A 56,191-nucleotide genomic window follows, 5' to 3' on the forward strand; every position below is an offset into this window, starting at 1 on the left:
CCGCGGGCGGCGCCGCCCGCTCACCCCTCGAACTTGTAGCCCAGGCCCCGCACCGTCACGAGGTGCTGGGGCGCGGACGGGTCGGGCTCGATCTTGGCGCGCAGCCGCTTGACGTGGACGTCGAGGGTCTTGGTGTCCCCCACGTAGTCGGAGCCCCAGACCCGGTCGATGAGCTGCCCGCGGGTCAGCACGCGCCCGGAGTTGCGCAGCAGCATCTCCAGCAGCTCGAACTCCTTGAGCGGCATCGCCACCCGCTCGCCGTGCACGCTGACCACGTGGCGCTCGATGTCCATCCGCACGGGTCCCGCCTGCACGGTCGCCGAGACGAGCTCCTCGGGCTCCCCCTGCCGGCGCAGCACCGCGCGGATCCGCGCCACGAGCTCCCGGGACGAGTACGGCTTGGTGACGTAGTCGTCGGCGCCCAGCTCGAGCCCCACGACCTTGTCGATCTCGGCGTCCTTGGCGGTGAGCATGATGATCGGAACGGACGAGCGCTGCCGCACCTGCCGGCACACCTCGGTGCCGGACAGTCCGGGGAGCATGAGGTCCAGCAGCATCAGGTCGGCGCCGGAGCGGTCGAACTCCGCCACGGCGTCGACGCCGTTGTCGACGACCTCGACCTCGAACCCCTCCTTGCCGAGCAGGTAGGAGAGCGGGTCGCTGAGGGACTCCTCGTCCTCGACGATCAGGATGCGGGTCACTGTCGGTCCTCCGTGCTCCCGGCACGCGCCGCGGGGGCGACGGGCCGTGGGGTCGATGTCTCAGGGGTGGGGTGCGCCCGGTCCGGCGCCGGTCGGGCGGACGCACCGGGAGCCGTCTGCGCGGCCTCCCCGGGGTCGTCGGCGCCCTCGATCTGGGGGATGGTCAGGGTGAACGTGGACCCGCGGCCCGGCTGCGACCACACCGTGGCCTCGCCGCCGTGCTGGGACATGACGTGCTTGACGATGCTCAGGCCCAGTCCGGTCCCGCCCGTCCTGCGGGAGCGGGCCACGTCCACCCGGTAGAACCGCTCGAAGATCCGGTCCTGCTCGTCCTCGGGGATGCCCGGGCCCTGGTCGGTCACCGAGATCTGGGCCATCCCGTTCCGCTCCCGGACGCCGATGCCCACGCGGGTGCCCTCCGGGGAGTAGTGCACGGCGTTGTCGATGAGGTTGCGCACCGCCGTGACGAGCAGGTCGGGGTCGCCGAAGACGGGGCGGGTGACGCGCCCGCCCACCGCGAGCTCGATGCCCTTGGTCTCGGCCGGGAACCGGTTGCGGTCCACGGCGTCGGCGATCACCCGGCCGAGGTCCACGGGCCGGCCCTCGGTGACCACGTCCGCGCCCTGGAGCCGGGAGAGCTCGATGATGTCCTGGACGAGCGCGGTCAGCCGGGCGGACTCCTTGTGCAGGCGCTGGGCGAAGCGGCGCACGGCCTCCTCGTCCTCGGCGGCGTCCTCGATCGCCTCGGCCAGCAGCCCGATCGCCCCCACGGGGGTCTTCAGCTCGTGCGAGACGTTGGCGACGAAGTCGTTGCGGATCGACTGCGCCCGGACGATCTCCGTCTGGTCGTCCGCGAGCAGCAGGATGTACTCCCCCGCGATGGGCGCCACCCGGACGTCGAGCACCACCGCCCCCGTCTGGAACGGGCCGCGGGACAGCTCGACCCGCTGCTCCTCGATCACGCCGCTGCGCCGGGCCCGGCGGATCATCTCCAGCATCTGGTCGTGCACCACGGTGTGCCCGCGGACCAGGCCGAAGGCGTAGGCGGCCGGGGAGGCGCGCACGACCCCGTCGACCCCGTCCACCACCACGTAGGCGCGGCCGATCACCGCGAGCACGTCCGCGGTGCCCTCGGGCAGCGTGGGCTCCTGGACGTCGGCACGGGCCCGGCGCCCGCGTCCGCTCACCCGGAGGGCGATCAGACCGCTCACCCCGAGGGCGAAGCCGAGCAGACCCGCGACGACGGCGATGGCAGTTGGACTCACGGATCCAGCTTAGGCACTCGGTGGCGCGGGGGGCCCGCACCGGACGTCACGGGCTACGGGTTCAACGAACGTTCATCCTAAGATGAGCGGAAGTTCACCCCTGACTGTGACCGTGGCGGCAGGTGTGCTCGCACCCGGCCCCCTCGTCATCCGTCCCGCGCCGCGCCGCACGCCGGCCGCGGGCCCGGCGGACGTCGCCGCATCTCGAAAGGACGCATCCGTGCGCAAGGTTTTCCAGGCAGAACTCCACCAGGTCGGAGAGGAGCTCATCCAGATCGCCACCCTCGTGCGAGAGGCCCTCGCCCGCGCCAAGGACGCCCTCCTCGACGCGGACATCCAGCTCGCCGAGGAGGTCATCTCCAACGACGCCCGGATCGACTTCCTGCAGAACGACCTCGACGAGCGCTCGATCGACATCCTCGCGCTGCAGAGCCCCGTGGCCTCGGACCTGCGCATGATCGTGGGCGCCCTGCGGATGAGCGCGTCCCTGGAGCGCGCGGGCGACCTCGCCCGCCACCTGGCCCAGGCCGTGCGCCTGCGCTACCCGGAGCCCGTCATCCCCGAGCCCCTCGTGGACACGTTCACGCGGATGTTCGACCTCGACCTGCAGATCGTGGACCGCGTCATCCAGGTGCTCCAGACCCGGGACCTCTCCCTCGCCGACGACATCTACTCGCTCAAGGGCGAGGTCAACAAGCTGCACCAGTCCGTCTTCGACGCGCTCGCCGCGCCGTCGTGGGACTGCCCGGTGCCCACCGCCGTGGACATCACGCTCTGCTCCCGCTACCTCGAGCGCATCGGGGACCACGGCGTCTCGGTGACCCGCAAGGTCTCCTACCTGGTGACCGGCGACTGGGTCCCCGCGAGCTCGGACCGCCCGACCGGCCACGGGCACGTGGGCCGCGACGGGGGCGAGTGAGCCCGAGTCCGGGCGCAGGCCGAGCCCCGTCCGGGCACGGGAAGGGGCCGGGTCCACCGCTGCGGTGGACCCGGCCCCTGCTCGTTCTGCCCCGTTCCGAGGTGGTCTGCCGGGTCTACTTCTTGCCCTGGTTCGCGACCGCCTGGATCGAGCTCGCGGCGGCCTCGGGGTCGAGGTACTCGCCGCCGGCCACGACCGGGCGGAGGTCCTCGTCCAGCTCGTAGTAGAGCGGGATGCCCGTGGGGATGTTCAGGGCCGAGATGTCGTCGTCGGAGATGCCGTCGAGGTGCTTCACGAGCGCCCGCAGGGAGTTGCCGTGCGCGGCCACGATGACCGTCCGCCCGGCCTGCAGATCGGGGACGATCTCCTGCTCCCAGTAGGGCAGGAAGCGGTCGAGGACGTCCTTGAGGCACTCCGTGCGGGGAGGGTTCTCGACGTCGTCGTACCGGGGGTCGCCGGCCTGGGAGTACTGGTCGGAGTCGTCGAGCTCGGGCGGCGGGACGTCGTAGGAGCGGCGCCACGTCATGAACTGCTCGTCGCCGTACTCCTCGCGGACCTGGGTCTTGTCCTTGCCCTGCAGGTCACCGTAGTGGCGCTCGTTGAGCCGCCACGACCGCTTCACGGGGATCCAGTGCCGGTCCGCCCGGTCCAGCGCGAGGTGGGCGGTGGTGATCGCCCGGCGCAGCAGGGACGTGTGCAGGACGTCCGGGGCGATCCCCTTCTCGACGAGCAGCTCACCGCCGCGGACGGCTTCCTCGCGCCCCTTCTCGGTCAGGTCCACGTCCACCCACCCGGTGAACAGGTTCTTCTCGTTCCAGTCGGACTGTCCGTGCCGGAGCAGGACGAGCTTGTACGGTGCTGATTCGGTAGCCATGGCCCCATTCTTCCACCCGGGCGGGAGCGCGGGACAAGCGCGGGTCGCGGTCGGGTCCGTGTCGCCCGCTCAGCGACGGGGCCGCCGGCCGGGCCGGGCGCCGGTCACCAGTTGTTGGGGCCCTTGGACTCCAGGCCCACCGCCGGGCGGACGTCGGCGAGGTAGACGCCCACGGCCGTGCCCGCGATGAGCAGGATGAACAGGCTCGGCCGCAGCAGCAGCAGGGTGAGGATCGTGAACGCGAGGGAGCCCCCCGTGAGCGCCAGCCAGAAGCCCTTGGTGCGCTTGAAGGCGCGCTGGAACTGCACCGGCGCCTTGGTCAGGCAGTCCACGAAGGCCCACACGGCCAGGCCGGCGACGACCAGCGCGAGCGCGATGTCGATGAAACGCACGATATAGAAGACCCAGGGAATGTCCACGGGGCCCAGCCTACCGGTCGATCCCGGACAGGACGCGATCGAGGTCCTCCCAGAGGTCCTCGACGTTCTCGATGCCCACCGACAGGCGCAGCAGGGTCTCCGGGACGCTGCGCGGTTCCTCGTGGTGCCGGCGCCGCCGCTCGATCAGCGACTCCACCCCGCCGAGCGAGGTCGCGGGGGTCCACACCCGCACGCCGTCCACGGCGGCCTCGACGGCGGCGACGTCCCCCGCGGGGACGATCGCCACGACGGAGCCGAAGCCGTCCATCTGCGCCGCGGCGCGCTCGTGCCCGGGATCCCCGGGCAGGCCCGGGTAGCGGACCTCGAGCACGGCCGGGTGCTGACGGAGCCGGCGGGCGAGCTCCCCGGCGGTGGCCGCGGAGCGCTCGACCCGCAGCGCGAGGGTGCGCATCCCCCGCAGCGCGAGCCAGGCCTCGAACGGCCCCGGGATCGCGCCGTGCAGGGTGCGGTGCCCCTTCAGCCGGTCCCGCAGGGCGGGGTCGGAGGTGACGGCCGCCCCCAGGACGACGTCGGAGTGCCCCGCCAGGTACTTGGTCACGGAGTGCACCACGACGTCGGCGCCGTGCTCGAGCGGACGCTGCAGCAGCGGGGTGGCGAACGTGTTGTCCACGCACGTGAGCACGCCGCGCGCGCGGGCCGCGGCGAGCAGCGCCGGGAGGTCGGCGACCTCGAGCATGGGGTTGGTGGGGCTCTCGAGCCAGAGCATGTCGGCGGAGTCGAGGGCGGCCACGACCTCCTCGGTGTCCGCGACGTCCACGGTGCCGACCGTGAGCATTCCGCGCGACTCGAGGTCGGCGACCAGGGCCAGGGAGCCCTGGTAGCTGTGCCGGGGCATGACCAGGCGCCCGCCCACCGGGACGAGCGCGAGCACCGACGCGATCGCGGCCAGGCCCGACGCGTAGGCCAGCGCGGGCAGCTGCGCCTGCTCGAGCCGGGCCAGCACGTCCTCGAGGTCCTCCCACGTGGGATTGCTGTAGCGCCCGTAGGCCCGGTCCGCGGGGACGGACCCGCCGGAGCCGCGGTAGGTCGAGGTCAGGACGATGGACGGGCCGACCGGCGCGTCGTGCTCCGGCGCGGGCCGCCCGCCGGAGACCACCACCGTGTCCGGGCGGAGGGTGGCGGAGCCGTGGGCGGACGGGATCTCGGGGCGCGCAGTCATGGGCCCAGGGTAGCGGCCCGCGCCCTCCCCCTCCGCGCGGGGCCGGGGCACGCCGTCCGCGGGGGTGGCTAGGCTGGTGCCGTGACCTCCCGACCGGACCCCGCTCCGCCGACCGCCTCCGCCGCGGACACCTCCCCCGCGCCGTCCGGGCGCGGGTTCTTCGTCGTGTTCGAGGGCGGCGACGGCGCCGGGAAGTCCACCCAGGTCGGCCGCCTCGTGGACGCCCTGCGCGCCGAGGGGCACGACGCCCTGCGCACGCGGGAGCCCGGGGGGACCCCGCTGGGCGAGAAGGTGCGGGACCTCGTGCTGGACCCGGCGCACGGCCCGGTCGACCCCCGCACCGAGGCCCTGCTGTTCGCCGCGGCCCGCGCCGCCCACGTGGCCCAGCTCATCCGCCCCGCGCTGGCCGCCGGGCGGACCGTGGTCTGCGACCGGTTCGCCGACTCGTCCGCCGCCTACCAGGGCGCCGGGCGCGGCCTCGGGCTCGACCGCGTCGCGGAGCTCAACGCGTGGGCCACGGCCGGGCTCGTCCCCGACCTGACCGTCCTGCTGGACGTGCCGTCCGGAACGGGACGTGCGCGCCGGGAGGCCCGCGACGGCACCTCGGGCGACCGCCTGGAGACCGAGCCCGACGCGTTCCACGACGCGAACCGGAGGGCGTTCCTCGAGCTCGCGCACCGGGATCCGGGGCGCTACCTGGTGCTCGACGCCACCCGGCCGGCCGGCGAGATCGCCGCCGCCGTGCGCGCCCGCCTCACCGGGCTCCCCCGGTTCCCCGCCGCCGTGGAGGCCGGCGCGTGAGCGTGTGGGACCAGCTGCTGGGGCAGGACGCCGTGGTGGCCCAGCTGCGGCGCGCCGCCCAGGAGGAGCGGCCCACCCACGCGTGGCTGTTCACCGGTCCGCCCGGATCCGGGCGCTCCAACGCGGCGCTCGCGTTCGCCGCGGCCCTGCTGTGCGAGCAGGAGGACCCGGCCGACCGCGGGTGCGGGCAGTGCCACGCGTGCCGCACCGTGCTGGCCAGCTCGCACGCGGACCTCACCCACTTCGTCACGGAGAACCCGCAGATCACCATCGAGGAGGCCCGCGAGCTCGTCGTCCGCGCCCAGGACCGCCCGTCGGTGGGCCGCTGGCGCGTCATGGTGGTCGAGGACGCGGACCGCATGGTGGAGCGCACCTCGAACGTCATGCTCAAGGCGGTCGAGGAGCCCCCGCCCAACACGATCTGGCTGCTGTGCGCCCCGAGCCCCATGGACGTGCTCGTGACCATCCGCTCGCGCTGCCGTCCGGCCACCCTGAAGGTCCCCGCCGTGGCGGACGTGGCCGAGCTGCTGATCCGCCGCCACGGGGTGCCCCGCCGGCGCGCGGAGGAGAGCGCCCGGCTGGCGCAGTCGCACGTGGGGATCGCCAAGCGGCTCGCCCTCTACGACGACGCCCGGACCCGGCGGCAGGAGGTCGTCTCCATGCCCCTGAAGCTCTCCGGGGTCCCTGACGCCGTCCGTGCCGCGGACCGGCTGCACAAGATCGCCGTGGAGGAGTCCCAGGCGGACGCCGAGTCCCGCAACGAGTCGGAGCGGAAGCAGCTGCTCGTGGCCCTGGGCGCACCGGACTCCGGCCGCGTGCCACCGGCCATCCGCGGCGCCCTCAACCGGCTCGAGGCGGACCAGAAGCGCAGGTCCCGGCGGATCCAGACGGACACCCTCGACCGCTTCCTCATCGACCTCACCACGTTCTACCGCGACGTCCTGACCCTCCAGCTGCGCACGGGCTCCGCCCTGGTCAACGAGCACCTGGCCGAGCAGCTGCGGGACCACGCGTCCAACTCCACCCCCGAGCGCACCCTGCACCGTATCGACGTGATCAGCCGCACCCGGGACCGGATCCGCACCAACGTCAGCGCGCAGCTGGCGTTCGAGGCCATGGCCGTGTCCCTGCTCTGACCCCGCCCGAACTCCCACCCCCAAGGAGCCCCATGATCCGCCGCGCCGACCCCCCACGCCGCGCCTTCCTGCCCGCCACCGCCGCCCTGACCGCCGCCGGCCTGCTCCTGGGCGGCTGCTCCGCCCCCGGCGCGGGCGCCACGGGGGAACCGACCTCGGGGGGCGCGAGCGGCGCCGTCGTCGCGGGCAGTCCCGAGGAGCTGCAGCGCTTCTACACGCAGACCGTGACCTGGGGGGACTGCGAGTTCGAGGTGGAGACGGGAGGCGCGGAGGACGACCTCCAGTGCGCCGGCGTCGAGGTGCCCCTGGACTACGACGACCCGGCCGGCGGGTCGACCACCGTGGTGATGTCACGCCTGCCCGCCCGCGGGGACGCCCGCGGCAGCCTGCTCCTGAACCCCGGCGGCCCCGGGGCCTCCGGGGTGGACGCGATGCTCTACGCGCCGTACACGGTCACCCGTGACGTGCGCGAGGCCTACGACGTCGTGGGCTTCGATCCGCGGGGCGTGAGCCGCTCCGCGGGCATCGAGTGCCTCGACGACGCGGAGCTGGACGCCTGGCGCGCCGAGCCGATGGTCGACCCGCAGGAGCGGCCGGCCGAGCGGATCCGGGAGGAGTACGCACGGCTCGGCGCCGCGTGCGTGGAGGACGCCGGCGAGCTCGTGGCCGAGATGGACACCGCGAGCGCCGCCCGGGACATGGACGTGCTGCGGGCCGTCCTCGGCGACGAGCGGACGACCTACCTGGGCTTCTCCTACGGCACCCACCTGGGGGCGGTCTACGCCGATCTGTTCCCCGGGCGGGTCGGCCGGTTCGTGCTCGACGGCGGTGTGGACCCCACCCTGAGCGACATGGAGGCCACCGCCGACCAGGCCGAGGGCTTCGAGGACAACCTGCGGCACTGGGTGCGGCAGTGCCAGTCCGAGTTCCGGGACTGCGTGGTGGCCGGTCTCTCCGTGGACGAGGCGACGGCCCGGATCCAGGAGCTGATCGCCTCGGTCGAGGAGGAGCCCGTGACCGCCGCCGACGGCCGGCGGGTCACCGCCACCAACGTGGTCGAGGGCATCCTGGGGCCGCTCTACGCGACGACCACCTACGAGACGCTCAACGAGGCCCTGGGCGAGGCCTTCGACGGCGACTTCTCCCGCCTGCTCGCGCAGTCCGACGCCACCCACGGGCGCGATGCCGAGGGCCGGTACACGAACAACACCACCATGGCGTTCACCGCGGTCAACTGCCTCGACCGGCCCGACGGGACGGTCACGGCCGAGCAGATGGCACAGCACCAGGAGCGGCTCGAGCAGGTCTCGCCGACCTTCGGCCCGTACCTGGGCTACGGGGACGCCGCGTGCCAGGGATGGCCGGCGGCGCCGGCGGGCGACCTGGCGCCGCTCGACGCCGCGGGGGCCGACCCGGTCCTGGTCGTGGGCACGACCCACGACCCCGCGACCCCCTACCGCTGGTCCGAGGCGCTCGTGGCACAGCTCGACGACGCCCGGCTGCTGACCTACGACAGCTACGGCCACACCGCCTACACGGCGGGCAACAGCTGCGTGCAGGATGCCGTGGACGCGTACCTGCTCGAGGGCGAGCTCCCCGCGGAGGGCACGACCTGCTCCTGAACCGCGCGGGCCGGCCCCGCCCGCCGGCCGGCCCCGCACGGTCCCGGGGCGGGGCGGGTCACTGCGGGTCCAGCCCCTCCCGCTGGATCCAGCCGCCCGCGCGGAAGGCCAGCGCCAGCAGGCCGAGGAACACCCCCGCGACGAGCACGATCCCGTCGGTCTCACCGAAGGAGTAGTCGTTGACGAAGGGGGCCCGTCCGAGCTCGACGCCGAGGTCGGCGAGGATCCGCTCCTGGGCCGCGGCGAACAGGAGCGGCCCCAGCAGGGACAGTCCCACGAGGGCGGCCGAGCAGGCCGTCAGGCCCACGGTCAGGATCCGCCCGAACGGTCTGCGGATGTAGATGCGGTAGCACACGTACGCGAGGAACCCGCAGATGCCGGCCGCCACCGTGGAGCCGAGCGCGAGCGTCAGCGCGTAGAGGACCATGCTCGACGGGTGCGCTCCCGCCACGCCCAGGTGCACGTGGTCGTACCCCTGCGACGAGAGCCCCGGGCCCAGGTCCAGCACGTCGGGCGCGGTCACCGCCGCGGCCTCCAGCCACAGGTCGGCGGTCCCCTGGCGGGCCCGCACCACGGACTCGACCCCGGCCAGCAGGCAGACGAGCCCCAGGAGCCCGAAGGCGGTCATCGTGCCCAGCACGACCACCCGCTGGGAGGTCCGCCACGGCCGGGGCCGGACGCGGTGGGGAGACGGGGGCGCGCTGTCCATGGTGTCCTCCGCGGTGTGCTGGGGGCCGACGACGACGGCCGGGCATTCGCCGGCCGTCCTCCAGCATGCCAACAACCGGGGCCGCCGTCGTCCCGGCTGCCGGCACGGGTCACCGGCACGTGTTGCCGGCACGCGGTCCACCGGCGCCGGAGCGGGCCTCAGCCCCACCTCGGCACGGGCGCCCGGACGAGGCCGGGGAGGTCACGGACCGAGTCGACCACCACGTGGGCCCCGGCCGCACGCAGGGACGCGGCGTCGTGCGCGCCCGTGCGGACGCCGACCACGGCGGCGGACCCGGCGCGGAGCCCGGCCTGCACGTCCGCGGCGGTGTCCCCCACCACCATGACCCGGCGGACGTCGCCCAGGTCCAGGGCCAGCACGGCGGTGAGCACCATGTCCGGCCAGGGTCGTCCGCGCCCCGCGTCCGAGGGACACAGGCTGAGGTCGGCGAGACCCGTCCAGCCGAGCCGCTCGAGGAGCGTGTTGAGGCTGTGCCGGTCGTAGCCGGTGGCCAGGCAGACCCGCAGGCCGGCCTCGCGCAGCTCCGTGACCGCCTGCTCCGCGCCCTCCACCGGGTGGACGCCCTCGGTGGCCAGCAGCTCGTCGAGGTGCCGCCCGAAGTCCCGCACGGCCTGCCGCGCCCGCACGGGCTCCGTGGCGAACAGCTGCTCGAGCACCTCGGACCTCGACCGGCCCAGGGTGCCCCGGAGGTGGTGGAGCATCCGCCCGTACCGCTCCGACCCGGGGTCGACGCCGAGCCCGGTCACGGTGCGCTCGAAGGCCCGCTCCATGATCCCGTCGTCGTGGAACACGGTCCCGGACATGTCCAGGAAGGCCAGCTCGAGGTCCGGCGCGAGGCCGCCGTCGGGTGGTCGCACTGGGCCGCTCCTGTTCCGGGCGGGCCGCAGCGGACCGCCCCGTCGTCGTTGCGTCCAGGCTGCGCCCCCGGCGCCCGTGCCGGTAAGGCACCGCGGCCGACGATCCGGTGAACACGCGGGGGCGGCCGTGCCGCGCCCGGCCGCCCCCGATTGGGGGCGCCGTGGCGCTCTCTGCTACAGTTTCACCTGCACTGAGCCCGTCCCGGACGGTGACGTGCACGCCTCCTTAGCTCAGTCGGTAGAGCGTTTCACTCGTAATGAAAAGGTCGTCGGTTCGATTCCGACAGGAGGCTCCGGCAGCTCGGAGGCCCCGGACCCGCCAGGGTCCGGGGCCTCCGACGTCGCCGGCCCGGGAGCCTCAGCCGGAGCGGCGGACGCCCCCCTGCGCGGCCACCGCGACGGGCCTGTCCTGGCGGACCGGGAGGTCGAGGGTGAAGACGGTCCCCTCCCCCGGCGCGGTGTCGCAGCGGATGGTGCCGCCGTGGCGCTCGACGATCTCGCGCACCACCGCGAGGCCGAGGCCCAGCCCCGGGATCGCGCTCATCCGGGCGTTGCGGCTGCGGAAGAACCGGTCGAAGACGTCCGTGGCGTCCTCCGGGTGCATCCCCATGCCGCGGTCGGCCACCTGCACCTGCACGGTGGTCCCGGCCGGGGCCAGCCGGACCGTGACCGGTCCGCCGTCCGGGGAGTACTTGATGGCGTTCGAGAGCAGGTTGTCGAACACCTGGCCGAGACGCACCGGGTCGCAGTCCAGGACCAGGCGGGACGGGGCGTCGACCCGCAGGTCGACCCCGGCCTCCGCGGCGCGCAGCCCGGCCGCCGAGACGGACTGCTGCACCACCTGCACGAGGTCGGTCTCCACGGACTGCAGCTCCAGCACGGAGCCGGCGGTGCGGAGCAGGTCCTCCACCAGGACCAGCAGCTGGTCGGCGTTGCGCTCGATGACCTCGAGCCCGGAGCGGACGTGCCCCGGGAGCCGCTCGTCCATGGCCAGCAGCTCGGTGTAGCCGCGGATGGACGTCAGCGGCGTGCGCAGCTCGTGGGAGACACCGGCGAGGAAGTCGTCCTTGGCCTGCAGCGCGGTCACGAGCTCGGTCACGTCGTGGAACGACAGGACCGACCCCTCGGGGTGCCCGCGCTCGTCGCGGAGCACGCGGGCGGACACGGAGAGCACCCGCTGGGCGGGAGGATCCCCCGCCCAGATCAGGGTGTCGGAGAAGGACTCGCCGCGGATGGCACGGAGGGCGGGCCGCCGGTCCGGCGGCAGCGGCGTCCCGTCCGCGTCCGCGTAGACGCGCAGGTCCGCCTCGGCGCCGTCCCGCATCCCCTCCGGCAGCGACAGCTCGTGGATCCGGTGCTGGCGCCGGTTCATGAGGACGTCGTGACCGTGCTCGTCGATCGCGAGCACGCCCACGTCCACGGTGTCGAGCACGGTGTCCAGGAGCCGCTCCCGCCGGGCGGTCACGGCCAGCAGCCGGCGCAGCTCGGCGTCCTTGGCCGCCAGCTCGGCGTTCTGGCGCTCCATGCTGGTCGAGAGCACCTGGACGGTGAGCCCGATGCCCAGCAACATGAACGGGATCAGCAGGGGGGCCGCGAACAGCCCTGCGCTCAGCGGCCGGGGCGGGACGAGGAGCGGGACCCACACCATGGCGAGGGTCAGGGCGAACCCCAGTGGTGCGGACGCCCGGGGCAGCCGCCCGGAGCCGGTGAGCCAGACGACGGGGAAGGCCGCCATGATGCCCACCCCCGTCACGGTGCTCAGCGTGCCCTCCCGGAGCAGGGTGATGGGGACGAAGTCCAGGACCGGGATCACGAGCCACGCGCCGTAGGGCAGCCGGTCCCACGGCACCAGCACGCACAGGACCGTCAGCGCCACCGTGAGCGCCAGGCCCAACTGCACGCGCAGGTCGTCGCGCAGCGGCTCGTGCACGAACCAGATCCCGGCGACGAGGACGACGGTCGTCACGAAGAACGGCAGCTGGCTGAGGAGCACGCGCACGCGCATCGACAGCTCGTGGAAGCTGATCCGGTCGAGGGAGAGGACGGTGAGCAATCGGTCCACGGGAGATCTCTTCCGACAAGGTGCGCCATCCCCGGGGGGTCGGGATGACAATTGCAAAGAATAGCGGCTTAATGGGTCCATGACCCCTCCCCCCCAGGGTCGCCGTGCCATCGTGATCGAAGACCACGACGACATCCGCAACCTCCTCGCCCAGACCATCGGCATGCGCGGTTTCGCCGTGACGACCGCCGCGACCGGTCTCGAGGGCATCGAGGCCGTGCGCCGCGACGGTGCCGACCTCATCACCCTGGACCTCAACCTCCCGGACCTGGACGGCCTGGAGGTCTGCCGGCGGGTGCGCGAGTTCTCCGACGCCTACCTGCTCATGGTCACGGCCCGTCCGGGCGAGATCGACCGGCTGGAGGGCCTCGAGCTCGGGGCGGACGACTACATCAGCAAGCCGTTCAGCCCCCGCGAGCTGCAGGCCCGGATCGAGGCGATGTTCCGCCGGCCGCGCGCCCGGGCCGAGCAGGCCGACGCCGAGGAGCTGCGCCGCGCGGCCGAGGTCCAGCGCAGCCTGCTGCCCGCGGCCGCCCCCTTCGTGCCCGGCTACGACGTGGCCGGTGCGTGCCGGCCCTCGCGCAGCGTGGGCGGGGACTTCTTCGACTGGTACGCGGCCGGGGACGAGCTCCAGGTCTCCCTGGCGGACGCCATGGGCAAGGGCATGGGCGCCGCACTCATCGCCGCCACCGTCCGCGCGGTGCTGCGCTCGGCGGCCGGGGAGCCGGACATGGCGCGGGCCTTCCGCACCACCTGCCGGCACCTCGAGCACGACCTCGCCCACTCCGACTCCTTCGTCACGCTCTTCCACGCCCGCCTGGACACGGCCCGGGCGGTCGTGGACTACGTCGACGCGGGTCACGGACTCGGCCTGCACGTGCGTGCGGACGGGGTCGACCGGCTGCGGACGGGAGGTCCCCCAGTGGGAGCGGTGCCCGGGACCGAGTGGGAGCCCGGCCGGATCGCCCTCGCGCCCGGCGAGGCGCTCGTCGTCGTCAGCGACGGCCTCCTCGACGCGTACGAGGACGTCGAGGAGGCCGTGCGGGCCGTCGCGGACGTGGTCTCCCGGCACGAGGACGCCGAGAGCGCCTGCACCGCGGTCCTCGACCTGGCCAGCGGGCAGGCGCTGTCCGACGACGTCACCGCCGTGGTCGTCCGGCGCCGGCCCGAGCCGCGGGCCGCCCCGTGAACCGCTCCCTCGTCCGGCTGCTCGTCCTCCTGACGGTCCTGCTGGGCGTCAACTACCTCGCCTGGCGCTGGCTCGAGTCGCTGAACTGGTCCGCGTGGTGGATCGCCGTGCCCCTCGTGCTGGCCGAGACCTACAGCCTGGTCCACGTCGCCCTCTTCGGGCTCACCGTGTGGCGGCCGAGGCTCCGGGGCGAGGCCGGCGACCCGCCCGCCGGCGCCACGGTGGACGTCCTCGTCTCCACCTCCGACGAACCCCTCGACCAGGTGCTGCGCACGGCACTGGCGGCGCAGGCGATCCGGTACCCGCACCGCACCTGGATCCTCGACGACGGGGCCCGCCCCGAGCTGGGGGCGCTCGCCGCCGGGCACGGGCTGGGCTACCTGGCCCGCGGCGAGGACCGGACCGGCCGGCCGCAGCCCGCCGGAGCACGCGGCCTCGACCACGCCCTGACGGCGACCGAGGGCGAGTTCCTCCTGCTCCTCGACGCGGACCAGGTGCCCGACCCGGAGATCCTGGACCGCACCCTGGGCTGGTTCGGCGACCGCGAGGTGGCGCTCGTCCAGACGCCGCTGTGGTTCGCCGGCGTGCCCGACCACGACCCGCTCGGCAGCCAGGACCCCCTGTTCCACGGCCCGGTCCAGCAGGGCAAGGACGGCTGGGACGCCGCCCTCTTCTGCGGCACGAACGCGATCCTGCGCCGCGAGGCGCTCCTGCAGCTCGGGCGCTCCGGCCACCTCGAGGAGACCGAGCGCGACGTCAAGGCGTCCCTGGCCCGCACGCGGGCCGCCCTGCGGAGGGCACGCCGGTCCCCGGAGGCCGCGAACCCCGTCGTCTCGGGCATGCTCGACGACGTCGAGGCCGCCACCGAGCGGGCCCGCACCGAGCTGAGAGCCGGCGCCCCCCTCGCGGAGCTGACCCACCGGCTGCAGCGGGAGGTGGACGCGGCGGCGCGGCGGACCGTGACCCGGGACTTCTCGCAGATCGAGGCGGACCTCGCCTCGATCGCGGCCCTGGAGCTGCCCCCGGAGGACGGCATGGTGTGGCCGGACGAGCTCGCGGCCGCCGTGGACCGGATGTCCCGCCGCGACCTCTCCCCGCTGGCCGCCGTGGAGCCGGTCCGCCGGGTCCTCGAGGCCGTCTCCGCGGATCGGCCCGGGGAGGCCCGGCCGGTGGTGCCGCTCGCCACGATCCCGGTCGCCGAGGACATGGCCCTGACCACGCGCCTCCACGGCCTGGGCCGGCGCAGCGTCTACCACCACGAGATCCTGGTCCGCGGCGTGGCCCCCGAGGACCTCGGGACCGTGCTCGCCCGGCGCCGGCACCGGGCCCGGGCCACGGTGCAGGTCCTGCTCCGGGAGAACCCGCTGCTGCAGCGCCGGCTCGGGTGGGGTCAGCGGCTCATGCACTTCGCCACGATGTGGAGCTGTCTCGGCGGCTTCGCGGCCGTCGTCTACTTCGCCGCCCCGATCGTCTACCTGGTGCTCGGCGTCCTGCCGGTCACCAGCCTCGACGGCGACTTCTTCGCCCGGTTCGTCCCCTTCGTGGTGGTGCACCAGCTGCTGGTCCTCGTGGTGGCACGGGGCATCCCCACCTGGCGGACCCGGCAGTACCGCCTGGCCCTGTTCCCCGTCTGGATCGGGGCGTGCACCACGGCCGCGCGCACCGTCTGGTCCGGCCGGCCCCCCGGCCTCGCGGTCGAGCCCGGGGTGCGGCAGGACGCCGGCCCCGCCTGGCACCTCGTCCGCCCGCAGCTGGTGGTGATGGGCATGCTGGCCGCGGCCCTCGTGGTCGGGGCCCTCCGGCTGGCCGTGGGGCTCAACGAGCCGGTGGGGACCCTCGTCAACGTGGCCTGGGCCGCCTTCGACCTGGTGGTGCTGAGCGTGCTCGTCACCGCCGCAAGATACCCGGGTCCCGACCCGGAGAAGAGGAGTGCCGATGCAGTTCACGGTTGAGCAGAAGCCGAGGTTCGCCCACATCACGGGCACCGGACGGCTCAACATGGTGGGAGCGCCCGGCCTGCGGGAGATCGTGGCGAAGGTCGTGGAGGAGGGCAGCAGCCACGTGGTGGTCGACCTCGGCGGCACCGAGTTCATGGACTCCTCCGGCCTGGGGGCCCTCATCGGGTGCCTCAAACTGGCCCGTCAGGCCGGCGGCGACCTGCGCATCGCGAACGTCCGCCCCCAGGTGCGGATGGTCCTCGAGCTGACCAGCATGCACCGCGTCCTGACCCCGTACGACACCGCCGACGCGGCCTTCGCCGATGAGTGAGCCGATGAGTGAGCCGACGTCCCGCCGGTCCCGCCGCGGCCCGGCCACGGCCCGGACCGTGGACGCCCTGCACGAGGACCTGGACGCCCTGTGGGACGAGGCCGCGTTCGTGCCCGAGACGGACCGGATGGCCTTCACCCTCGCGGTCGTGGAGGCGGCCGGAAACGTGGTGGTGCACGCGGTCCCGGCGGCGGAGGAACCCATCGAGCTCGCGGTGGACCTGGCCGCGGGCGCGCACCGGCTGGAGGCGAGGATCTACGAGATCGGCGCCGCACCGGCCCAGGTGGACCTCGCCGGCTCCATGGCGCCGGAGCACCTCGAGTCCGGGCGCGGGCTCGCCCTGATCCAGGCCCTGGTGAGCCGGGTGGTGTTCGAGCGCCACGGCGACACGAACGTCTGGAAGCTCCGCCGGGAGTACGGGAGGACCGAGGAGCAGCGCCCTCCGCAGGACGTCGAGGAGCCCCGCGACCCCCCGGCCACCGGGGCGGACGTCCCCTGATTTGCGGATGTAAACTGTCGGTCGGGGTGCCTAGACTTCTGTCCAGGACAACACGTCAGGGGGCTCCCGTTGTCACCACTTGCGTCCCGTCGGGGACCGCTCCGGAGCCCCGCCGCCGGGGGAGAACGGCGGCGGGGCACAGGCGGAGCACACCGAGAGAAGTCGTCATGATCGCCGCGATCATTCCCGCGCACGACGAGGCCGGCCGGGTCGAGCACGCGGTCGCCTCCCTCCACCGCCAGACCCGCCCGCCGGAGCGCATCCTCGTGATGTCGGACGGGTCCACCGACGCCACCGTGGAGGTGGCCCTGGATGCCGGCGCCGAGGTCCTGCTGACCGTCGACAACCGGCACCACAAGGCCGGGGCGCTGAACCAGGCCCTGGGCACCGTCCGGATGGCGCCCGAGGACCTGGTCCTGGTCCTCGACCCGGACGTCCAGCTGCCCCCGGGCTTCCTGGCCCGCGCCCTGTCGGCGCTGCAGGACCGCAACGTGGGAGCCGTCTCCGCCCGGCCCACCGCCGTGGGCGGGGTCGCGGCCCTGGTCCGCTGGCAGGCGCTCGAGGACGTGCACCGCTCGTTCGGCCGCTACTGCGACGAAGGACCGGTGACCGGCCAGGTGCGCCTCGCCCTCGACCTCGAGGCCGTCGGCTGGCGCCTCAGCCCGCCGCTGGAGGCCGAGGAGGACGGGCCCGCCGCGGTCGACGCCGTCCGCCCGGAGCCGGCGGCCGTGTGATCCGCCGGCCGGGTCTCAGGAGCGGGCGGCGCGGCCCACGACCACGGCGGCCGCTCCGGCCAGGACCGTGGTGGTGAGGCACCCGATCGGGATGGGCAGGCAGCACCCGCCCACCGAGACGTTCGTGCCCCGGCGGGTCCGGGTCGAGTAGCCGGGAATGGGGAGCATCCGGAATCCCGAGCGCCGTCCTGCCCGGCCACCGCGGCGGCCGGACAGGTCGTAGCCGGGACCGAAGCGACCGGGCCCCCCGCGGCCGGGGCGTCCGAGGGGCGAGCGGGCCCAGGGGCCGTCGAACTGGTCGTCGGCCGCGCGGTAGTCGTATCCGGAAGCGTTCATGCCGCCCATCAAACCATCAGCAGGCTGTCGGGTCCACCCCCGTCCACGCTCAACCGCGCCGCAGCAGCTCCTCCGCACGCTCCACGTGCTCCCGCACCGCCTCGGCTCGGCGGACGACGGCGTCCAGGCGGTGGGCCGCGGTCTCGTCGTCGGCGCGCATGAACCGGGCCATGGTCAGGGCCTCCGCGGCCTGGGCCATCGCGTTGCCGGCCCGGGAGAGCTCGCGGTGGACGTCGTTGAGGTAGCCGCCCGCCGAGGCCGGGATGTCGTGGCTGCTGCTCGGTGCGGTGCGCTGCGCCGCGGTGCACACGGCCCGCACCTCCGGCAGCAGGTCGGCGAGCGCGTTGGCGGTGGGCACCACGGACTGCGCGAGCGCCTTGTCCGGCAGGCTCTCGAGGATCTGGTGGAAGCGGTCCAGACCCCGGCGGAACCGGTCGTGGGCACGGCGCCAGACGCCCTGCCCGAGCTCGGCCTCGTCACGGCGAGCGGCGCGGTAGTCGCGCAGGAATGCCACGGGCGGTCCTTTCGAGAGGAGACGCTCCATCCTACGGCGAGCGGCCCGGCCCCCCGTGCGCAGGGGCACCGGGCGCACCCGGCACGGCGCGGCCCCGGAGCACCCGCTCCGGGGCCCTGCCGTGCCGGTGCGCTCACGGGACGAGCAGGACCTTGCCGATGTGCGAGCCGGAGTCGAAGTACTCGTGGGCCTGCGCGACCTCCTCGAGGGGGAAGGTGCGGTCGACGATCGATCGGACGGCCCCGGACTCGACGTGCGGCCACACGTGCTCCTGCACGGCCTGCATGATGCGGGTCTTCTCCGCGACGGGACGCGGTCGCAGCGTGGTGCCGATCACGGCGGCCCGCTTGGCCATGAGCCTGCCGAGGTCCAGCTCCCCCGTCCGCCCGCCCTGGGTGGCGATGACCGCGATGCGCCCGCTCGTGGCCAGCGCGTCCAGGTTGCGGCCGAGGTAGGGCCCGCCCACGACGTCGAGGACGATGTCGGCGCCGCGCCCGTCCGTGAGCTCCCGCACGCGCTGGACGAAGTCCTCCTGCCGGTAGTCGACGGTCTCCGCGCCGAGCTCCCGCGCGGCGGCGGCCTTCGCCGGGCTGCCGACGGTGGTGAGCACCCGCAGGCCGAGCGCCCGGCACATCTGGATGGCGTTGCTGCCGATCCCGCCCGTGCCGCCGTGCACCAGGACGGTCTCGCCCTCGCGGGCGGCGGCGGCCATGAAGACGTTGGAGAACACCGTGGCGCACACCTCCGGCAGCCCCGCGGCGGCCACGAGGTCCACGCCGGCGGGGGCGGGCAGGACCTGGCCGGCCGGCACCACGACCTCCTCGGCGTAGCCGCCGGAGTCCAGGAGGGCGACGACGTCGTCCCCGACCGTGAGCCCGGAGTCCGCGGGCACCGCGGCGCCGAGCTCCAGCACCGTGCCCGAGACCTCGAGGCCGAAGATCGTGGACGCCCCCGGAGGGACCGGGTACCTGCCCTCGCGCTGCATGACGTCGGCCCGGTTGACGCCCGCGGCACGGACCCGGATCCGCACGCCCTCGGGCGTGAGCCCGGGAGCGGGCACGTCGACGACGGCGAGCACCTCGGGTCCGCCGGGGGTGGTCTCGGGCACTGCGCGCATGGTGGGGCCTTCCGATCGGGGACGATGTGCGCTCCCATTGTGTCGCGGGGCGCGGACCGGGTCACCCGGCGTCGGCCCGCGGCGGACCGCCGGGCGCCGCGCCCTGCTCAGCGGATCGAGGCGTAGGCGTCCAGGGCCCGCCCGCGGCTCGTCGGCAGGTCCACGACCGGCTCGGGGTAGCCCACCGACGGGCCGAGCAGGCCGGGTTCGTGCGGGTCCACCCCGTCGTCGCCGGCCAGCTCCGGGATCCAGCGCCGGATGTAGCGGGCGTCGGGGTCGAACTTCCGCCCCTGGGTCAGCGGGTTGAAGATCCGGAAGAACGGGCTCGCGTCCGCGCCGGAGCCGGCCACCCACTGCCAGTTCCCCGCGCCGCACGCCGGGTCGGCGTCCACGAGCACGTCCCAGAACCACTGCTCCCCGGCCCGCCAGTCGACCAGGAGGTTCTTGGTCAGCAGGGAGCCGGCGACCATCCGGACCCGGTTGTGCATCCACCCCGTGGCCCGCAGCTGTCGCATGCCGGCGTCCACGAGCGGGAAGCCGGTGCGGCCCTCCTGCCAGGCCAGGAGGTCACCGGCGGCCTCGTCCGGGCCCCGCCACGGGAACGCGTCGAAGGCGGGGCGGACGTGGCGAAGGTGCAGGTCCGGCAGCTGGTGGAGCAGGTGCCAGTTGAACTCCCGCCACCCCAGCTCGGCCAGGAACTTCTCCAGCCCCGGGCTGCTCCCCTGCTCGGACCGGTGCCGGACGGCCGCGTCCCACACCGCGAACGGGCTGATCTCGCCCCACCGCAGGTGCGGGGAGAGCCGGCTCGTGCTGTCCCGGTCGGGCCGGTCGTGGCCCTCGTCGTAGTCCTCGACGCGGTCGAGGAAGTCGTCGAGCCGCTCCCACGCGGCCGCCTCCCCGGGGGTCCACGTCGCATCCAGACCGGCGGCGGTCCCCGCCGGCGGCAACAGGGTCCAGTCGTCCTCGTCCTCGGTGCCGGCGGCCGCCGCGACCTCTGCTGCCGCCCCCCGGCCGGTGTCCGGGACGGGCAGCGGCTGGCGGATCTCCAGTGCCCGGAGCGCCTTCCAGAACGGGGTGAACACCTTGTACGGGCCGCCCGCCCCCGTGCGCAGGGCCCACGGCTCGTGCAGCAGGGCGGCCTGGAACGAGTGCGCCTCCACCCCGTGCTCGGCGCACCACTGCTTCACCCCGGCGTCCACGGCGAGCTCGGGCCCGCCGTAGCGGCGGTTCCACGTGATCCCGCCCGCGCCCGTGCGCCCGAGGACCTCGGGCAGCACGTCCTCCGCGGCGCCGCGGCGCAGCACGAGGGGGATCCCCAGCTCGCCGAGCGTGTCCCGCAGGGACCGCAGCGACCCGTGCAGCCACCACTTCGTGGCCGTCCCGAGGGGCCGGACCCCCTCGGACTCCTGGTCCAGGACGTAGAGGGCCAGCACCGCACCCCGCCGGCACGCGGCCTCGAGGGCGGGGTGGTCCGTGACGCGCAGGTCGTCGCGGAACCACACGATCGTCGTCGTCCCGCGGGCGGGATCCTCCGGTGCGCTCACGACCCCACCCTAGCCGGGGCTTTGGCGGGGCTCCCGGCGCCGTGGAAGAATGGACGCGCGCTCGTCCGGCCGTGCCGCGGTCCGGGACGAGCACCGGGAAGGTTGTCCGAGCGGCCGAAGGAGCCGGTCTTGAAAACCGGTGTGCGGTGACCCCGTGCCAAGGGTTCGAATCCCTTACCTTCCGCGCTCACGAGGCCCCCGCCGGTCCGCCCGGCGGGGGCCTGCCCGTGTCCCCGGTGCGGACGCCGGGACGGCTGGGCGGGCCGGAGGACGCCGGGCCGGGGCTCAGGAGGCGGCGGGGCGGGGACGCGGTTCCAGCACCGCCTCGGCGATCCGGTCCGCGTCCGCCAGGGTCCGGGCGCCCAGCTCCGCGGAGGAGCCCGCCTCCGCGGCGATCGCCACGCCCCACTGGACGGCCGAGAGCTGCAGGCCCAGCACGTGCACGCCGGGCTCCACGCCGCCGTCGACGCGCACGGCCCGGTACGGTGGCCGGCTCACGTCGAGGCCGCCGCCGGGCACGGTCGCCACACCGTCACGGGTCTGCATCGCCCGGACCCGCACGAGGCCCTCCCGGTGCATCGCGGACAGGAGCGGGGAGATGTTGCGCCGGACGTCGTTGGGCGGGGACATGGCCTCCACGAGGTGCTCGGCGCGGAAGGGCTCGTCCTTGACCCAGGGGGAGCTCGCCACGAACCGGCCCTCCTCCTCGTCCACGAGGAACTGCGGGTCCGGGCCCAGGAAGCGCACGACGCCCGCGCGCGCCAGGGCCGCGAGCTGCTGGTTCCGCAGCACGGGCGGGCCCGAGGCGAGCCCCTCCACGAAGGGCTCGAACGTGCGCCGCAGCTCGTCGGTCCAGGAGGCGTCGCTGATCCCGACGTCCACGAGCACGGCCTTGAGTACGGTGCGTGCGGCGTTGAGCGAGGCGATCGCCATCTGCAGCGGGTCGCCCTCGCCGGCCAGCGCGCCGTGCACGTCCCGGTCCAGGTGGTGCACCACCGCCGCCGCGTACTCGTCGTGCGAGGCGAAGCTGAGCCCCTCGAACGGTCGGGCGAGCCGGATGGAGTTGAGCTGCCGGCCCGGGACCACCGCGGACGCGATGAGGCGTTCGGCCCGGGAGGTCCACGGCCCCTCGGGGTGGTCGTCCCCGGAGCTCAGCACGGCGTCGAAGCGGTCCAGGAACTCCCGGGGGTCGGTCTCGAAGGCGTCCGGGGCGGTCCGGGCCAGGACGGTGTAGTAGTTCCACTGGGCGTCCTTGCGGATCAGCGGATAGAGGTCCGTCCCGAAGGACAGCGGCCCCTCCGACCTCGCCGCGAGCGCGCGCACGGCGTCGAGCGTGAAAAAGCGGGTGACGAGGGAGGACGCGTAGTAGCCCTCGAGCACCGCCTTGGAGCGGTACGGGGCGCCGCGGCGGGAGCCCGCGACGATGACGGGCTCCCGCCCGGAGGGGTGGTAGACGAAGCGCTCCCCCTCCTGCGTGTAGATCCCGCCGCGGCCCTCGGTGACCTGGGCGAGGACGTCGCAGAAGTTCAGGCCCATGCCGCGCACCAGCACGGTGCGCCCGGCGGGCAGGTCCTCCCAGCGGACGTCGGCGGGCACGGCGGGCGGCCAGTAGGTCAGCCCGAACTCGGCGGCGCCGTCCACGAGCTCCCGCTGGTCGGGGCGCAGGTCGGCGTCGAGGTGGCCGAGGGCGAGCACCACGGCGTCGGCGGGAAGGTTCTGCCCGCCGCTGATCTCCACGTCGTAGCGGTGCCGGGCGTGCTCGCGCACGTGCACGCCCACGGCCTCGGCCCGGTGCACGGCCAGCTGCACGGAGTCCGGGAGGGCGTCCCGCAGCGTGCGGAAGACCCAGTCGAGGTAGACGCCGTACATCCGCCGGGAGGGATAGGACGCGGGGGTCATCCGGGTCAGGTGGGCGGCGTCGTCGGGATCCAGGGCGATCGACCCCGCCACGGCGGCGAGCCGCCAGTGCTCGAAGCTCATGTTCCGCAGCGGCCCGAGGGGGTCCACGGGCAGCACGCCGTCGTCGGCGACCACCGTGGGGAACAGCGAGGGCGTGTTCATGAGGTACAGCGGGGACTGGTTCGTCCGCCACACGTGCCCGGGCCCGGGCGGAAAGGGGTCGACGACGTCGATGCGCACCCGGGTGCCCGAGACCGCCGCGCGGGCCGCGAGCCGCTCCAGCACCGACAGCCCGCGCGGACCCGCCCCGACCACCACGACCCGCCGTTCGGTTCCTGTCCTGCCCGCTGCGCTCATGCCCAACAGGGTATCGACCCGTGCGCCGGGGCACGGGGCTGCGCCTACGATGGCGGTCATGACCGAGACCACGCAGACCTCCGCCGGACCGACCGCCGAGGAGCCGCACGACGAGCACCTGTGGCTCGAGGAGATCACGGGCGCCGCCCCGCTGGAGTGGGTGGCCCGGCAGAACGCTCGCACCCTGGGGGAGCTCGAGAGCCCCCGGCTGCGCCGGCTCGAGGCCGACGTGCTCGCGGTGCTGGACTCGACGGACCGGATCCCCATGGTCTCCAAGCACGGGCCGCACTACTACAACTTCTGGCGCGACGCCGCGCACCCGCGCGGCGTCTTCCGCCGCACCACGTGGGAGTCCTGGCTGAGCGACGACCCGCAGTGGGAGGTCCTGCTCGACGTCGACGCGCTGGCCGCCGAGGAGGGCGTGGAGTGGGTCTGGGGCGGCGCCCGGCTGCTGCGCCCGCAGTACAGCGGCGGGCGGCACCGACGGGCGCTGTTCAGCCTCTCCCCCGACGGCGGCGACGCGAAGCGGGTGCGCGAGTTCGACCTCGACGAGCGGCGGTTCGTGCCCGGCGGCTTCGACCTCCCCACGGCCAAGTCGACCGTGACGTGGCTGGACGCCGACACCCTGCACGTGGGCACCGACTTCGGCCCCGGCACGATGACCACCTCGTCCTATCCCCGCACGGTCCGCGTCCTGCGCCGCGGGCAGGAGCTCTCCGGGGCCCGGCAGGTCTTCGAGGTGGACGAGGACCACGTGCAGGCCGTGCTCGTGCGCGACCACACGCCGGGGTTCGTCCGCGACGTCGCCGTGGACGTGGTGGACTTCTTCGCCTCCCGCACCTACCTGGTGCGGGAGGACGGGCTCGTGCACGTCGACGTCCCGGACTCGGTGACGGTCGACCTGCACCGGCAGTGGCTGCTGCTGCGCCCGCAGGAGGAGCTGGAGCTGGACGGGACCGTCCACCCCGCGGGCTCCCTGCTGGCCGCGGAGCTCGAGGCGTTCCTGGCCGGGGACCGGTCCGTGGCCGCGGTGTTCGTCCCGGACGCGCACACCTCCCTGCAGTCCTGGTCCTGGACGGCCGACCGGCTGATCCTCAACCTGCTGCGGGACGTCTCCTCGCTCGTGCGGGTGGCGGAGCCGGGCCCGTGGACCTCGTCCGCGCTCCCCGGCGCGCCGGCGCTGCACAGCGTGGACGCCTACGCCGTCGACGACGAGGACCCGGAGGCGGGCAACGACTACTGGCTCGTGGCCACCGGCTTCCTCACCCCCACCACCGTGTCCCGCGGCACCGTCCCGGTCGACGGCGGGACGGCGGCCCCGCCGTCCGTGGCACGGACGGCGCCGGCGTTCTTCGACGCCGCGGGAATCACCGTCGAGCAGCACTTCGCGGTCTCGGCGGACGGCACCCGGGTCCCCTACTTCCAGGTGGGCCCGGCAGACCTCGTGGCGGACGGCGAGAACCCGACCCTGCTCTCCGGCTACGGGGGCTTCGAGGTCTCCCGGACCCCCGCCTACTCCGGTGCCCTCGGCCGGTCCTGGCTGACCCGCACCGACAACGCCGGGCGGTCCGGGGTCTACGTCCTGGCCAACATCCGCGGCGGCGGGGAGTACGGTCCGGCGTGGCACCGAGCGGCGCTGCAGGGGAACCGGCACCGGGCGTACGAGGACTTCGCGGCCGTCGCCGCGGACCTGCAGGCCCGCGGGGTGTGCTCCCGGGGAACGCTCGCGTGCTCGGGCGGCTCCAACGGCGGGCTGCTCGTGGGCAACATGCTCACCCGGTACCCGGAGCTGTTCGGCGCCGTCTCGTGCGGTGTGCCGCTGCTGGACATGCGCCGGTACACGAAGCTGTCCGCCGGCTCCTCCTGGATCGCGGAGTACGGAGACCCGGACGACCCCGAGCAGTGGGAGTCCGTGCGCACGTTCTCGCCGTACCACCTGCTGCGCGAGGGGCAGGACTACCCTCCGGTCCTGTTCTGGACCGCCACGAGCGACGACCGCGTGGGTCCCGTCCAGGCGCGCAAGGCGGCGGCGCGGATGCTGGGCATGGGCTACGAGGACGTGTGGTTCTACGAGGCGACCGAGGGCGGGCACGCCGGCGCGGGCGACAACAAGCAGGCGGCGCGGCTGCACGCGCTCTCCCACGAGTTCCTCTGGAGGGCGCTGCACCGGGGCTGAGCCCCGGCGCGGTTCAGCGCTTCTCGCGCTCGGGCACGACCCAGCCCATCACGAGGGAGACCACCCCGATGATCAGGGTGGCGAGCACCGCCGTCCAGAGGAACGAGTCGATCTCGAGCCGCAGGGGCGTGAAGGAGCTCAGCCACGAGGTCAGCCACAGCATCGCCGCGTTGACGACGATCGCGAACAGCCCGAGGGTCAGGCAGGTGATCGGCAGGGACAGGAGCGACAGGACGGGCCGCACGACCGCGTTCACCACGCCGAAGACCAGGCCGACGAACAGGTACGCGAGGACCGCCGCCGCGGTCGGGCCCCCCACGGCGGAGACGACGGACGCGTCCGCCGCGATGCCCATCCCGGGCAGGATCCAGGCGGCCACCCAGATGGCGAGCGCGTTGACGAGGACACGGAGCAGGAACGACATGCTCCCATCCTGTCAGGCTCGGCGGGTCCCGGTCAGGAGCGCCGGCGGCGGGTGCCGGGCCGCGCGGCCACGGACCGGTACAGCCGGTCGAGGTCCGCCGCGACCCGCTCGGCCCCGTACGTGCACCGGACCTCCCGCGCCATCTCCTGCGGCGTCAGCAGGCCGTGCCCGCGCGCGACGTCGAGCACGGCGCGGCCGAAGGCCTCCGGGGTGCGCTCGGCCACGAGCCGGCCGTTGCCCGGGTGGACGAAGTCCCGCTGCCCGCCCACGGCACCCATGACCACGGGCCGGCCCGCGGCGAGCGCCTCGGCGGCGGCCACGCAGAACGTCTCCGAGCGGCTCGGGAGCAGGAACGCGTCGGCGGCGGCCAGCCGCCGCCGGACCTCCTCGGCGCACACGCTCCCCAGAAGGTCCACCCGGTCCGTCAGGCCCAGCTCGCGCACCCGGGCCCGGACCTCCCCCTCGAGCTCACCGGCACCGCACCAGGTGAGCCGGACGTCGTGCCCGGCCGCGCACAGCCAGGCCACCGTGTCGACCGCCAGGAGGGGGTCCTTGAGCTCGCGCAGCGCGCCGACGGAGACGAGCTCGAGGGTCCGCCCGCGCGGAGGCTCCGTGACCCGCTCGGCGTGCTCGACCACGTTGCCGATCCGCTCCACCCGGGAGGCCGGGGCGAACCGCCGCAGCACCTCGCACATGACGGAGCTGACGCCGGTGGTCCGGTCGGGCAGGCGCAGGATCCGGCGGCTCCAGGCCAGGCGCCGCCACACCGGCCCGTTCTGCTCGGGGGTGAGCACCCCGTTCCAGTGCTCCGTGTGCACCCAGGGGCGCCGGAGCCCGAAGGGGATGCCGGCCAGGGCGGCGGAGAAGGCCATGGTGTGCACCACGTCGGCGCCGGGCAGGAACCGGCCGATCCGGCGGTGGGCCCGCAGCACCGTCGCCGGGCGCAGGGGGTGCAGCGGGAGGCGGACCACGGGGACCCCCTCCCAGGACTCCTGGACGCAGGGCCCGGTGCGCAGCAGCCGCAGGTGCAGCACACGGACGTCGTGGTGGCGGGCGATCGCCCGCACGTGCCGGGCGACGAACGGCGTCTCCCCGGGCCGCTCCGCGGACGGGTACCACGTGGTGAGGACGAGTACGCGCACGCCGATCAGCCCCGTCCCCGGCGCCCGAGCGCGGGGAGCTCCCACTGCCGCCCCAGCTCGAGGTCGAACTCCGGGGGGTCGAACGGCGGCAGCCCGCCTCCGGGGGTGGGGGTCAGCTCGCCGAACCAGACGGTCCCGTCGGCGTCGTAGAGGTCCACCCGGATGAAGTCGTAGGCCGCTCCGATCCGCTCGGCGAGTTCCACCATCCGCCCCAGCGTGGGCGGCGGCGGGACCGCGGCCGCCAGGTCCATGCCCGTGAGCCGGACGTCGAGCGGCGCCCAGTCCCGGGTGTAGAAGCGTCGCTGCACCTTCGCGACGCGCGGGGTGTCGACCTGCACCACGTGCACCCGGCCGCCGAAGACGAAGAAGCGGTAGTCGTCCGGTGAGGCGCCGTCCCGGGTCGGGATGCGCTGCTCGAGGAGGAAGCCCGGCCGGGATCGGCTGTAGTGCCACTCCCCGTAGATCCTGTGGGCGTCGTCGGCCCGCCAGCGCCCCACCTCGTCCAGGTCGGTCCCGCTGCCGCGCAGGCTCCCGGACCCGAAGAGCGCGTACCCGGAACCGGTCACGGGCTTGAGCACCCACTCGCACCCCCAGTCGTGGTCCTGGACGGCGCGCAGGTCCTCCCCGTGCCACAGCGTGCGGGGGATCCCGAGGTCGAGTCCCAGCCCGGCCACGTACTCCTTCATGGCGATCTTGTCCCCGCCCACCGCGATGATGTCCCGCCGGTCGTGCAGGATCCGCCACTGGACCTTCTCCGAGAACGTCCGCGGCCGCCGGGGGAAGAAGCGGTGGTGGCGGTAGAGGAAGAACGCCTGCCGGCGCACCGGCAGCGGGATCAGGCTGACGGCGTTCCGGGCCAGCCCGGGCAGCGGCCCGTCCCGGACGATCCACGGGTTCCTGGTGAAATCCGGCACTTTCTTCGCAGCCACGGGGACGGTCTCTGCTTCCTGGCGGGGGGACGGTCCGGTCCAGGCTACCCGCATCCGGCGGCCGGCGGGCCGGTGGCGACGCCGGATCCCCTCCTGCGGCAGGTTCCGCGGATCCGGCGGGGGCTCCTGCGGGTCCGGCGGGACCGGGGGCGCGAACGACGATGCGGGACCCCGGCGCACCGGGGTCCCGCATCCTGAGGAACGCGGAGACGGGGGGATTTGAACCCCCGGTCGGGTTTAACCCCGACCCTTCATTAGCAGTGAAGTCCATTCGGCCGCTCTGGCACGTCTCCTCGGCCGCCCGGCACCGTTCCCGGTTCCGGACAACACAGGCCAGCTTAACGGCAGGACGCGCGGCGGGTCAAAGCCGACGGCGGCGCGGGGCCACTCCCCCGGCGGATCCTGCACCCCCGCCGCGGGCGCCACCCGTTTGGGCCAGGCTCCGGCACCGGCAATAATGGGCGAGGCCCCGCCCCGGAACTCCAGAATCGAGCACCCATGCCATCCGCCCCGCGCATCGTGGCCGTCGTGCCGTGCCACAACGAGGAGGCGGCGATCGCCAAGGTGGTCACCGACCTGCGCACCACCGTGCCGGGCATCGAGGTGTTCGTCTACGACAACTGCTCGACCGACGACACCGCCGGGGTCGCCGCCCGCGCCGGGGCCCACGTGCGGCGCGAGGAGGAGAAGGGCAAGGGCAACGTGGTGCGGCGGGCCTTCGCGGACCTGGATGCCGACGTCTACCTCCTCATCGACGGCGACGACACCTACGACGTCGCCGACGCCCCCGCCATGATCGAGACCCTGCTGTCCGGGCCCTACGACCACGTGCTGGGCGTCCGCCGGCAGGCCTCCGACACCGCGTACCGCTCCGGCCACGAGTCCGGCAACAGGTTCTTCAACTCCCTGGTCAGCTTCGCCTTCCGCCGCCAGGTCAACGACATGCTCAGCGGCTACCGGGTCTTCTCCCGCCGCTTCGTCAAGTCCTTCCCGGCGCTCTCCCGCGAGTTCGAGATCGAGACGGAGCTGACCGTCCACGCCGTCAACGCCCGTGTGCCGCAGACCGAGCTGGAGGTCGGGTTCCGCGACCGTGCGGCGGGCACCGAGAGCAAGCTGCGGACCTACCACGACGGCTTCCGGATCCTCGGCATCTTCGGTCAGCTGCTCTTCCACGAGCGCCCCTTCCTGGTCACGGGACTGCTCTCCGGGCTGTTCTTCCTGCTGGGCCTGGGCTTCGGCCTGCCCGTGGTCGTCGAGTTCGCGGGCACCGGGCTCGTCCCCCGCTTCCCGACCGCGTTCCTCGCCGCGGCCCTCGTGCTGCTCGCGGGCGTGTTCCTGCTGATGGGTGTCCTGCTGCAGGGACAGGCGAAGATCCGCCGTGAGGCCGCCCGGCTGTTCTACCTCCAGTTCCCCGCGCCGGCGGCCGGGAGCACCGGCTCCGCCCCGCGCCACGACAGTCCCCGCACGGGAGCCCTGTGATGACGGGCTCGACCGCGCCGGCGCGCCGCCGTCCCTCGTGGCGTCCGTGGGCCGCCGGGCTCGGGCTGCTGCTGGGGCTGCAGTTCGTGTTCTTCGGCCTGCTCGTCGCCGCCCAGGCGGTGCCCGACCGGCCGATCGTGCAGAACCTCCTGTCCTCCGTCGAGGCCGGGACCTACGGGCCGAACTCGGTGCCCGACCGGATGGGCGGGGTCGCGGACACCTTCACCGAGTGCGTGCTGGTCGGGACCGGCCTCGGCGCCGCCCCCGACGAGTCCGCCTTCAGCCGCGCCGTGCGCATGCCCCGGATCGCCAGCTGCGCGGGCGGCGAGGCCGACCTGCGGGCCCTGGCGGGCGACAGCGCCGTCGCCGCGGAGGAGCTCCCGATCGACGGCAACTACTTCCGGTACTGGGCCGGCTACACGCTCCTGACCCGACCGGTGCTGGCGCTCTTCGGGCTGGAGGGCCTGCGCATCGTCTCCGGCACGCTGATGGTGGCGTCCCTCGCCGGAGCCTTCCTGGCCGTCCGGGCCCGCACGTCGGTCCCCGTGGCCCTGGCCCTCACGCTGCCGTTCCTCGTCGGCACCAACATGCTCTCGACGCCCTCGACGTCGTTCAGCCACTCCCTGTCCATCGCGGCCGCCTTCCTGTCGGTGCTCCTCACGGCGGCCGGTGCCGGGCGCTCCACGCGGATGGGGCTGTTCGGGGCGGCGCTCGGCGCCGCGGTCTTCTGCTACGTCGACCTGCTCACCACACCGGCGGTGCCCTGGATCATGTCCGCCTTCGTGCTGGGCGCCGCCGTCTGGTGCCGCACCCGCCGCACGGTGCAGGCCCTCGGGGCGACGGTCACCGCCGGCGTGGTCTGGGTGGCGGCCTTCGCGGTCACGTGGGTCTCACGATGGGTGTTCGCCGTCGTGTTCCTGGGCCTGGACGAGACCCTGTCGGTGGTCCGGGGGAAGGTCGCGGAACGGACGGGCGGCGAGTGGGACGGGGTGTCGGACGTCTTCGGCGCCGGGGTGCGCAGCAACGTCGAGTACTGGTGGAACACCGTCCCGACGTCCTCTCTGGTCCTCCTGGGCTGCACGGTGGCCGCCCTGGTGGGCCTGGGCCTCGCCGTGGCCCGGGGCGGTCCCGGACGGCTGGTCGTCGCAGCGGTGCTCGGCGCCCCCGCACTGGTGGTGCCCGTCTGGTACATCGTCCTGAGCAACCACTCCCAGATCCACGAGTTCTTCGTCAACCGCAACGTCCCGGCGGCACTCGCCGTGGCCACAGCGGCGGCCCTGGTCGCCGCCGCCCGGCCGCGCACGGCGGACGCGTCCCCGGAGGCTCGCTCGGGTCCGGCCTCCGGCACGGCCGCGCGGAGCGCGGCCGTCGAAGACAGCTCCCCGGCCGGCTGATGTCCCGGCTGCGCGCCGTCCTGTTCCCCCCGCCCAACCACGGGAGCACGGACCACTCCCTGGGCTCCTCGTTCGGGCTCACCGTGGTCGCGGTCTTCGTCCAGGGGCTCTCGCGCTTCGGCTACAGCATCCTCGTGGGACGGCTCCTGGGCAAGGAGGCCCTCGGCGAGGTCAACCTGGTGATCTCCCTGGCCGTGTTCCTCGTCCTGCTCTGGCCCCAGGCCTCGGGCACCGCGGCGGCCAAGTTCGTCGCCATGGCCCGCGGGCGGCAGGACCGGGAGGGGCAGCTGGCGGCCGCCTCGTTCACCGCCCTGAGCGCCGCGGTCGGCGCGGCGGTCCTGGGCGCCTCCGGCGCCGCCTTCACCGCCTTCGTCCTGGACCTGTCCTGGGGCTACGCCGTCTCGGCCGGCCTGCTGGTCCTGTCCCTGTCGGCGTACAACTACACGCGGGGCCTGCGCGCGGGCAACAACCACTTCGTGACGACGGCCGCGTGGGACTGCATCAGCTCGTTCGTCACCCTGTCGCTCCTGCTGCTCGTCCTGCTGGCGGGCTGGCACTGGGTCCTGCTCCTGCCGCTGATCACCGGCTACGCCGTCTTCGCCCTGCCCGCCTGGCGGCGCCGGTCCGGCACCCGCCTCGACCCGGGAGTGCGCCGGGAGATCCTGGTGTTCACCGTCTGGGGATCGGCGCACCTGCTGGCGGCCAGCGGACTGCTCCACCTGTCGGTGGTCATCGGGCGGACCTACGACTCCGAGGAGGCCCTCGGGCTGTACGCCGCGGCCGTGTCCCTGGCCACCCCCGCCAGCATGCTCTCCGGCGCGATGATGACGGCCCTGTCCCCCAGCGTGGCCCGGATGTTCGCCGCCGGGCACACCCGCGAGCTGTCCCGCCAGGTGGACACCATCCTGCGCACCATGGTGACCGTGTTCCTGCCCGTGTTCGGCGTGGGCATCCTGTGGGCCGAGCCCGTGCTGCGGGTGATCTACGGCCGGGACTTCATGGCGGCCGAGCCGCTGCTCGTCCTCCTGTTCTTCGCCGTGTCCGCCACGAGCTTCAACGCCGCGAACGCCCGTCTCAACGGCACCGAGGCCTGGGGCATCAAGGTCCTCGCCGCGTCCAACGGCGTTGGGCTCGTCCTCGGGATCGCCACCATCCTGCTGCTGGGCCCCGAGCACGGCATCCTCGCCTCGGCGGTCGGGTACCTCGTCGGCTCGCTCGTCAGCGCCCTGCTGCCGATGCTCTTCGTGTGGCGGCTGGACCGGCTCCGGTGGGGCGGGGTCCTGCTGCGGATCCTCGCCGGCTACGCCATGGTCCTGGGCGGCTGGGTGCTGCTGGGCGACGAGTTCCGGCTGCTGCCCGCAGTGGGCGTGACGGCGGTCTTCCTCTCGGTCTGGCTGCTGCTCAGCGCCCGCGACCTCCGCCCGGTGTCCCGCGCCGTCGCCGCGCGCCTGGGACGCACCCGCGGCTGAGCCCCGGGGGGTGGGGACGGCCCCGCACCCGGGGCGCCGGCTCAGCCCTGGGACGCCAGCACGAAGGGCAGCACCGGGCCGGCGCCGGCCCTGCGCAGCGCCCGCGCGGCCACGGCGAGCGTCCACCGGCTGTCCACGAGGTCGTCGACGAGCAGCACCGGGCGCCCCTCCAGCTGTTCGAGGCCCTCCGCGAGCTCCGGGCCGACCCGGAACTTCTCCCACACGGCCGCGAGCCGGTAGGCGCTGTTGCCGCCGTGGCCGCCGGCGGGGAATCCCTCCGGGACGTCGAGCGCACCGAGGTACGGCAGCCGGCCCATGCCCGCCATGCCCTCCGCGAGCGAGCGCACGAGCTGCGGACGGGACCGGGACGGCACCGACACCACCGCCGCCGGGCGCTGCGCCCACCCCCACTCGGCGAGCACCTGGACGCACGCGCGCCCGAGCGCCGGGTCCACCGGTCCGTCGACCGGCGCACCGTCCTCGTCCGTGCGGAGGAGCTCGCGCAGCCGGCCGCCCCAGCCCAGGTCCGTCAGCCGGGCCAGGGCACGGCCCTCCGCGCAGCGCTCCTCCTCGGGGATGCGGCCCTTGACGTCCACGCCGAGCCGGGGCATCCCGGTGGGCCACTGCGCGCGGGACTCGACCACGACGCCCACCCGGGTCAGGGCGGCCCCCGCGGAGTCGGTGGCCGCCTCGTCGACCGTCGTGGGATACCAGGGGCCGGCGCAGGAGTCGCACCGGCCGCAGGGCTCGGCCGTGGCGTCGTCGAGCTGCCGGGCGAGGAACTCCATGCGGCACCCGGTGGTGCGCTCGTACTCGAGCATGGCGTTCTGCTCGGCCACCCGCGCCGCGGCGATCCGCCCGTAGCGCTCGGCGTCGTAGCGCCACGGCACCCCGGTGGTCTGCCAGCCGCCCTGCACCCGCTCCACCGCGCCCTCGACGGCGAGGACCTTCAGGAGCAGCTCGAGCGGGCTGCGCCGGACGTCCACGCGGGACTCCAGCACGGCCACGGACAGGGCTCGGCCCGCGGCCTCCAGCTCGCCCAGGACGGCGGCGGCCTTCTGCTCCGTGGGCATCGAGGAGGTGGCGAAGTACTCCCAGATCTGGCGGTCCTCCGTGCCCGGCAGGAGCAGGACGTCCGCGTTGTCCGTGGCACGGCCCGCGCGTCCCACCTGCTGGTAGTAGGCCACGGGCGAGGACGGCGCACCCAGGTGGACCACGAAGCCGAGGTCCGGCTTGTCGAAGCCCATGCCGAGCGCGGAGGTGGCCACGAGGGCCTTGACCCGGTTGTCCTTGAGCGCGGCCTCGAGCTCCTCGCGCTCGCCCTGGTCCGTGCGCCCGGTGTAGGCGCGCACCGGGATCCCCGCGTCCGCGAGGGCCTGGGCGGTGTCCTCGGCCGCCCCGACGGTCAGCGCGTAGATGATGCCGCTGCCCGGCAGGGACTCCACGTGCTCGAGCAGCCAGGCCAGGCGGGCCGTGGCGGAGGGCAGGTCCAGTACCCCGAGGCGCAGGGACGCCCGGGAGAGCGGGCCGCGCAGGGTGAACACCTCCCCCGTGCTGCTGCCCCCGGGCCGCACGCCCAGCTGCTCCTCGACGTCGGCGACGACGCGCTCGTTGGCCGTGGCGGTCGTGGCCAGGACGGGGACCTGCTCCGGGAGCCGGGCGATGAGGTCGCGGATGCGCCGGTAGTCGGGGCGGAAGTCGTGGCCCCAGTCGGAGATGCAGTGCGCCTCGTCCACCACGAGCAACCCGAGCCGGGCCACCAGCTGCGGCAGCTGCTGCTCCCGGAACACCGGGTTGTTGAGCCGCTCCGGGGAGACCAGCAGGACGTCGAGCTCGTCGGCCTCCAGCTGCGCGGCGATCTGCCCCCACTCCGTGGCGTTGGCGGAGTTGATGGCCGCCGCCCGCACGCCCGCGCGCGCCGCGGCGGAGACCTGGTCGCGCATGAGGGCCAGCAGCGGGGACACGATCAGGGTGGGGCCCCGGCCCCGCGCCCGCAGCAGCAGGGCGGAGAGGAAGTAGACCGCGGACTTCCCCCACCCGGTCCGCTGCACCACCAGGGCGCGCCGGCCGCGCCCCACGAGGGCCTCGACCGCCTCGAACTGCCCGGGGTGGAAGGCCGCGTCGGACCGTCCGGTGAGCGCGCGCAGGAGACCGAGTGCGTCATCGCGCAGGGCCGCGTCCTGGGCGGTGTCCGGAGCGGCGATGTCGTGTGCCGGGGAAGTCGTCATGGCCCCAGTCTTCCAGGGCCCACCGACGCCGCCCGCCGGGCGTGCAGTGAGGACCGGGTCCGGACAGAGCGATGCGCCCGTTGCCCATCCGTCGAACGGATGGCCCCCGCAACGGGCGCATCGACCGGCCTGACGGCCGGTGGCGAGCAGAGACTCGCCTGACGGGAGTACCGCCCCCCAGCGGTGCTCCCACTCGGTTCACCCCCCGATGAACCGGTTGCACCGGCACCCCCCGGTGCCTGCGTGCACGCGGCCCATCCCCCGATGAGCCGCTGTCGATCCGCCCCCCGGCGGATCGGTTGGTCCTCCCCGTGGGGTGAACCAATTGACCCCATCGTGACAGGCTTTCCATGACCTGTCACGGCCACCGAAGTCACATTCTTTTTGGTGGACATCACGCACTGTCCATGCATTTGCACTGGTCAAGAGGCGGTTCCACCGGGCCTTCTTTCTACCGACCGGTACGGTCGGGGAACCGGCGTGGCACGAAGTGGGGACACCGGCGGACCCCGGTGTCCCCCGTTGGGCGCACGGAGAGCACGGTGCATCGCAGCACCTGGCGAGCCGGGGCGCCGCCGGGTGCTCAGCCGCGCAGTTCCGGGAAGTCCGCCTCCGTGTACTCGACGCCGTACCCGTCGGCGGCCGGCTCCGCGGCACCGGCGGCACCGGAACGGTCGGTCGCCTCCTCGCGCTCGCGCAGCACCACCCGGCGGATCTTGCCCGAGATCGTCTTCGGCAGGTCGGTGAACTCGACCCGGCGCACCCGCTTGTAGGGCGCGAGGTTCTCCCGGGCGAAGCGCAGGATCTCCCCCGCGAGCTCCCGGGTGGGCTCGGCACCGGCGGCGAGCACGAGATAGGCCTTCGGCACCGCGTGCCGCACCGGGTCCGGTGCGGGGACCACGGCGGCCTCGGCCACCGCGGGGTGCTCGATGAGCACCGACTCCAGCTCGAACGGGGAGATCCGGTAGTCGGAGGCCTTGAAGACGTCGTCGGTGCGCCCCACGTACGTGTAGACGCCGCGCTCGTCCCGGCGGGCGATGTCCCGGGTGTGGTACCAGCCGTCCTGGACGACCTCCGCGGTGCGCTCGGGCTCGTCGATGTAGCCGGCCATGATCCCGGGCGGGTCGTCGTCCACCTTCAGGCAGATCTCCCCCTCCTCGGCGGGCGCGCCCGTCTGCGGGTCGAACAGCTCGACGACGAAGCCCGGCAGCGGCCGGCCCATGGCACCCGGCACGACCGGCTGCCCGGGGGTGTTGGCGATCTGCAGCGTGGTCTCCGTCTGTCCGTAGCCGTCGCGGATGGTCACGCCCCACGCGTCCCGGACGCGGCGGATCACCTCGGGGTTGAGCGGCTCCCCGGCGGAGACGGCGGACGTCGGCGGGTCCTGCACGCGGTGCAGGTCGGCCTGGATGAGCATCCGCCACACGGTCGGCGGGGCGCAGAAGCTGGTGACCCCCGCCCGGCCCATCTGCTCCATGAGCCCGACCGCGTCGAAGCGGGGCTGGTTGTGGATGAACACGGTGGCCTCGGCGATCCACGGGGCGAAGAAGTTGGACCACGAGTGCTTGCCCCACCCCGGCGAGGCGATGTTCAGGTGCACGTCGCCGGGGCGCAGTCCCATCCAGTAGACCGTGGACAGGTGCCCGAAGGAGTACGAGTAGTGGGTGTGCTCCACGAGCTTGGCCTGGGACGTGGTGCCCGAGGTGAAGTACAGCAGCAGGGGGTCGCGGGAGCGGGTGACCCCCTCCGGCACGAAGACGGGGTTCGCGTCCGCGGCGTCCGCGTACCGGTGGACGGGACGGCCGGGCAGCTGCGCGCGCGTCCCCTCGACCTCCGCGCCCTCGCCGACGACGACGAGCTCGTAGTCCCCGTCCACGTCCGCGAACTTGGGCGCGTTGGCGGCGTCCGTGACCACCCACGACACCTTGCCCCGCTGCACTCGGTCCAGCAGGTCCGCGGGCGGCATCATGAGGGCGGTCGGGATCACGGGCGCGCCCAGCTTCATGCCCGCGAGCTGGGTCTCCCACAGCTCGAGCTGGTTTCCGAGCATGAGCAGGACGCGGTCCCCGCGCCGGACGCCGAGGCCCCGCAGCCAGTTGGCGGTGCGGGCCGAGGAGCCGGCGAGCTCGCGGAACGTCCGCCGGATCTCCGTGCCGTCCTCCGCCACGATCCACAGCGCGTCCCGGGACCCGCGCTCGTCGTCCCGGGCGACGTGGTCGAACCAGTCCAGGGCGAAGTTGAAGTGCTCCATCCGGGGCCAGCGGAACTCCTCGCGGGCCCGGTCGTAGTCCTCGCGCAGCTCCAGGACACGGTCCCGGACCGCCTGGTACTGCTCGGAGACGCCGGGGGCGGCGTCGGACATCGCACTCGTGGGGACCGGCTCGACCATCGGGGACCTCTTTCTGACGCTGCGGGCCGGGCGGGCTCGTCCGGCGGGCCATCCCGAGCAGTCTAGTGCGGGGCCGGGCCGCCCGCCCCGGCGGGGCGGGCGGCTCTGGAAGGATGGGTTCCGCACCCCCGCCCCGGAAGGAGGCCCGCCCCGCCATGCTCTCCCCGGCCCCGGACGTCCCCGCCCGCGCCGGCGCCCGCGAATGGGCCGCCCTCGTGGTCCTGATGCTCCCGGTGCTGCTGATCTCCGTGGACAACACGGTGCTGAACTTCGCTCTGCCGGAGATCTCCCGGGAGCTGCGCCCCACCGGGACGCAGCTGCTGTGGATGGTGGACGCCTATCCGCTGGTGCTCGCCGGGCTCCTCGTGCCGATGGGCTCCCTCGGGGACCGGGTGGGGCGCCGCCGGCTGCTGCTGGTGGGCAGCACGGGCTTCGCGGCCGTGTCCGCGCTCGCCGCGTTCGCCCCGACCGGCGAGGTCCTCGTGGCCGCCCGCGCGCTGCTGGGCCTGTTCGGCTCGATGCTGATGCCCGCCACCTTGTCGCTGCTGCGCAACATCTTCCACGACGCGACGCAGCGCCGCACCGCCATCGCGGTGTGGGCCACGGGGTTCTCGGCGGGCGGGGTCCTGGGACCCGTGGTGGGCGGGTTCCTGCTGCAGCACTTCTGGTGGGGGTCGGTGTTCCTGCTGGCGGTCCCGGTGCTGCTGCCGCTGCTGGTCCTGGCCCCGGCCCTGGTGCCGGAGTCCCGCAATCCGGCGCCGGGGCCGGTGGACGTGCCCAGCGCCGCGCTGATCATGACGGCCATGGTGGCGCTCGTCCACGGCATCAAGGACCTCGGCTCGCACGGCCCCTCGGCCGGCGTGCTGGCCGCCGCGGTGGTGGCCGTGGCCGCCGGGGTGCTGTTCGTGCGCCGCCAGCTGCGCCGGCCCGTGCCGATGCTGGACGTGCGGCTGTTCCGCCACCCACCGTTCACCGGGGGGCTGCTCAACAACCTGGTGGCGTCGACCACCTTCATCGGCTTCCTGTTCTTCGTCTCCCAGCACCTGCAGCTGGTGGAGGGCATGCGTCCTCTCGACGCGGGCCTGGCCCTCCTGCCGGGGGCCGTGGTCACGATCCTCTCGGGCCTGCTGGTGGTGCACGTGGTCGGCTTCGTGCCCCCGGCGCTCGTGCTCGGCGGCGGGCTGCTGGTGATGTCCTCGGGCTTCCTGCTCGTCCTGCTGGGGGATCTCTCGGGCGGGCTCGTCCTCGTGCTCGCCCTCATGGTCATCGGGCTGGGGTCGGGGGCGGCCCAGACGATCGCGGGCGACCTGATCCTGACCGAGGTCCCCCCGGAGCAGGCCGGTGCCGCCTCGGCGATCTCGGAGACCGCCTACGAGCTGGGCGCCGGGCTCGGTGTGGCCGTCCTGGGCACGGCGGTGACCGCGACCTACGCCCGCCGGGTCAGCACGCCGCCGGGACTGGACCCGGAGGAGGCCGCCACGGCGGCCGGGACCCTGGGCGGGGCGGTCGACGTGGCAGCCTCCCTCGACGCGGACGGGTCCGGGGAGCTCCTGGCCTCGGCCGTGGCCGCCTTCGAGGCCGGTGTGCACCTGTCGGCCGGGATCGGCGCCGCCCTGCTGGCCGGGACCGCCGTCGTCGTGGCCGTCCTGATGCGGCGGGTGCCGCGCCTCCGGCGCCGGTAGGCGAGCCGTTCAGCCGGCCGAGCGGGACCTGGCGTGGTGCTCCACCCGGGCGAGGTCCCGGGGGTGGGGTGAGCTGTCCCGGAACTGGTCGAGCAGCACGTCGACGTGCTCCCGGGCCTGCCGCTGCACGGAGGGGTGGACGGCCGCCGTCCCGAGCCGCGCGGCGAGGTCGACGAGCGCCAGCAGCACGCTCACGTGCCCGGTGGCGTGCGGGCGGATCTGGTCGAACGGCAGGTCGACGAGTTCGTCGAGCTCCACCGTCCCGAAGCGCAGCCGGTGCACGCCGTCCACCACGACCGTGTTGCCGGGCAGCGGGCGGGAGACGGCCCTGACCAGCGCGGACGCGATCTCCTCGATGGCGTTGACCGCGGTGTAGGGGTCGTTGGTGCTCGGGGACAGGGCGCGCACGGCGAGCTCGACGACCTGCTGCTCGGCGAACCGCACGTCCTGGTCGGTCGAGCGCGAGTCGCTCAGCCGGATGCAGTGCCGCAGCCGCTCCGCCAGCTCCTCGGCCCGGTGCTCGGGCCACACCCGGAACAGGGGTTCCGAGGCCAGGACGTGGTCGCCCACGCGCGGGACGAGCTCGACCTCGACGTCGCCGGAACTCGCGTGGTCGCGCAGCCGCTCGAAGCCGACGCCGACGACGTAGCCGTCGGCGCCGGCCGGGATCTCGCCCCCGCCGCCGCGGTGCCGCGCCGTCCGGACGAGGTCCTCCGGCACCTCCTCCGGGTGCCACCGCTCGAGCACGTCCAGCAGGCGCCGGCGGGCCCCGCGCACGAGGGTGTCCACCTGCACGGAGTCCGCGATGTGGTGGATGAAGTAGACGACCAGGGCCACGTCCGCGACCGCCAGCAGCACGGCGAGGTTGACCGCCAGGTGCGGGACGAACGGCTGGGCGAGGTCGTCCGAGGCCGAGCGGATGGTGCGCAGGACCAGCAGGGTGTAGATGAAGGTCGAGACGAGCACGCCCAGCACCAGCTGGTTCCCGCGGTCCGCCATGAAGTTGCGCACCAGCCGTGGTCCGTACGTGGAGCTGGCCGTGGCGATCACGGAGATGGTGATGGAGAAGGCGGTCGCGGCGACGCCCAGCATCGAGCCGCCGATCGCGGCCAGCATGGCCCGGGACCCGTCGATGCCGACGGCGTAGACCCAGACCACCCACGGGGAGTCCAGGCCCTCGGGCAGCCACCGGTCCAGGGCCACGACGGACTGGGCCAGCACGACCGCGATGAGCACGCACAGTCCGGGCAGGAACCAGAACTTGTTGAACACCCGGCGCCAGGATCCGGACAGTTTCTTCATGGGGCCACCCTAAGCCCGCCGCCCCTGCGGATCACCAATGCACACGTCAGGCACCGTCGTCCGCGCAGGGCCGCCGGGGACGGGGGCGCCGCAGCGGCCCGTCCGCGCTCCCAGCGGTCGCGGGTAGGCTTGACGCCCGGACCCGCCCATCCGCGGGCGCACCCCCCTGCTGCTCCACCCCGACCGAACCGAGGAGACCTCTCCATGCGCAGTGCTTCGCGACCGCCCCGACGGACCGGGACCGACCGGCTTCTCCGGGCCGGCGCGGCATCGGCCCTGGCTCTCGCGCTGACGGCTCTGACCGGGTGCGGCTCCGACTACCCCCTCGGCGAGGAGCAGCGCCGGGCCGCGGAGCGGGGCGGATCGGACCTGTCCGGGATCCTCACCGGCGTGGGCTCCTCCGCGCAGAACGCCGCCATGCTGACGTGGCGCAGCGGCTTCGAGTCGATGCACCCGGACGCCCGGGTGCAGTACCTCTCGGCGGGCTCGGGCGCGGGGCGCAGCGCACTCGTGGGGGGCGGCACCGACTTCGCCGGCTCGGACGCCTACCTGGACGAGGAGGAGCAGGCCGAGGTCCGCGACTTCTGCGGACCCGGAGGCGCCCTCAACATCCCCGTCTACATCTCCCCGATCAGCGTGGCCTTCAACCTGCCCGGGATCCAGGAGCTCGACCTCGACGCCGCGACCGTCGCGGGCATCTTCCGCCACGAGATCACCCGGTGGGACGATCCCGCCATCGCGGCCCAGAACGAGGGGGTGGAGCTGCCCGACCTGCGGATCACGCCCGTCGCCCGCGCGGACGACTCCGGGACGACCGAGAACTTCACTGACTACCTGCACTCGGTGGCCCCGGAGGTGTGGCCGGACGAGGAGGACGGGAGCTGGCCGGCGGAGCTGCCCACGGAGCGCTCCCAGGGCAACGCCGGAGTCGTCAGCGTCACGGCGACGACCGAGGGGGCCGTCACCTACGCGGACGACTCGCTCGTGGACGACTCCCTCGGCAAGGCCAGGGTGAGGGTCGGCTCCGAGTACGTGGCCGTGTCCGGTGAGGCGGCCGGCACCGCAGTCGGCGAGGCCACGCGGGTGGCCGGCACCGGCCCGCACGACATCGCCCTCGAGCTGGAGCGCGAGCCGGACGCGTCCGGGGCCTATCCGGTGGTCCTGGTCTCCTACCACGTCTACTGCAGCAGCTACCAGGACCCCGAGGTGCTCGAGCTGGCCAAGGCGTTCGGGCACTACGTGGTCAGCGCGGAGGGCCAGCAGGCCTCGTCCGAGGCCGTCGGGAGCGCCCCGCTGCCGGAGAACCTGACCGCCGAGGCGCAGACCGCCCTCGACTCGATCAGCCTCCGCTGAGCGCCCGGGGCCGGCGTCCGGTCCCCCCGGATCCGGATGCCCCCCTCCCGCCGCTAGTCGGGCCGGTCTGGGTCGGGGGCGGAGCCGTCGCCGCGCCGGTCCCGCCGGACGAAGCGGACCACCCGGACGGCGATCACCGCGGCCCAGAGCAGCAGCAGCACGAAGACGAAGGCGCTGAACACCCCGTCCTCCGAGGACCAGGTGAGGATCTGCCCCGCGAGCAGGAGCACCGCGGTCGCGGACAGGAGGATGAGGGCCGTTCGCTCACTGCGTCGATCGGACATGGCGTCTCCTGCCGATGGTCGTCCTGGTCCTCGGATCCTCGCACATCCGTCCTGCGGGAGGTCCGTCGGCGCCCGGTCCGCGGCCCGGTCCGCGGCCCGGTCCTTCGCAACCCGGCCCCTCCTGGGTACCGTGGTGTCGTTGCCGACAGAGAGGTCCCCCCGCATGCGCCGCTCCGTTCCTGCCGTGCTCCTGCTCGCACTGACCCTGACCGGGTGCGACGACGGTGCCGACGAGGTGGAGAGCACCCCCGTGGTCTCCCCCACGACCGGTTTCAGTCCTCCGCCCCCGGTCACGACGACACCCACCCCCACGACCCCCACGGACGACCGTGCCACGGGTCCCGCCACCGGGTCCGCGGCTCCCGCCCCGGACCAGCCGGGTCCGGGACCGGTCCCGACCCCCTCCGAACAGCTCGACGGGCCGTAGCCGACGGCCCGGCCCGTCGGCACCGTCCACCGCGGGACACGGTGCCGCGGGTCCGTGCGGCGGGCGGCGGGGCCCTCGGCAGGACGAAAGTGCACGGGACGCAGACGGATGTCCACATCTCGATTTGCTCACGACACACGCGCGCCATGCGTGGGCTCCGGTCTCCACATGAATAAACATGTAGATACCCCCCACCTTGGAAGGCACCCCCCATGTACGAGAACACCACTCTCGTTCCCCGCCCCCGTTGGGCCACTCGTCAGGAGATGACCGACCCCGAGACGGTCACCAACTCGCGGGAACTGCCGGCCCGCTCCCTCGCCGGTCCGTCACCCGTGGCCCTGCTCGAGACGTGGGAACTCATCACGACCCCGGACGGGACCTTCGCCCACCCCGACGGCGTGCTCCTCCACATCGGCCACGAGGCGTGGACCGTCGCGCAGGCCAGGGCCCTGCGCGACCGGATCGGCGAGGCCCTCGACCTGCTCGAGTAGCACCGGCCGGCCGCGCCGGCCTCGAGCCGACCCCGACGGCCGGCGCCGGCCGGATCGGCGTCGAGACCGGAGTCAGTCGCCGACGGCGTCGCGGCCGCGCCGGACGATCAGCGGGTCGGCCGGGTGGACCACGTCCGGGTCCTTGTCCTCGTAGTCGAACTGGTCCAGGAAGAAGCGCATGGCGTTGATCCGCGCCCGCTTCTTGTCGTTGGACCGGACGGTGGTCCACGGGGCGTGGTCGGTGTCCGTGCGCAGGAACATCTCCTCCTTGGCCTCCGTGTAGTCCTCCCAGCGGTCCAGGGAGGCGAGGTCGTGCGGGGAGAGCTTCCAGCGGCGCACCGGGTCGATCTGCCGGATCGCGAAGCGGGTGCGCTGCTCCTGCTGGGTCACGGAGAACCAGAACTTGGTGAGGTGGATGCCCGAGTCCACGAGCATCTTCTCGAACACCGGGGCCTGGGCCATGAACCTGGCGTACTCCTGCGGGGAGCAGAAGCCCATGACGGGTTCGACGACGGCGCGGTTGTACCAGGAGCGGTCGAACAGCACCATCTCCCCGGCGGTGGGGAGGTGCCGGATGTAGCGCTGGAAGAACCACTGCCCGGCTTCGCGGTCCGAGGGCTTGGTCAGCGCCACGACCCGGGCGGCCCGCGGGTTCAGGTACTCGGTGAAGCGCTTGATCGTCCCGCCCTTGCCCGCGGCGTCCCGGCCCTCGAACACGATCACGTGCTGGAGCTCGTGGTCCTGTCCCCAGTACTGGAACTTCAGCAGCTCGATCTGCAGCCGGTACTTCTCCAGCTCGTACTCCTCGCGGGTCATGAGGTCGTCGTACGGGTGCTCCTCCCGCCACGTCTCCACCGCCGAGCCGTCCGGCTCGATCAGGACCGGGTCCTCGTCATGCCCGTGGGGCACGGTGTAGCCCATTCCGGTGAGCTGGTCGATGAACTCCCGCAGGTTCTCGCGCACCGCCCACTGGTCGGCGGGCATCCACTGCCGTCTTCCGTCGGGCATCGTGCTCCTCCCGGATCAGGGTCTCTTCAGCGCAGTGTAGGCGGGGTCCGGGCGGCGCGGGCGGTCCGGACCGGCGACGACGCAGGGTGACGTCGTCGCGGCAGGGCGGCTCCCGCGCCCCGGGGCCGTCCGCGCGGATCCACAGCACGGACAGGCCGGCACCGGAGGGCGACGGCCGGGGACGGCCGGGAGCGAGGAGGCCCCCTCCCGCGCCGTCGCCGGAAGGTGGGGCCCTCGAAGGGGGTAGGCCCCGTGGGGCTCGAACCCACGACCCATGGATTAAAAGTCCACTGCTCTACCAACTGAGCTAGAGGCCCGTGCTCCGGCGGCGGGCACGGGGCGCGGCCGGTCCGGAGCGGGCACCACTCTACCGCACGGCGCCCACGGGCTGCCGGTGCCCGCCGCCCCGGGCCCGCCCCGGATGCAGCCGGCCCGTTCCCCGGGTGCACAGTCGGCTGACGACTACAGTGGTGCACTGTCCCGCTGCACCGACACCGACACCGACACCGACATCGACGCCGACACCGACACCGACACCGACCCGACCGGAGGACCGCCCGTGCCGCACCCGAGCACCGAGGAAGAAGCGCGCGCCGAGACCGGGCTCTTCGGCCCCTCGGCCGTCACCGAGTACCTCGCCCAGGTCGTGGAGCAGCTGCGGGACTCCCGCGACGGCGAGCCCAGTTCCTCCATCCCCGCTCTCGCCGGTGCCGACACGGAGCGGTTCGGCATCGTCATCGCCACCGCGGACGGCCACGTGTACGAGGCCGGCAGCACGCGGGACGAGTTCAGCATCCAGTCGATCTCCAAGGCGTTCACCTACGCTCTCGCACTCTCCGACCTCGGGGCGGAGGCGGTGCACGCGAAGATGGACGTGGAGCCGAGCGGGGACGCCTACAACGAGATCTCGCTGCAGCCCGGCACCGGGCGCCCGGCCAACCCCATGATCAACGCCGGTGCGATCGCCTCCACGTGGCTCGTCCCGGACGGAGACCGCGACCTGCGCCGGGACCGGATCCGCGAGGCCTACTCGCGGTGCGCGGGCCGGGACCTGGCGATCAGCCCCGATGTCCTGCGCCAGGAGCACGACGCCGGCGACCGCAACCGCGCCCTCGGGTATCTCCTGGCGTCCGCCGGGATCATCGAGGGCGACCCGACCCAGGCGCTCGAGGACTACTTCGCCCAGTGCTCGGTGCTGATCACGTGCCGCGACCTCGCGCTGATGGGCGCGACCCTGGCCAACAGGGGGACGAACCCCCTGACCGGGGACGCGGTCTTCGACGTCGACACCGTCTCCCGCGTGCTGTCCGTCATGAGCTCCTGCGGGATGTACGACGACGCCGGCGAGTGGATGGTCCGGGTCGGCCTGCCCGCGAAGTCGGGGGTGGGCGGCGGCATCGTCGCCGTCCTGCCGGGAGAGCTGGCCGTGGCCGTCTTCTCCCCCGCCCTGGACCGGCACGGCAACAGCGTGCGCGGGGTGCTCGCGTGCGAGCGGCTCTCCCAGGACCTCGACCTGCACTTCACGCACACCGCACGGGTGGCACGCTCCACGGTCCGCGCCAGCTACCCGATCGACCAGTCCCCGTCCCTGGTGCGCCGCAACGCCGACGCCGAGGCGGTGCTGGCCGAGCACGGCAGGGACGCCGTGGTCGTGGAGCTCCAGGGCGACCTGCTGTTCACCGGCACGGAGACCGCGATCCGCACGGTCCGCGACGTCGCCTACGAGGCCTCCTACGTGGTGGTGGACCTGCGCCGGGTCGACGTGATCGCCGACTACGCGATGCCGCTCCTCGCCAAGACCCGGGCCGAGCTGCACGCGGCGGGACGCACGGTGGTCGCGGTGGCCACGGACCCCGACTTCGCCGGCTCCTTCGAGGGGGAGCCCCCGCTCGAGGTCTTCCCCAGCCGTGCGGCGGCCATCAAGTGGGTCGAGGACGCGCTGCTCGACGAGCACGGCGGCCCGGAGTGCACCCCGGCCCGGGTGAAGCCCGTGGAGTCCGAGCTCTTCTCCCGGCTGGACCCCGACGACGCCCGCGTCCTGCGCGCCCGGACCGTCGAGCGGACATGGGCGGCCGGGGAGAACATCCTGCGCACGGGGCAGAACTTCGCCGGCATCCACCTCGTCGTCAGCGGGAACGTGTCGATGTCCCTGCGCACGCCCGCCGGCGAGCGCGTGGAGCTGCAGGTCCTCGGCCCGGGAATGAGCTTCGGGGAGCTGGCCCTGGGGACGGGGGACAAGCAGCACGTGACCCTCAGCGCCGTCACCGACGTCACCGTCCGGGTGCTGCCCCCGCAGGCCCTCGCGGAGCTGGAGCAGGAGGACCCTGCCCTGGGGCTGCGGCTGTGGAAGGCCCTGGCCCGGGACGGCTTCGAACGGGCCGACCAGCAGTGGCGGGACGCCGCGGTGCACGCCTCGGCCAGCGACTGGTGAGCGCTCCGTGGCCCGCCCGGGGCCACGGCCGTACGCTGGACGCATGAGCGACGCGCCCCGCCACCACAAGCCGGTGAAGTTCTCCCCGGAGCAGTTCGACGCCCACGAGGGCGGACCGGACCCGGCCCGCGTCTCCGAGGCGGCGCACCTGGCCGCCCACGCCCTGGTCTCCCGCGGGCGGGCCAGCGACGATCCCGAGATCAGCCGGCGGCTCATCGAGCTGACCGACGAGCAGGGCCTGGAGGGCATCGCCGAGATGTGGGCGGAGGCCCCCGCGGTGTCCCTCCCGGGGGCCCTGTGGCGGCTCTACGCCCTGCGGGCGGCGGTCCGCAAGGACCCGGTGCGGATGGGGCGGTACTTCGCGGCCGGCCGGGGCACCGCACAGGTCTCCCACGTGGTGGCCGGTGTCGCGGAGCCCCCCGGGGCGGACGAGATCACCACGATGGCGGACGCGATCCTCTCCGGGGCGTTCAACGGCGCGTTCGACGTCGCCCTGGACCGGTTCGCGGCGTTCTGCCGGGTGATCGCCCTGGGCCGGATCCGGCTGGCGGACACCGGGCAGATGCCGGTCGTGGACGCGAGCGCGGTCCGGGCCCCGAGCACCGTGGCCCTCACCCAGCGGCTCGAACGGACCGCGGAGGAGCTCGAGGCGGCCGCGCACCAGTGGCGCCGCGGGCACCTCGACTGAGACCCGCCCCGCGGGCAGTCCGGCGGCCGGCCGTGCGGGAGCCCACACCCGGCGGACTTGGCGCCACGGACACGTCGACTACCATGGGAGCCAGGTGCCGGGCCGCGGCAGCCCCGGGCTCCATCACATAGCCGCCACGAGCGGCCTTCCGCCGAGAGGCGCTCCCGGTCCGGCACCGCCCCCTTCTCCTCCCGTCCGGGACCCCTGCGCGCCCGCGGGCCGTCCGACGGGTCCGTGTACAGTGAAAATCCGCCGCGCTCCGCGGCGCAGGTCCCGATGCCCAGGATGGTCAACAGATGGCGCTTCGCATCTTCCCGGAGGACGAGCTGGTCCTGGACCTGCTGGCCGACATGTCGGGACAGGTGACGGAGAGCGTCCGGCTCCTGTCCGAGCTGCTGGGCTCTCCGGAGGCCGCCGCCGGCACCCTCGAGGCGATCCGCGAGTGCGAGGCACGGTCGACCGACCTGTACTTCTCCGTGATGACCACCGTGCGCTCCACGTTCGTGATCCCCATCCCCCGCCAGGACGTCTACATCCTGGGGCACTGGCTCAACCGGGCCGCCGAGGAGCTGCTGGCCGTCGCGGAGGCCCAGGTGGCCTACACCCTCACCCGGCCGCCCTCGTACGCCACGGACCAGCTCGGGGTGATCGTGCGGATGTCCGAACTGACCACCCGGGCGATGCGCGACCTGAGCAGCCTCCAGGGCCTGGACGACTACTGGTACGAGATGCTGCGGCTGGGCAAGCAGTCGGAGCGCATCTACCAGCTGCACATGGCCCACCTGCTGGAGCACCACAAGGCCATTCCCGCGATGCGCCGCGAGCGCGCGGTCGGGCGCTTCGTGGAGGCGGCCCGGGCCCTGGTGCGGGTCTCCACCGAGGTGGGCCGCATCATGGTGGCAGAGTCCTGAATCCGTGCTGACAGCCCTGACGGTCGTGGGGATCGCCCTGGCCGTGACCCACACCTTCGTCAACGGTTTCCACGACGCACCCAACGCGCTCGCCCTGCCCGTGCGCTTCCGCGCCCTCACCCCCCGGGTGGGACTGGTGTTCACCGCCCTCGTCAACGTCGCCGGCGTGTGGACCGCCGGGTACCTGCTGACCGACTGGATCATCCGGGGCGTCCCCGTGCCGCACGACGTGGTGGGATCCGCGACGATCGTCTGCGCCCTGGTCACGACGATCGGCTGGAACATCCTCACCTGGTGGTGGGGCATGCCCAGCTCCTCGACCACCGCGCTGGCGGGCGGGCTGCTCGGCGGTCTGCTGGGAGCTCGCGCCGTGGATCTCGGAGCGGAGGACCCGCTCACCGCCACGGCCCTGCTCGAGGTCGTCGTCCCGCTGATCCTCGCGCCCCTGGCCGCCTACGCCGCGGCCTGGACGCTCGTGCCCCCCCTGCTGCACCTGCTGCGGCACTCCGAACCGGACGCGACCACGTTCCGCTCCCGGCTCGCCCTGGCCATCGGTGCGGCGGCCGTCGCCTTCGGGCACGGCATCCACCACGGCCGCCGGGCCGCCTGGATCTTCGCGACGCTGCTGCTGTGCGCGGGAGTTCCCGACCCGCTCGCGGGACCCGCCCCGTGGCTGTTCCTGGTCGTCGCGGCGGGCCTCGGCACGGGCACCCTGTTCGGCGCCTGGCGGATCGCCTACACCCTCTCCTCCCGGATGGTGACGATCGACCCGTTCCGCGGCGCGATCGCGCAGGGGGTGGCGGGCTCCCTGCTGTTCCTGGGCGGGACGCTGATCCCCGTCCCCATGTCGACGTCCCAGACCACGGCCGCGGCGATCCTGGGCGCCGGCCGGCAGCAGCGCTTCCACACGGTCAACACCCGGGTGGTGCGCGGGATCCTGCTCGTGTGGGCCCTGACCGTCCCGGCGTGCGGGGTGGTCTCCGGCACGCTCCTGCTCGCTCTGTCGCCGTTGTTGTGAGTCCCCGGACCTCGGCACCGGACCTCGGCACCGGGGCCGGCTCGCCGTCGTCGCCGGAGGAGAACGGACTCAGCCGAAGCGGCCGGAGACGTAGTCCTCCGTCTGCTTCTCCGTGGGATTGCTGAAGACGTCGGCGGTCGGGCCGTACTCGATGAGCTTGCCGGGCTTGCCCGTGCCCTCGATGTTGAAGAAGGCCGTCCGGTCCGACACACGGGATGCCTGCTGCATGTTGTGGGTCACGATGACCACGGTGTACTCCTCCTTGAGCTCGCTGATCAGGTCCTCGATCGCCAGCGTGGAGATGGGGTCGAGGGCGGAGCAGGGCTCGTCCATGAGGATGACCTCGGGCTTCACGGCGATCGCCCGGGCGATGCACAGGCGTTGCTGCTGGCCTCCGGACAGGCCCGAGCCCGGCTTGTCGAGACGGTCCTTCACCTCGTTCCACAGGTTCGCGCCCCGGAGCGACCCCTCCGTGAGATCGTCCGCGTCGGACCGGGAGATCCGCTTGCTGTTGAGCTTCACCCCCGCGAGCACGTTGTCCCGGATGGACATGGTGGGGAACGGGTTGGGCCGCTGGAAGACCATGCCGATCATCGAGCGCACCAGGACCGGGTCGACCCCGGGGCCGTAGAGGTTCTCGCCGTCCAGGAGCACCTTGCCCTCGGCACGGGCGCCGGGGATCACCTCGTGCATGCGGTTGAGGGTGCGCAGGAGGGTCGACTTCCCGCAGCCGGACGGGCCGATGAACGCTGTCACGGAGCGGGCGTCGATCCCCATGGCGACGTCCTCGACGGCCAGGAAGTCGCCGTAGTAGACATTGAGGTTCTCGACGTCGATTCGCTTGGACATGTGTGTTCCTTGCTTCTTTCTCGCGGAGGTGCGTGCAGGAGAGATCCGGAGGGTGTGCGGCGCGGGTCAGCGGCCGGCGGTCTTGGGGGCGAAGGCCCTCGCGACGAGCCGGGCGAGGAGGTTGAGCAGCATCACGATGAGGATGAGGATCAGGGCCGCCGCCCACGCGCGCTGCTGCGACGGGTCGGGGTTGGTGGGTGAGGTGGGGGTGAGGATCTGGTAGTAGATGAACGTCGGCAGCGTGGTCATCCACCCGGAGAAGGAGTTCCAGTTGATCGCGGTCGCGAAGCCGGCGGTGACGAGCAGCGGAGCGGTCTCGCCGATGACGCGGGCGATCGCGAGGGTCACACCGGAGGCGATGCCGGAGATCGCGGTGGGGATCACCACCTTGAGGATGGTCCGCCACTTGCGCACGCCCAGGGCGTAGGCCGCCTCGCGCAGCTCGTTGGGGACGATCTTCAGCATCTCCTCCGTGTTCTTCACGACCGTCGGGATCATCAGCACGGTCAGCGCGACCGCGGCCACGAAGCCGAAGCGGGTGGACGGTCCGAACAGGAGTCCGAAGAAGGCCGCGGCGAACAGGCCCGCCACGATCGAGGGGATGCCCGTCATGACGTCCACGAAGAACGTGATCGACTTCCCGAGCCAGCCGTTCTTCGAGTACTCCACGAGGTAGATGGCCGTGAGCAGACCGATCGGCACGGACATGAGGGTGGCCCAGAAGGTGATCGAGACCGTGCCGACGATCGCGTGGTAGGCACCGCCCAGGACCGGGGTCTCCCCCGCGGCCGCGGCGTTGTCCGTGGCGCCCGTGACACCGCTCATGGACGTCAGCAGCAGGTTGGACGTCAGTCCGGGAAGGCCGTTCGCGAGCACCGTCCAGACCACGGAGATCAGCGGGACCACCGCGAGGATGAACGCCGCGTGGACCAGGTAGGTCATCAGGGAGTCGGCCCCCTTGCGCCCGCCCTCGACGGAGGCCACGGCGATCGGGGCGGCCACCAGGAAGACGACGGCGGCGGCGACGGCCCACAGGATCACGGAGAAGCCCACCAGCGCGGCCAGGGCTGCCCCCACCACGACGGCGGCGACCGCGATCACCGGGACGAGCCACGCCGGCTTCTGGTTGCGGGTCAGGGTGGGCCGGCGACCCGTGGGGCCCGGCGACGAGGTCTGCTGACGGAGAGATGTGGTCGACATCAGTTGGCTCCCGAGAATTCCTTGTAGCGGGCGATGATGGCCCGGGCGACCATGTTCACGATCAGGGTGATGAGGAACAGGATCAGGCCGGCGGCGATGAGCTCGGACAGCCGCAGCCCGTAGGCCTCGGGGAAGTTGAGCGCGATCTCGGCCGCGATGGTCTGGTTGCCGGACTGCACGAGCGAGGCCGTCAGCGGACCGCCGGAGAGCACGAGCGCCACGGCCATGGTCTCGCCGAGCGCCCGGCCGAGGGCCAGCATCACCGAGGAGATGATGCCGGGACGCGCGAACGGCAGCACGGTCATCCGGATCATCTCCCACCGGGTGGCACCGAGCGCCAGCGCCGCCTCCTCGTGCAGCTTGGGCGTCTGGATGAAGATCTCCCGGGACATCGCCGTGATGATCGGCAGGATCATGATGGCGAGGACGATGCCGACCGTGAGCATGGTCTTGCCGGTCTGCGAGGCGGGACCGGAGAACAGGGGGATGAAGCCCAGGTTCGCGGTGAGCCACGCGTAGAACGGCACGAGCGCGGACGCGAGGACCGTGGTGCCCCACGCCCCGTAGATGACGGACGGGATGGCCGCCAGCAGGTCGATGACGTACCCCACGGGCTTGGCGATCCGCGCGGGCGCGTAGTGGGAGATGTACAGCGCCACCAGCACGCCGATGGGGGTCGCGATGACCAGGGCGATGACGGCCGCGATCACCGTGCCGATGACCAGGGGCCAGATGTAGGACCAGAAGCCGGCGCCGCCCGTGATCTCCTCGGCGGGCGCCTGGAAGGTGGGCAGGGCCTCCAGGAACAGGAACAGCGCGACGGCTGCCAGCGACGCGAGGATCAGGATGCCGGCGCCGAGGCTGAATCCGGCGAAGATCGAGTCGCCCGCCCGGCCGCCGGCCGCGGCGTCCTCGGCGAGCGCGGTGGGCTCCTGGGTGGTGACGGTGGTGGACATGTCGTGCGCCCTTCGATGGCCGGGTACGAGCTGCGCCGGACGGGATCGGTCCCGGCGCGGGGATCCGGTGATGCGCCTCACGCCGGAGACGCCCCACACAGAAAGGTCCCGTTCGGTGCGGGCCGGGCGCGTGCCCGGCCCGCACCGAACGGGATCGGCGGAACGAGGTCAGCCGGCGACCGTGATCTGGTCGAGGGCCTCCTGCGCGGAGGTGCGCAGGTTCTCGGACATCGGGGCGGACCCGGCGGCGTCCGCGGCCGTCTGCTGCCCCTCCTCGCTGATCACGTACTCGCCGAAGGCCTTGGCGAGGTCGGCGGTCTCCTGGGAATCGTACTGCGAGCAGTACAGGTGGTAGGACACCAGCACGATCGGGTAGGACCCGGACTCGGAGGTGTCACGCTCGAGGTCCATCGCCATGTCGTACTCGGCGCGGCCCTCGATCGGGGTGGAGTTCTCGACGGCCGTGGCGGCGGCCTCGGGCGAGTACTCGACGTACTCCTCGCCCACCCGCACGGCCACGGTGCCGAGTTCGCCCACGGCCGAGGCGTCGGCGTAGGTGATGGCGCCCTCGGTGGCGTTGGTGGACTGGACCACCCCGGCGGTGCCCTTGTTGTTCTCTGCGGCCCACTGCGAGGGCCAGTTGCCGGAGACCTCCTCGGTCCACACGTCCGGGGCGGCCGCGGCGAGGTACTCCTGGAAGTTCTCGGTGGTGCCGGACTCGTCGTTGCGGTGCACCACGGTGATCCGGGTGTCGGGCAGGTCGGCGTCCGGGTTGAGCTCGGCGATCGCCGGGTCGTTCCACTCGGTGATCTCGCCGGTGAAGACCTGGGCCATGGTCGGGCCGTCCATGTTCACGGAGTCGACGCCGGGCAGGTTGAAGGCCACGGCGATCGGGGAGATGTAGGCCGGGATGTGGAAGCCGCCGTCGGGACCGCAGATCTCCTGGGAGGCGGCGTACTCCTCCTCGTCGAGGTAGGCGTCGGTGCCGGCGAAGTCGGCACCGCCGGCGGTGAAGGCCTCGCGCCCGGCGCCGGATCCGTCCGGCGAGTACTGCACCTGGGCGTCGGGGTTGGCGCTCTGGAAGCCGTCCTGCCACGCGGTCATGGCGGCCTGCTGCGACGACGCCCCGATGCCGGTCAGCGTGCCGGACACGCCGGCGCCGGACTCCGCGCCTTCGGCCCCTCCCGCGTCGCCCGTGGCGTTGTCCGATCCGCAGGCGGTGAGTGCGAGCGCGCCGATGGCCAGGACGGCCGTGGTACGGCCGAGGTGGGAAACCTTCACTTGATAGCCCCTTCAGATCACAGTGGTGGCCCGTCGAGGGGCCGGCGTACGAACTGGCCGGGGAGCGTCCCGGCCCGTGTGCGAGGTGTACCTGCAGTGGTCCCGCAGATCTCTCGTGAGAAGACGCTAGGGAGCGCAGGTGGCCAGATTGGCCCGTGAAGGTGAACGGAGGGTGAACACCCCCTCCGGATCCGCGCCGGAGTCGCGGATCTCACACGGGAACCCGGTGGGGCGCCCGCCGCTAGGCTGGCCGCATGCAACCAGCCGACCGCGCACGGGCACTTCTGCGCTCCCTGCGCACCCGCACCCGCGTGGGCCTCACCCGGGTGCGGACGGGTGTCCTGCAGAGCGTCCAGATGACCGTCGCGAGCGTCGGGGCCTACGTGATCGCCGAGCAGCTGCTGGGCCACTCCGGGCCCATCTTCGCCGCCACGGCCGCGCTGGTCTCCCTGGGCTTCGCGAAGGGGGAGCTGCGCTACCGGCGGGTGCTCGAGGTCTCCATCGGCTGCACGCTCGGCATCGCCGTGGGGGACTCGCTCATCCACCTCCTGGGCACCGGCGTGTGGCAGGCCGCCGTCGTGCTCATGACCTCCCTGCTGCTCGCCCGCTTCCTCGACAACGGGACGCTGTTCACCACCCAGATGGGCCTGCAGTCCGTGCTCGTCGTGCTGCTCCCCCCGTCCCAGGACGGCGTCTTCGCACGGTCCACCGACGCCGTGGTGGGCGGGCTGTGCGCCCTCGCCCTGGCGTACTTCGTGCCCACGGACCCGCGGCGGCAGCCGCGCCACGACCTGCGGGCGCTCGTCGACGAGTTCTCCGGGGTGCTGCGGGAGGCGGGCCGGGCCATGGAGGACTACGACTCCACCGCCGCCTGGCACGCGCTCGTGCGGTGCCGCCAGACCCAGCCGCTCGTCGACTCGGTGACCACCGGGCTCAAGGCCTCCCTCGAGATCGCCACGGCCTCCCCCCTGTACCGCGGCCGCCGCGCGGAGATCACGGGGATCGCGCACTCGATCCGCTACCTCGACCTCGCGGTGCGCAACGCCCGGGTGCTCACCCGCCGCCTGGCCTCCGTGCTCAACCACGTGACCCTCTCGGACGAGGCCGTGACCTCCCTCACGGATGCCCTCGACGACCTCTCGGACGCCGTGAACACCCTGGGCAACGGTCTGGCCGTGGCCGCCCAGGGCTCGCGCGAGAGCTATCTGCGCCAGGCCCGCAACGAGCTGGCCGACGTCGCGGGACGGCTGCATCCCGGTCGGATGGGAGTGCGGACCATGGAGGGCGAGACGCTGGTGCTCGACATGCGCCCGATGGTCGTGGACCTGCTGGAGGCCGCCGGGATGACGCACGAGGAGGCGCTGGCCCAGCTGCCCGATCTGGAGGGCTGGGACCGGGTCTGAGCAGACGGGTCGCACGCGGGTCCCGCACCGCGCCGGAGCTCCGGGTGACCGGCCCGTGGCGTCGGGCGGGGCGGGATCCGCCCGGCACCGACCACGACGACGGGCCGGTCGGCGGTCCCGGTCGTGCCGTGCAGGCCTCTCACGTCGCGGTGGTCCCGGCGGGCAGCAGCTCGGCGACCAGCCGCTGGACGCGGGCTCTGATCTCGTCGCGGATCGGCCGGACGGACGCCACGCCCTTGCCGGCCGGGTCGGCCAGCTCCCAGTCCTCGTAGCGCGTGCCCGGGTAGAACGGGCACGCGTCCCCGCAGCCCATGGTGATGACCACGTCGGAGTCCTGCACCGCCGCGTCGGTGAGGACCTTGGGGATCTCCGCGCTCATGTCGATGCCCTCCTCGGCCATCGCCTCCACCGCCGCGGGGTTGACCGAGTCCGCCGGGGCGGAGCCGGCCGAACGCACCTCGATGCGCCCTTCCGACAGGTGGGTGAGGTAGGCGGCGGCCATCTGGGACCGCCCGGCGTTGTGCACGCACACGAACAGGACCGAAGGCCTGTCCGTGGTCCCGGCCGGAGTCGTCGCGGTGGTCTCGGCTGTCATGGGGATCATCCGTTCTGTCGGCAGACGGGGAGAAGAAGAGCAGAAGAAGAAGGGAGTGGAAGAAGGGGGAAGGGGAGGAGAGGCGGCGCTCAGGCGGGGTCGCCCTCCGTGAGCTCGGTGAGCAGCTGCTGCACCCGGGCGTCGATGTCGTCGCGGACCAGGCGCATCCGCTCCGCGCCCTCGATGCCGCGCTCGGAGGGCTCGTCGGTGTGCCAGGTCTCGATGGTGCCGGCCATGCCCTCGACGGGCTCGACCTGCGCCTCGTCGCCCAGGACCACGACCCGGTCCACGGTGCGCAGCAGCTCGGGGTCGACGGGCTTCGGCGTCCCGGAGGACATGTCCGCCCCGACCTCGGCGATCACCTCGGCGGACAGGGCGTTGATCGTGCTGCCCGGTGCGGTGCCGGCGGAGTGCACCTCCACGGTGCCTGCGGCGTGCTTGGTCATGAGGGCGGCGGCCATCTGGGACTTGCCGCCGTTCTTGGCGCAGACGAACAGGACGGAGGGCTGGGTGTGGCTCAACGGACGCTCCTGGAGGCTCGCGGAAGCAGGGGTTGCACGGAAACGGGGTCAGCGGGTGGGGACGGTGGCATCGCCGGGGAAGAGCCTGCGCCCGGCCCACAGGGAGACATAGACCAGGGCGACCAGGACGGGCACCTCGATCAGCGGTCCGACGACCCCGGCCAGGGCCTGGCCGGAGGTGACGCCGAAGGTGCCGATGGCCACGGCGATGGCGAGCTCGAAGTTGTTGCCGGCGGCGGTGAACGCCACGGTGGTGGACTTCGCGTAGTTCAGGCCCAGGGCGCGGGAGGCGAGCAGGCCGATGCCGAACATGAGGAAGAAGTAGACCAGCAGCGGCCAGGCGATGCGCACCACGTCCCAGGGGTTGGAGGTGATGGCGTCGCCCTGCAGGGCGAAGAGCAGCACGATGGTGAACAGCAGCCCGTAGAGCGCCCACGGCCCCAGCTTCGGCAGGAACGTGCCCTCGTACCACTCACGGCCCTTGGCCTTCTCCCCGAGGGTGCGGGTGAGGTATCCGGCGACCAGCGGGATGCCCAGGAACACGAGGACCGAGATGACGATGGACCACACCGAGAACTCGGCCGAGGTGGTCGGCAGCCCGAGCCAGGCGGGCAGGACCTGGAGGTAGAACCAGCCCAGGGCGCCGAAGGCGATGACCTGGAAGACGGAGTTGATCGCCACCAGCACGGCGGCCGCCTCGCGGTCCCCGCAGGCGAGGTCGTTCCAGATCAGCACCATGGCGATGCACCGGGCCAGCCCGACGATGATCAGACCCGTGCGGTACTCGGGCAGGTCGGGCAGGAAGATCCAGGCCAGGGCGAACATGAGCGCGGGCCCGACGATCCAGTTCAGCACCAGGGAGGCGCCCAGCAGCCGCCGGTCACCGGCCACGCGGTGGGTCTCGTCGTAGCGGACCTTGGCCAGGACCGGGTACATCATCACCAGCAGCCCGATCGCGATCGGCAGGGACACCTCCCCGATCCGCACGGCCTCCAGGGCGGTGTCCAGGCCCGGCACGAAGCGGCCGAGCAGGAGGCCGGCGACCATGGCGGCGACGATCCAGGCGGGCAGCCAGCGGTCGAGGAAGGAGAGGTCCCGCATCACGCCCTGGTGGGCGACGGGGGCGGCGGTGGTG

Annotated in this window: 50 protein-coding genes and 4 tRNA genes (1 of these 54 cut by a window edge); 24 read left to right on the forward strand and 30 right to left on the reverse strand. The window is 73.5% G+C overall.

Annotated elements, in window-relative coordinates; genetic code table 11:
• Positions 1-20: 20 nt before the first annotated feature.
• Entirely contained in the window at positions 21-701 is a 681-nt protein-coding gene (locus ACH9D3_RS04385) for a response regulator (RefSeq protein ID WP_396399486.1), read from the reverse strand.
• Entirely contained in the window at positions 698-1,966 is a 1,269-nt protein-coding gene (locus tag ACH9D3_RS04390) for an ATP-binding protein (RefSeq protein WP_396410007.1), read from the reverse strand. Before ACH9D3_RS04390 ends, ACH9D3_RS04385 begins: the two co-directional genes overlap by 4 nt.
• Before the next feature lie 220 nt (positions 1,967-2,186).
• On the opposite strand from ACH9D3_RS04390, the gene phoU reads away from it, so the two are divergent.
• On the forward strand, positions 2,187-2,885 hold the full coding sequence (phoU, locus tag ACH9D3_RS04395; RefSeq protein WP_396399488.1) for a phosphate signaling complex protein PhoU: 699 nt from the start codon (positions 2,187-2,189) through the stop codon (positions 2,883-2,885).
• Positions 2,886-3,000: 115 nt separating this feature from the next.
• On the opposite strand, the gene ACH9D3_RS04400 is transcribed toward phoU, so the two are convergent.
• The 3 genes from ACH9D3_RS04400 to ACH9D3_RS04410 all read right to left on the reverse strand — a co-directional run bounded on the left by ACH9D3_RS04400 (position 3,001) and on the right by ACH9D3_RS04410 (position 5,358).
• Positions 3,001-3,759: a phosphoglyceromutase gene (locus tag ACH9D3_RS04400; RefSeq protein WP_396399489.1), complete on the reverse strand. Its 759-nt coding sequence runs from the start codon at positions 3,757-3,759 to the stop codon at positions 3,001-3,003.
• Between the two features lie 104 nt (positions 3,760-3,863).
• Complete coding sequence (locus tag ACH9D3_RS04405; protein WP_396399490.1) at positions 3,864-4,178, reverse strand: DUF2516 family protein; 315 nt, start codon at positions 4,176-4,178, stop codon at positions 3,864-3,866.
• Between the two features lie 10 nt (positions 4,179-4,188).
• Positions 4,189-5,358, reverse strand: coding sequence for a PLP-dependent transferase (locus tag ACH9D3_RS04410; protein WP_396410008.1), 1,170 nt, complete (start codon positions 5,356-5,358; stop codon positions 4,189-4,191).
• An 81-nt stretch (positions 5,359-5,439) separates the two neighbouring features.
• On the opposite strand from ACH9D3_RS04410, the gene tmk reads away from it, so the two are divergent.
• Genes tmk through ACH9D3_RS04425 form a run of 3 tightly spaced genes read left to right on the forward strand, consistent with a single transcriptional unit; the run spans position 5,440 to position 8,917 of the window.
• Positions 5,440-6,159 carry a dTMP kinase gene (gene tmk / locus ACH9D3_RS04415; RefSeq protein ID WP_396399492.1) on the forward strand — a complete coding sequence of 240 codons (720 nt, stop codon included), beginning with the start codon at positions 5,440-5,442 and terminating at the stop codon, positions 6,157-6,159.
• The gene (locus ACH9D3_RS04420) at positions 6,156-7,295 is read left to right on the forward strand and encodes a DNA polymerase III subunit delta' (protein WP_396410009.1); all 1,140 of its coding nucleotides are present in this window, start codon (positions 6,156-6,158) and stop codon (positions 7,293-7,295) included. Before tmk ends, ACH9D3_RS04420 begins: the two co-directional genes overlap by 4 nt.
• A 32-nt stretch (positions 7,296-7,327) precedes the next feature.
• Positions 7,328-8,917, forward strand: a complete 1,590-nt coding sequence (locus ACH9D3_RS04425; protein ID WP_396410010.1) for an alpha/beta fold hydrolase — start codon at positions 7,328-7,330, stop codon at positions 8,915-8,917.
• A gap of 58 nt (positions 8,918-8,975) precedes the next feature.
• Here ACH9D3_RS04425 and ACH9D3_RS04430 read toward each other — a convergent pair whose 3' ends face one another.
• The gene (locus ACH9D3_RS04430) at positions 8,976-9,626 is read right to left on the reverse strand and encodes a hypothetical protein (RefSeq protein WP_396410011.1); all 651 of its coding nucleotides are present in this window, start codon (positions 9,624-9,626) and stop codon (positions 8,976-8,978) included.
• A gap of 158 nt (positions 9,627-9,784) precedes the next feature.
• The gene (locus tag ACH9D3_RS04435; protein WP_396410012.1) at positions 9,785-10,504 is read right to left on the reverse strand and encodes an HAD-IA family hydrolase; all 720 of its coding nucleotides are present in this window, start codon (positions 10,502-10,504) and stop codon (positions 9,785-9,787) included.
• Positions 10,505-10,724: 220 nt separating this feature from the next.
• Between ACH9D3_RS04435 and ACH9D3_RS04440 the strand changes: the two genes are divergently transcribed.
• A tRNA-Thr gene (locus tag ACH9D3_RS04440) sits at positions 10,725-10,797 on the forward strand.
• Between the two features lie 65 nt (positions 10,798-10,862).
• Here ACH9D3_RS04440 and ACH9D3_RS04445 read toward each other — a convergent pair.
• Positions 10,863-12,566, reverse strand: a complete 1,704-nt coding sequence (locus tag ACH9D3_RS04445) for an ATP-binding protein (RefSeq protein ID WP_396410013.1) — start codon at positions 12,564-12,566, stop codon at positions 10,863-10,865.
• Positions 12,567-12,645: 79 nt separating this feature from the next.
• Between ACH9D3_RS04445 and ACH9D3_RS04450 the strand changes: the two genes are divergently transcribed.
• From ACH9D3_RS04450 to ACH9D3_RS04470, 5 genes are all read left to right on the forward strand, one after another.
• Complete coding sequence (locus ACH9D3_RS04450; protein ID WP_396410014.1) at positions 12,646-13,755, forward strand: SpoIIE family protein phosphatase; 1,110 nt, start codon at positions 12,646-12,648, stop codon at positions 13,753-13,755.
• On the forward strand, positions 13,752-15,707 hold the full coding sequence (locus ACH9D3_RS04455; protein ID WP_396410015.1) for a glycosyltransferase: 1,956 nt from the start codon (positions 13,752-13,754) through the stop codon (positions 15,705-15,707). The genes ACH9D3_RS04450 and ACH9D3_RS04455 overlap by 4 nt, the downstream gene beginning before the upstream one ends.
• A complete protein-coding gene (locus tag ACH9D3_RS04460) occupies positions 15,691-16,023 on the forward strand; it encodes an STAS domain-containing protein (RefSeq protein ID WP_396399500.1) in 333 nt (110 codons plus the stop codon). Before ACH9D3_RS04455 ends, ACH9D3_RS04460 begins: the two co-directional genes overlap by 17 nt.
• 4 nt (positions 16,024-16,027) lie before the next feature.
• Positions 16,028-16,522 (forward strand): ATP-binding protein, encoded by a 495-nt coding sequence (locus ACH9D3_RS04465; RefSeq protein WP_396410016.1) that lies wholly within the window; start codon positions 16,028-16,030, stop codon positions 16,520-16,522.
• Positions 16,523-16,689: 167 nt separating this feature from the next.
• Positions 16,690-17,256, forward strand: coding sequence for a glycosyltransferase family 2 protein (locus ACH9D3_RS04470; protein WP_396399502.1), 567 nt, complete (start codon positions 16,690-16,692; stop codon positions 17,254-17,256).
• A gap of 15 nt (positions 17,257-17,271) precedes the next feature.
• Here ACH9D3_RS04470 and ACH9D3_RS04475 read toward each other — a convergent pair whose 3' ends face one another.
• The 4 genes from ACH9D3_RS04475 to ACH9D3_RS04490 form a co-directional block, all read right to left on the reverse strand.
• On the reverse strand, positions 17,272-17,592 hold the full coding sequence (locus ACH9D3_RS04475; protein ID WP_396410017.1) for a hypothetical protein: 321 nt from the start codon (positions 17,590-17,592) through the stop codon (positions 17,272-17,274).
• Between the two features lie 49 nt (positions 17,593-17,641).
• Positions 17,642-18,106 (reverse strand): hypothetical protein, encoded by a 465-nt coding sequence (locus ACH9D3_RS04480; protein WP_396399504.1) that lies wholly within the window; start codon positions 18,104-18,106, stop codon positions 17,642-17,644.
• A 133-nt stretch (positions 18,107-18,239) separates the two neighbouring features.
• Entirely contained in the window at positions 18,240-19,223 is a 984-nt protein-coding gene (locus ACH9D3_RS04485; protein WP_396410018.1) for a zinc-binding dehydrogenase, read from the reverse strand.
• Positions 19,224-19,330: 107 nt separating this feature from the next.
• Positions 19,331-20,767 (reverse strand): FAD-binding domain-containing protein, encoded by a 1,437-nt coding sequence (locus ACH9D3_RS04490; protein ID WP_396410019.1) that lies wholly within the window; start codon positions 20,765-20,767, stop codon positions 19,331-19,333.
• Positions 20,768-20,863: 96 nt separating this feature from the next.
• On the opposite strand from ACH9D3_RS04490, the gene ACH9D3_RS04495 reads away from it, so the two are divergent.
• Positions 20,864-20,951, forward strand: a tRNA-Ser gene (locus tag ACH9D3_RS04495).
• A 101-nt stretch (positions 20,952-21,052) separates the two neighbouring features.
• Here ACH9D3_RS04495 and ACH9D3_RS04500 read toward each other — a convergent pair.
• Positions 21,053-23,023 (reverse strand): FAD/NAD(P)-binding protein, encoded by a 1,971-nt coding sequence (locus ACH9D3_RS04500; RefSeq protein ID WP_396410020.1) that lies wholly within the window; start codon positions 23,021-23,023, stop codon positions 21,053-21,055.
• Positions 23,024-23,081: 58 nt separating this feature from the next.
• Between ACH9D3_RS04500 and ACH9D3_RS04505 the strand changes: the two genes are divergently transcribed.
• The gene (locus tag ACH9D3_RS04505; RefSeq protein ID WP_396410021.1) at positions 23,082-25,199 is read left to right on the forward strand and encodes a prolyl oligopeptidase family serine peptidase; all 2,118 of its coding nucleotides are present in this window, start codon (positions 23,082-23,084) and stop codon (positions 25,197-25,199) included.
• 13 nt (positions 25,200-25,212) lie between these two features.
• On the opposite strand, the gene ACH9D3_RS04510 is transcribed toward ACH9D3_RS04505, so the two are convergent.
• From ACH9D3_RS04510 to ACH9D3_RS04525, 4 genes are all read right to left on the reverse strand, one after another.
• A complete protein-coding gene (locus ACH9D3_RS04510; protein ID WP_396399509.1) occupies positions 25,213-25,623 on the reverse strand; it encodes a phage holin family protein in 411 nt (136 codons plus the stop codon).
• Between the two features lie 32 nt (positions 25,624-25,655).
• On the reverse strand, positions 25,656-26,765 hold the full coding sequence (locus tag ACH9D3_RS04515) for a glycosyltransferase (RefSeq protein WP_396410022.1): 1,110 nt from the start codon (positions 26,763-26,765) through the stop codon (positions 25,656-25,658).
• A 5-nt stretch (positions 26,766-26,770) separates the two neighbouring features.
• The gene (locus tag ACH9D3_RS04520) at positions 26,771-27,694 is read right to left on the reverse strand and encodes an ATP-grasp fold amidoligase family protein (protein ID WP_396410023.1); all 924 of its coding nucleotides are present in this window, start codon (positions 27,692-27,694) and stop codon (positions 26,771-26,773) included.
• Between the two features lie 204 nt (positions 27,695-27,898).
• Positions 27,899-27,987: transfer RNA gene (locus ACH9D3_RS04525), tRNA-Ser, on the reverse strand.
• Between the two features lie 205 nt (positions 27,988-28,192).
• Between ACH9D3_RS04525 and ACH9D3_RS04530 the strand changes: the two genes are divergently transcribed.
• Genes ACH9D3_RS04530 through ACH9D3_RS04540 form a run of 3 tightly spaced genes read left to right on the forward strand, consistent with a single transcriptional unit; the run spans position 28,193 to position 32,036 of the window.
• On the forward strand, positions 28,193-29,173 hold the full coding sequence (locus ACH9D3_RS04530; RefSeq protein ID WP_396410024.1) for a glycosyltransferase: 981 nt from the start codon (positions 28,193-28,195) through the stop codon (positions 29,171-29,173).
• The gene (locus ACH9D3_RS04535) at positions 29,173-30,567 is read left to right on the forward strand and encodes a hypothetical protein (protein ID WP_396410025.1); all 1,395 of its coding nucleotides are present in this window, start codon (positions 29,173-29,175) and stop codon (positions 30,565-30,567) included. Before ACH9D3_RS04530 ends, ACH9D3_RS04535 begins: the two co-directional genes overlap by 1 nt.
• Complete coding sequence (locus ACH9D3_RS04540) at positions 30,567-32,036, forward strand: MATE family efflux transporter (protein WP_396410026.1); 1,470 nt, start codon at positions 30,567-30,569, stop codon at positions 32,034-32,036. The genes ACH9D3_RS04535 and ACH9D3_RS04540 overlap by 1 nt, the downstream gene beginning before the upstream one ends.
• 41 nt (positions 32,037-32,077) lie before the next feature.
• Here the strand turns inward: ACH9D3_RS04540 and ACH9D3_RS04545 are convergent, their stop codons facing one another.
• Both ACH9D3_RS04545 and ACH9D3_RS04550 read right to left on the reverse strand, forming a co-directional pair.
• Positions 32,078-34,264: a RecQ family ATP-dependent DNA helicase gene (locus ACH9D3_RS04545; protein ID WP_396410027.1), complete on the reverse strand. Its 2,187-nt coding sequence runs from the start codon at positions 34,262-34,264 to the stop codon at positions 32,078-32,080.
• A gap of 583 nt (positions 34,265-34,847) precedes the next feature.
• On the reverse strand, positions 34,848-36,653 hold the full coding sequence (locus ACH9D3_RS04550; RefSeq protein ID WP_396410028.1) for an AMP-binding protein: 1,806 nt from the start codon (positions 36,651-36,653) through the stop codon (positions 34,848-34,850).
• A 155-nt stretch (positions 36,654-36,808) separates the two neighbouring features.
• On the opposite strand from ACH9D3_RS04550, the gene ACH9D3_RS04555 reads away from it, so the two are divergent.
• A complete protein-coding gene (locus tag ACH9D3_RS04555; RefSeq protein ID WP_396410029.1) occupies positions 36,809-38,335 on the forward strand; it encodes an MFS transporter in 1,527 nt (508 codons plus the stop codon).
• A gap of 9 nt (positions 38,336-38,344) precedes the next feature.
• On the opposite strand, the gene ACH9D3_RS04560 is transcribed toward ACH9D3_RS04555, so the two are convergent.
• The gene (locus ACH9D3_RS04560; protein ID WP_396410030.1) at positions 38,345-39,637 is read right to left on the reverse strand and encodes a DUF2254 domain-containing protein; all 1,293 of its coding nucleotides are present in this window, start codon (positions 39,635-39,637) and stop codon (positions 38,345-38,347) included.
• A 204-nt stretch (positions 39,638-39,841) separates the two neighbouring features.
• Here ACH9D3_RS04560 and pstS (ACH9D3_RS04565) point away from each other — a divergent pair, with 204 nt between their 5' ends.
• A complete protein-coding gene (gene pstS / locus ACH9D3_RS04565; RefSeq protein WP_396410031.1) occupies positions 39,842-40,990 on the forward strand; it encodes a phosphate ABC transporter substrate-binding protein PstS in 1,149 nt (382 codons plus the stop codon).
• A gap of 53 nt (positions 40,991-41,043) precedes the next feature.
• On the opposite strand, the gene ACH9D3_RS04570 is transcribed toward pstS (ACH9D3_RS04565), so the two are convergent.
• A complete protein-coding gene (locus ACH9D3_RS04570) occupies positions 41,044-41,274 on the reverse strand; it encodes a hypothetical protein (protein WP_396410032.1) in 231 nt (76 codons plus the stop codon).
• A 163-nt stretch (positions 41,275-41,437) separates the two neighbouring features.
• On the opposite strand from ACH9D3_RS04570, the gene ACH9D3_RS04575 reads away from it, so the two are divergent.
• Both ACH9D3_RS04575 and ACH9D3_RS04580 read left to right on the forward strand, forming a co-directional pair.
• Positions 41,438-41,701, forward strand: a complete 264-nt coding sequence (locus ACH9D3_RS04575; RefSeq protein ID WP_396410033.1) for a hypothetical protein — start codon at positions 41,438-41,440, stop codon at positions 41,699-41,701.
• 266 nt (positions 41,702-41,967) lie between these two features.
• Entirely contained in the window at positions 41,968-42,195 is a 228-nt protein-coding gene (locus ACH9D3_RS04580) for a hypothetical protein (protein ID WP_396399523.1), read from the forward strand.
• Between the two features lie 72 nt (positions 42,196-42,267).
• On the opposite strand, the gene ppk2 is transcribed toward ACH9D3_RS04580, so the two are convergent.
• Together ppk2 and ACH9D3_RS04590 are read right to left on the reverse strand one after the other, a co-directional pair.
• On the reverse strand, positions 42,268-43,203 hold the full coding sequence (gene ppk2, locus ACH9D3_RS04585) for a polyphosphate kinase 2 (RefSeq protein ID WP_396410034.1): 936 nt from the start codon (positions 43,201-43,203) through the stop codon (positions 42,268-42,270).
• A 244-nt stretch (positions 43,204-43,447) separates the two neighbouring features.
• A tRNA-Lys gene (locus tag ACH9D3_RS04590) sits at positions 43,448-43,520 on the reverse strand.
• Between the two features lie 242 nt (positions 43,521-43,762).
• Here ACH9D3_RS04590 and glsA point away from each other — a divergent pair.
• The 4 genes from glsA to ACH9D3_RS04610 all read left to right on the forward strand — a co-directional run bounded on the left by glsA (position 43,763) and on the right by ACH9D3_RS04610 (position 48,251).
• Positions 43,763-45,634 carry a glutaminase A gene (glsA, locus tag ACH9D3_RS04595; protein WP_396410035.1) on the forward strand — a complete coding sequence of 624 codons (1,872 nt, stop codon included), beginning with the start codon at positions 43,763-43,765 and terminating at the stop codon, positions 45,632-45,634.
• Between the two features lie 43 nt (positions 45,635-45,677).
• On the forward strand, positions 45,678-46,322 hold the full coding sequence (locus ACH9D3_RS04600; RefSeq protein ID WP_396399526.1) for a hypothetical protein: 645 nt from the start codon (positions 45,678-45,680) through the stop codon (positions 46,320-46,322).
• 296 nt (positions 46,323-46,618) lie between these two features.
• Positions 46,619-47,233 carry a DUF47 domain-containing protein gene (locus ACH9D3_RS04605; RefSeq protein ID WP_396399527.1) on the forward strand — a complete coding sequence of 205 codons (615 nt, stop codon included), beginning with the start codon at positions 46,619-46,621 and terminating at the stop codon, positions 47,231-47,233.
• A gap of 4 nt (positions 47,234-47,237) precedes the next feature.
• The gene (locus tag ACH9D3_RS04610; RefSeq protein ID WP_396410036.1) at positions 47,238-48,251 is read left to right on the forward strand and encodes an inorganic phosphate transporter; all 1,014 of its coding nucleotides are present in this window, start codon (positions 47,238-47,240) and stop codon (positions 48,249-48,251) included.
• A 69-nt stretch (positions 48,252-48,320) separates the two neighbouring features.
• Here the strand turns inward: ACH9D3_RS04610 and pstB are convergent, their stop codons facing one another.
• From pstB to pstS (ACH9D3_RS04630), 4 genes are all read right to left on the reverse strand, one after another.
• Positions 48,321-49,100 carry a phosphate ABC transporter ATP-binding protein PstB gene (gene pstB / locus ACH9D3_RS04615; RefSeq protein ID WP_396399529.1) on the reverse strand — a complete coding sequence of 260 codons (780 nt, stop codon included), beginning with the start codon at positions 49,098-49,100 and terminating at the stop codon, positions 48,321-48,323.
• 66 nt (positions 49,101-49,166) lie between these two features.
• Positions 49,167-50,300: a phosphate ABC transporter permease PstA gene (gene pstA / locus ACH9D3_RS04620; protein ID WP_396410037.1), complete on the reverse strand. Its 1,134-nt coding sequence runs from the start codon at positions 50,298-50,300 to the stop codon at positions 49,167-49,169.
• Positions 50,300-51,256, reverse strand: coding sequence for a phosphate ABC transporter permease subunit PstC (gene pstC, locus ACH9D3_RS04625; RefSeq protein ID WP_396399531.1), 957 nt, complete (start codon positions 51,254-51,256; stop codon positions 50,300-50,302). The genes pstA and pstC overlap by 1 nt, the downstream gene beginning before the upstream one ends.
• A gap of 168 nt (positions 51,257-51,424) precedes the next feature.
• Complete coding sequence (gene pstS / locus ACH9D3_RS04630) at positions 51,425-52,537, reverse strand: phosphate ABC transporter substrate-binding protein PstS (protein ID WP_396399532.1); 1,113 nt, start codon at positions 52,535-52,537, stop codon at positions 51,425-51,427.
• Between the two features lie 254 nt (positions 52,538-52,791).
• On the opposite strand from pstS (ACH9D3_RS04630), the gene ACH9D3_RS04635 reads away from it, so the two are divergent.
• Positions 52,792-53,940: an FUSC family protein gene (locus ACH9D3_RS04635; RefSeq protein WP_396399533.1), complete on the forward strand. Its 1,149-nt coding sequence runs from the start codon at positions 52,792-52,794 to the stop codon at positions 53,938-53,940.
• Positions 53,941-54,079: 139 nt separating this feature from the next.
• Here ACH9D3_RS04635 and ACH9D3_RS04640 read toward each other — a convergent pair whose 3' ends face one another.
• The 3 genes from ACH9D3_RS04640 to arsB all read right to left on the reverse strand — a co-directional run.
• A complete protein-coding gene (locus ACH9D3_RS04640) occupies positions 54,080-54,535 on the reverse strand; it encodes an arsenate reductase/protein-tyrosine-phosphatase family protein (RefSeq protein ID WP_396410038.1) in 456 nt (151 codons plus the stop codon).
• Positions 54,536-54,624: 89 nt separating this feature from the next.
• The gene (locus ACH9D3_RS04645; protein ID WP_449555776.1) at positions 54,625-55,056 is read right to left on the reverse strand and encodes an arsenate-mycothiol transferase ArsC; all 432 of its coding nucleotides are present in this window, start codon (positions 55,054-55,056) and stop codon (positions 54,625-54,627) included.
• 48 nt (positions 55,057-55,104) lie between these two features.
• Positions 55,105-56,191 carry the 3' portion of an ACR3 family arsenite efflux transporter gene (arsB, locus tag ACH9D3_RS04650; protein WP_396410039.1) on the reverse strand. It continues 5 nt past the right edge of the window, so only the last 1,087 of its 1,092 coding nucleotides appear in the window; its start codon lies off the right edge, out of view; it ends in the stop codon at positions 55,105-55,107.

This window comes from Kocuria kalidii (genome assembly GCF_044462225.1).
GTDB lineage: Bacteria > Actinomycetota > Actinomycetes > Actinomycetales > Micrococcaceae > Kocuria > Kocuria kalidii.

Bases quoted from the DNA above. Each gene is read 5' to 3' on its own strand.
- ACH9D3_RS04485 (WP_396410018.1), bottom strand. From the start codon at position 19,223: ATGCGCGCAGTGCCCGAGACCACCCCCGGCGGACCCGAGGTGCTCGCC.
- ACH9D3_RS04475 (WP_396410017.1), bottom strand. From the start codon at position 17,592: ATGAACGCTTCCGGATACGACTACCGCGCGGCCGACGACCAGTTCGAC.
- ACH9D3_RS04410 (WP_396410008.1), bottom strand. From the start codon at position 5,358: ATGACTGCGCGCCCCGAGATCCCGTCCGCCCACGGCTCCGCCACCCTC.
- pstS (WP_396410031.1), top strand. From the start codon at position 39,842: ATGCGCAGTGCTTCGCGACCGCCCCGACGGACCGGGACCGACCGGCTT.
- pstB (WP_396399529.1), bottom strand. From the start codon at position 49,100: ATGTCCAAGCGAATCGACGTCGAGAACCTCAATGTCTACTACGGCGAC.
- ACH9D3_RS04500 (WP_396410020.1), bottom strand. From the start codon at position 23,023: ATGAGCGCAGCGGGCAGGACAGGAACCGAACGGCGGGTCGTGGTGGTC.
- ACH9D3_RS04640 (WP_396410038.1), bottom strand. From the start codon at position 54,535: ATGACAGCCGAGACCACCGCGACGACTCCGGCCGGGACCACGGACAGG.
- ACH9D3_RS04510 (WP_396399509.1), bottom strand. From the start codon at position 25,623: ATGTCGTTCCTGCTCCGTGTCCTCGTCAACGCGCTCGCCATCTGGGTG.
- ppk2 (WP_396410034.1), bottom strand. From the start codon at position 43,203: ATGCCCGACGGAAGACGGCAGTGGATGCCCGCCGACCAGTGGGCGGTG.
- pstC (WP_396399531.1), bottom strand. From the start codon at position 51,256: ATGTCCACCACCGTCACCACCCAGGAGCCCACCGCGCTCGCCGAGGAC.
- ACH9D3_RS04470 (WP_396399502.1), top strand. From the start codon at position 16,690: ATGATCGCCGCGATCATTCCCGCGCACGACGAGGCCGGCCGGGTCGAG.
- pstA (WP_396410037.1), bottom strand. From the start codon at position 50,300: ATGTCGACCACATCTCTCCGTCAGCAGACCTCGTCGCCGGGCCCCACG.
- ACH9D3_RS04575 (WP_396410033.1), top strand. From the start codon at position 41,438: ATGCGCCGCTCCGTTCCTGCCGTGCTCCTGCTCGCACTGACCCTGACC.
- ACH9D3_RS04605 (WP_396399527.1), top strand. From the start codon at position 46,619: ATGGCGCTTCGCATCTTCCCGGAGGACGAGCTGGTCCTGGACCTGCTG.
- ACH9D3_RS04530 (WP_396410024.1), top strand. From the start codon at position 28,193: ATGCCATCCGCCCCGCGCATCGTGGCCGTCGTGCCGTGCCACAACGAG.
- ACH9D3_RS04535 (WP_396410025.1), top strand. From the start codon at position 29,173: ATGACGGGCTCGACCGCGCCGGCGCGCCGCCGTCCCTCGTGGCGTCCG.
- ACH9D3_RS04450 (WP_396410014.1), top strand. From the start codon at position 12,646: ATGACCCCTCCCCCCCAGGGTCGCCGTGCCATCGTGATCGAAGACCAC.
- ACH9D3_RS04460 (WP_396399500.1), top strand. From the start codon at position 15,691: ATGCAGTTCACGGTTGAGCAGAAGCCGAGGTTCGCCCACATCACGGGC.
- ACH9D3_RS04545 (WP_396410027.1), bottom strand. From the start codon at position 34,264: ATGACGACTTCCCCGGCACACGACATCGCCGCTCCGGACACCGCCCAG.
- ACH9D3_RS04505 (WP_396410021.1), top strand. From the start codon at position 23,082: ATGACCGAGACCACGCAGACCTCCGCCGGACCGACCGCCGAGGAGCCG.
- ACH9D3_RS04465 (WP_396410016.1), top strand. From the start codon at position 16,028: ATGAGTGAGCCGACGTCCCGCCGGTCCCGCCGCGGCCCGGCCACGGCC.
- ACH9D3_RS04430 (WP_396410011.1), bottom strand. From the start codon at position 9,626: ATGGACAGCGCGCCCCCGTCTCCCCACCGCGTCCGGCCCCGGCCGTGG.
- ACH9D3_RS04580 (WP_396399523.1), top strand. From the start codon at position 41,968: ATGACCGACCCCGAGACGGTCACCAACTCGCGGGAACTGCCGGCCCGC.
- ACH9D3_RS04555 (WP_396410029.1), top strand. From the start codon at position 36,809: ATGCTCTCCCCGGCCCCGGACGTCCCCGCCCGCGCCGGCGCCCGCGAA.
- ACH9D3_RS04540 (WP_396410026.1), top strand. From the start codon at position 30,567: ATGTCCCGGCTGCGCGCCGTCCTGTTCCCCCCGCCCAACCACGGGAGC.
- ACH9D3_RS04560 (WP_396410030.1), bottom strand. From the start codon at position 39,637: ATGAAGAAACTGTCCGGATCCTGGCGCCGGGTGTTCAACAAGTTCTGG.
- ACH9D3_RS04400 (WP_396399489.1), bottom strand. From the start codon at position 3,759: ATGGCTACCGAATCAGCACCGTACAAGCTCGTCCTGCTCCGGCACGGA.
- ACH9D3_RS04550 (WP_396410028.1), bottom strand. From the start codon at position 36,653: ATGGTCGAGCCGGTCCCCACGAGTGCGATGTCCGACGCCGCCCCCGGC.
- ACH9D3_RS04600 (WP_396399526.1), top strand. From the start codon at position 45,678: ATGAGCGACGCGCCCCGCCACCACAAGCCGGTGAAGTTCTCCCCGGAG.
- ACH9D3_RS04570 (WP_396410032.1), bottom strand. From the start codon at position 41,274: ATGTCCGATCGACGCAGTGAGCGAACGGCCCTCATCCTCCTGTCCGCG.
- ACH9D3_RS04425 (WP_396410010.1), top strand. From the start codon at position 7,328: ATGATCCGCCGCGCCGACCCCCCACGCCGCGCCTTCCTGCCCGCCACC.
- ACH9D3_RS04635 (WP_396399533.1), top strand. From the start codon at position 52,792: ATGCAACCAGCCGACCGCGCACGGGCACTTCTGCGCTCCCTGCGCACC.